The sequence below is a fragment of the Winogradskyella thalassocola genome (assembly GCF_900099995.1).
Classification (GTDB): domain Bacteria; phylum Bacteroidota; class Bacteroidia; order Flavobacteriales; family Flavobacteriaceae; genus Winogradskyella; species Winogradskyella thalassocola.
Window position 1 is genome coordinate 1,153,429 of the sequence record NZ_FNCZ01000001.1, and the last position, 57,671, is coordinate 1,211,099.

At 33.7% G+C, this 57,671-nt stretch carries 40 protein-coding genes (2 of these 40 only partly in view); 30 read left to right on the forward strand and 10 right to left on the reverse strand.

Annotation, left to right across the window (positions count from 1 at the left end; all coding sequences use genetic code 11):
• The 5 genes from BLT80_RS04815 to BLT80_RS04835 all read right to left on the reverse strand — a co-directional run.
• On the reverse strand, positions 1-2,546 hold the 5' portion of the coding sequence (locus BLT80_RS04815) for an alpha-amylase family glycosyl hydrolase (protein ID WP_092466431.1). Its footprint begins 349 nt before the window's first position; the window shows 2,546 of its 2,895 coding nt (coding positions 1-2,546); the start codon lies at positions 2,544-2,546; its stop codon lies off the left edge, out of view.
• 65 nt (positions 2,547-2,611) lie between these two features.
• Positions 2,612-4,408: a SusE domain-containing protein gene (locus tag BLT80_RS04820; protein ID WP_092466432.1), complete on the reverse strand. Its 1,797-nt coding sequence runs from the start codon at positions 4,406-4,408 to the stop codon at positions 2,612-2,614.
• A gap of 13 nt (positions 4,409-4,421) precedes the next feature.
• Positions 4,422-5,564, reverse strand: coding sequence for a SusE domain-containing protein (locus BLT80_RS04825; RefSeq protein WP_092466433.1), 1,143 nt, complete (start codon positions 5,562-5,564; stop codon positions 4,422-4,424).
• An 11-nt stretch (positions 5,565-5,575) separates the two neighbouring features.
• Positions 5,576-7,174, reverse strand: a complete 1,599-nt coding sequence (locus BLT80_RS04830; RefSeq protein WP_092466885.1) for a RagB/SusD family nutrient uptake outer membrane protein — start codon at positions 7,172-7,174, stop codon at positions 5,576-5,578.
• Positions 7,175-7,179: 5 nt separating this feature from the next.
• Positions 7,180-10,077: a SusC/RagA family TonB-linked outer membrane protein gene (locus BLT80_RS04835; protein WP_092466434.1), complete on the reverse strand. Its 2,898-nt coding sequence runs from the start codon at positions 10,075-10,077 to the stop codon at positions 7,180-7,182.
• Positions 10,078-10,347: 270 nt separating this feature from the next.
• Here BLT80_RS04835 and BLT80_RS04840 point away from each other — a divergent pair, with 270 nt between their 5' ends.
• The 11 genes from BLT80_RS04840 to BLT80_RS04890 all read left to right on the forward strand — a co-directional run bounded on the left by BLT80_RS04840 (position 10,348) and on the right by BLT80_RS04890 (position 29,330).
• On the forward strand, positions 10,348-11,394 hold the full coding sequence (locus BLT80_RS04840; RefSeq protein ID WP_092466435.1) for a LacI family DNA-binding transcriptional regulator: 1,047 nt from the start codon (positions 10,348-10,350) through the stop codon (positions 11,392-11,394).
• A 130-nt stretch (positions 11,395-11,524) separates the two neighbouring features.
• Positions 11,525-12,883: an MFS transporter gene (locus BLT80_RS04845; RefSeq protein ID WP_092466436.1), complete on the forward strand. Its 1,359-nt coding sequence runs from the start codon at positions 11,525-11,527 to the stop codon at positions 12,881-12,883.
• Positions 12,884-12,887: 4 nt separating this feature from the next.
• Positions 12,888-13,544, forward strand: coding sequence for a beta-phosphoglucomutase (gene pgmB / locus BLT80_RS04850; RefSeq protein WP_092466437.1), 657 nt, complete (start codon positions 12,888-12,890; stop codon positions 13,542-13,544).
• Between the two features lie 45 nt (positions 13,545-13,589).
• Positions 13,590-15,896, forward strand: a complete 2,307-nt coding sequence (locus tag BLT80_RS04855) for a glycoside hydrolase family 65 protein (protein WP_092466438.1) — start codon at positions 13,590-13,592, stop codon at positions 15,894-15,896.
• Between the two features lie 164 nt (positions 15,897-16,060).
• Complete coding sequence (locus BLT80_RS04860; RefSeq protein ID WP_092466439.1) at positions 16,061-17,998, forward strand: glycoside hydrolase family 13 protein; 1,938 nt, start codon at positions 16,061-16,063, stop codon at positions 17,996-17,998.
• Between the two features lie 79 nt (positions 17,999-18,077).
• On the forward strand, positions 18,078-20,516 hold the full coding sequence (locus BLT80_RS04865) for a TIM-barrel domain-containing protein (protein ID WP_092466440.1): 2,439 nt from the start codon (positions 18,078-18,080) through the stop codon (positions 20,514-20,516).
• 4 nt (positions 20,517-20,520) lie between these two features.
• Positions 20,521-22,401 (forward strand): alpha-amylase family glycosyl hydrolase, encoded by a 1,881-nt coding sequence (locus BLT80_RS04870; protein ID WP_092466441.1) that lies wholly within the window; start codon positions 20,521-20,523, stop codon positions 22,399-22,401.
• A gap of 128 nt (positions 22,402-22,529) precedes the next feature.
• Positions 22,530-24,206: an alpha-amylase family glycosyl hydrolase gene (locus BLT80_RS04875; RefSeq protein ID WP_092466442.1), complete on the forward strand. Its 1,677-nt coding sequence runs from the start codon at positions 22,530-22,532 to the stop codon at positions 24,204-24,206.
• 48 nt (positions 24,207-24,254) lie between these two features.
• Positions 24,255-26,375, forward strand: a complete 2,121-nt coding sequence (locus BLT80_RS04880) for a glycoside hydrolase family 97 protein (protein ID WP_092466443.1) — start codon at positions 24,255-24,257, stop codon at positions 26,373-26,375.
• Positions 26,376-26,393: 18 nt separating this feature from the next.
• Entirely contained in the window at positions 26,394-26,849 is a 456-nt protein-coding gene (locus tag BLT80_RS04885) for a hypothetical protein (RefSeq protein ID WP_092466444.1), read from the forward strand.
• Between the two features lie 108 nt (positions 26,850-26,957).
• Positions 26,958-29,330, forward strand: a complete 2,373-nt coding sequence (locus tag BLT80_RS04890; RefSeq protein ID WP_092466445.1) for a GAF domain-containing protein — start codon at positions 26,958-26,960, stop codon at positions 29,328-29,330.
• 67 nt (positions 29,331-29,397) lie between these two features.
• On the opposite strand, the gene BLT80_RS04895 is transcribed toward BLT80_RS04890, so the two are convergent.
• Positions 29,398-30,618 (reverse strand): Pycsar system effector family protein, encoded by a 1,221-nt coding sequence (locus tag BLT80_RS04895; protein WP_092466446.1) that lies wholly within the window; start codon positions 30,616-30,618, stop codon positions 29,398-29,400.
• A 255-nt stretch (positions 30,619-30,873) separates the two neighbouring features.
• On the opposite strand from BLT80_RS04895, the gene BLT80_RS04900 reads away from it, so the two are divergent.
• The 8 genes from BLT80_RS04900 (at position 30,874) to BLT80_RS04935 (ending at position 42,141) form a co-directional block, all read left to right on the forward strand.
• The gene (locus BLT80_RS04900) at positions 30,874-34,548 is read left to right on the forward strand and encodes a metallophosphoesterase (protein WP_092466447.1); all 3,675 of its coding nucleotides are present in this window, start codon (positions 30,874-30,876) and stop codon (positions 34,546-34,548) included.
• A gap of 170 nt (positions 34,549-34,718) precedes the next feature.
• Positions 34,719-36,281, forward strand: a complete 1,563-nt coding sequence (locus tag BLT80_RS04905; RefSeq protein ID WP_092466448.1) for a protein adenylyltransferase SelO — start codon at positions 34,719-34,721, stop codon at positions 36,279-36,281.
• Positions 36,282-36,308: 27 nt separating this feature from the next.
• Positions 36,309-37,034, forward strand: coding sequence for a flavodoxin family protein (locus BLT80_RS04910; protein WP_092466449.1), 726 nt, complete (start codon positions 36,309-36,311; stop codon positions 37,032-37,034).
• A 60-nt stretch (positions 37,035-37,094) separates the two neighbouring features.
• A complete protein-coding gene (locus BLT80_RS04915; RefSeq protein ID WP_092466450.1) occupies positions 37,095-37,376 on the forward strand; it encodes a DUF427 domain-containing protein in 282 nt (93 codons plus the stop codon).
• 9 nt (positions 37,377-37,385) lie between these two features.
• Positions 37,386-38,603 (forward strand): bifunctional alpha/beta hydrolase/OsmC family protein, encoded by a 1,218-nt coding sequence (locus BLT80_RS04920; protein ID WP_092466451.1) that lies wholly within the window; start codon positions 37,386-37,388, stop codon positions 38,601-38,603.
• 16 nt (positions 38,604-38,619) lie between these two features.
• Positions 38,620-39,777 (forward strand): ergothioneine biosynthesis protein EgtB, encoded by a 1,158-nt coding sequence (gene egtB / locus BLT80_RS04925; protein WP_092466886.1) that lies wholly within the window; start codon positions 38,620-38,622, stop codon positions 39,775-39,777.
• Positions 39,778-40,716, forward strand: coding sequence for an L-histidine N(alpha)-methyltransferase (locus BLT80_RS04930; protein WP_092466452.1), 939 nt, complete (start codon positions 39,778-39,780; stop codon positions 40,714-40,716). It begins immediately after the preceding gene.
• Between the two features lie 111 nt (positions 40,717-40,827).
• A complete protein-coding gene (locus BLT80_RS04935; protein WP_245710112.1) occupies positions 40,828-42,141 on the forward strand; it encodes a DUF2254 domain-containing protein in 1,314 nt (437 codons plus the stop codon).
• 3 nt (positions 42,142-42,144) lie between these two features.
• Here the strand turns inward: BLT80_RS04935 and BLT80_RS04940 are convergent, their stop codons facing one another.
• Positions 42,145-42,954, reverse strand: a complete 810-nt coding sequence (locus tag BLT80_RS04940; RefSeq protein WP_092466453.1) for a hypothetical protein — start codon at positions 42,952-42,954, stop codon at positions 42,145-42,147.
• An 84-nt stretch (positions 42,955-43,038) separates the two neighbouring features.
• Between BLT80_RS04940 and BLT80_RS04945 the strand changes: the two genes are divergently transcribed.
• A complete protein-coding gene (locus BLT80_RS04945) occupies positions 43,039-44,256 on the forward strand; it encodes a BaiN/RdsA family NAD(P)/FAD-dependent oxidoreductase (RefSeq protein ID WP_092466454.1) in 1,218 nt (405 codons plus the stop codon).
• Here the strand turns inward: BLT80_RS04945 and BLT80_RS04950 are convergent.
• A complete protein-coding gene (locus tag BLT80_RS04950) occupies positions 44,223-46,505 on the reverse strand; it encodes a response regulator (RefSeq protein ID WP_092466455.1) in 2,283 nt (760 codons plus the stop codon). The genes BLT80_RS04945 and BLT80_RS04950 overlap by 34 nt on opposite strands.
• 221 nt (positions 46,506-46,726) lie before the next feature.
• On the opposite strand from BLT80_RS04950, the gene BLT80_RS04955 reads away from it, so the two are divergent.
• The 6 genes from BLT80_RS04955 (at position 46,727) to BLT80_RS04980 (ending at position 51,762) form a co-directional block, all read left to right on the forward strand.
• Complete coding sequence (locus BLT80_RS04955) at positions 46,727-47,260, forward strand: DUF1697 domain-containing protein (protein WP_092466456.1); 534 nt, start codon at positions 46,727-46,729, stop codon at positions 47,258-47,260.
• Positions 47,261-47,266: 6 nt separating this feature from the next.
• The gene (gene mvaD, locus BLT80_RS04960) at positions 47,267-48,352 is read left to right on the forward strand and encodes a diphosphomevalonate decarboxylase (protein WP_092466457.1); all 1,086 of its coding nucleotides are present in this window, start codon (positions 47,267-47,269) and stop codon (positions 48,350-48,352) included.
• Between the two features lie 34 nt (positions 48,353-48,386).
• Positions 48,387-49,316, forward strand: coding sequence for a mevalonate kinase family protein (locus BLT80_RS04965; RefSeq protein ID WP_092466458.1), 930 nt, complete (start codon positions 48,387-48,389; stop codon positions 49,314-49,316).
• A 64-nt stretch (positions 49,317-49,380) separates the two neighbouring features.
• Positions 49,381-50,283: a geranylgeranylglycerol-phosphate geranylgeranyltransferase gene (locus BLT80_RS04970; RefSeq protein ID WP_092466459.1), complete on the forward strand. Its 903-nt coding sequence runs from the start codon at positions 49,381-49,383 to the stop codon at positions 50,281-50,283.
• Positions 50,284-50,391: 108 nt separating this feature from the next.
• The gene (locus tag BLT80_RS04975) at positions 50,392-51,252 is read left to right on the forward strand and encodes a pseudouridine synthase (RefSeq protein ID WP_092466460.1); all 861 of its coding nucleotides are present in this window, start codon (positions 50,392-50,394) and stop codon (positions 51,250-51,252) included.
• Between the two features lie 129 nt (positions 51,253-51,381).
• Entirely contained in the window at positions 51,382-51,762 is a 381-nt protein-coding gene (locus tag BLT80_RS04980) for an alpha-crystallin domain-containing protein (RefSeq protein ID WP_139181014.1), read from the forward strand.
• A 24-nt stretch (positions 51,763-51,786) separates the two neighbouring features.
• Here the strand turns inward: BLT80_RS04980 and BLT80_RS04985 are convergent, their stop codons facing one another.
• Positions 51,787-52,800 carry a transglutaminase domain-containing protein gene (locus tag BLT80_RS04985; protein WP_092466462.1) on the reverse strand — a complete coding sequence of 338 codons (1,014 nt, stop codon included), beginning with the start codon at positions 52,798-52,800 and terminating at the stop codon, positions 51,787-51,789.
• 10 nt (positions 52,801-52,810) lie between these two features.
• Positions 52,811-53,245 carry a carboxypeptidase-like regulatory domain-containing protein gene (locus BLT80_RS04990; protein WP_092466463.1) on the reverse strand — a complete coding sequence of 145 codons (435 nt, stop codon included), beginning with the start codon at positions 53,243-53,245 and terminating at the stop codon, positions 52,811-52,813.
• Positions 53,246-53,733: 488 nt separating this feature from the next.
• Here BLT80_RS04990 and BLT80_RS04995 point away from each other — a divergent pair, with 488 nt between their 5' ends.
• The 4 genes in view from BLT80_RS04995 to BLT80_RS05010 are tightly spaced (at most 42 nt apart) and all read left to right on the forward strand, a layout consistent with a single transcriptional unit that may run on beyond the window.
• Positions 53,734-55,173 (forward strand): arginine decarboxylase, encoded by a 1,440-nt coding sequence (locus BLT80_RS04995; protein ID WP_092466464.1) that lies wholly within the window; start codon positions 53,734-53,736, stop codon positions 55,171-55,173.
• Positions 55,174-55,215: 42 nt separating this feature from the next.
• Positions 55,216-56,157, forward strand: a complete 942-nt coding sequence (gene speB / locus BLT80_RS05000; RefSeq protein WP_092466465.1) for an agmatinase — start codon at positions 55,216-55,218, stop codon at positions 56,155-56,157.
• A complete protein-coding gene (locus BLT80_RS05005) occupies positions 56,147-57,124 on the forward strand; it encodes a deoxyhypusine synthase family protein (protein WP_092466466.1) in 978 nt (325 codons plus the stop codon). Before speB ends, BLT80_RS05005 begins: the two co-directional genes overlap by 11 nt.
• Positions 57,124-57,671, forward strand: the 5' end (the start) of a protein-coding gene (locus tag BLT80_RS05010) for a carbon-nitrogen hydrolase family protein (RefSeq protein WP_092466467.1). 985 nt of this gene lie beyond the right edge of the window; the window shows 548 of its 1,533 coding nt (coding positions 1-548); it begins with the start codon at positions 57,124-57,126; its stop codon lies off the right edge, out of view. Before BLT80_RS05005 ends, BLT80_RS05010 begins: the two co-directional genes overlap by 1 nt.

Genomic DNA, 57,671 nt, shown 5'->3' on the forward strand with positions numbered 1-57,671 from the left:
ATAAGATCATACCATGTAGTAGTTACACCTCCCGGAAAATTTGTGTCTATACTTCGCGTAACAACATCAAAATTTGCGTAAATGATTACATTTTTTAACGCTGAAGTCGGAATTGAATTATCAAAAATATCAATCCTTGGAGTTAAATTTCCAGAGGTGATTGCGTAATCTCCTTCAAACACAGGTTCTTCAATTTTAAGTTTGTGTAGTTTAGACCAGTCGTCATAAATCTGACTTCTAAGTGCATCGGTTAACCAGTTGTTCGCCCATTGTGGTTGCGGTTTCGTGTCTAATTTACAGCCGTCATTATCATAGCTTCCATCGTTACAAGTAAAAATAGAGTTATCCATACCTAATTCCCCAAAATGCCAAATCATTTTTGGACCAGGAACCATTACAGAAACAGCGCCTAATGCAGACATTCTAGAAAGTGCTGTGTTTAAGTCGCGTACGTTATGATTGCTATTGCTAGTGTTACCAAAAGCTACATTTTTGTACATTAAACGTTCTTCATCATGACTTTCAGTATAACCAACTAATCTTGGTCCGTTGAAGCCAGAATGTGCTTTATGCCCCATTCTGTTGATGTTTTTATCACCACCTTCAGCCATTGTGATTTCTCCGTATTGCGAATTCATATTTCCCCACATCATCACACCTTTGCCTTCGCTAAATTTGTAATTAGCCCATTCTTTTTCTTCATTATCAGAGCCTAAATGTTCGAAAATAACATAATGATCTGGGTCTACTGCCCATGAGTGATCTGCGTATTCTTTTAAAACATCAACGCGATCTTGTTGGTAACTTCCGGTACAACCTTCATCTCCATCATAAGTACCATTACCACAGTTTTGTGTAAATCCTTTTGTTAAATCCCATCGGAAACCATCAATTTTATATTCTTCAATCCAATAGCTTACAACTTGTTTAACGTAATCTTTAGTGTAATCTGAGCTGTGATTAAAATCATTACCAACACTATATGAGTGCGTTGGGTAAACATTAAAATATGGGTTTTCTGTTGAAGGACCTCCCCAACCATCACCATCTGGATCATCCATCCACATTCTAACCATAGGGTTTCGTCCAAAAGCATGGTTAAATGCGATATCTAAAATAACGGCAATACCGTTTTGATGACAAATGTCAACGAGTTCTTTGAATTTTTCTTGTGTTCCATAAAACTTGTCAATGGCCATATGAAAAGCGGTATTATAACCCCAACTTTCATTGCCTTCATATTCCATTATTGGTAATAATTCAATAGCATTTACATTTAGATTTTTGAAATAATCAATTCTATCAATAATGTCTTGAAAATTACGGTCAGCATCAAAATCTCTGATTAAAACTTCATAAATGACTAAGTCTTCTTCAACGGGCTTTGTAAAATTAGCGACTTGCCAATTGTAAGGTGTTTGGCCTGTTTGTAAAACAGTAACTTCACGTTCTTGACCTGCTGGATAAACTGGCATGTTTGGATAAGTTGAAGCAGGGATATATGAATCATCAAAAGGTGATAGTACTAATGGAGAATATGGATCTGCAACTTTAACTATAGACGGTGAGTTCGCAATAGGGTTGGTGTCAAAAACCCAATATTGGTAGGTTTCAATAGCACCTGAAGTTAAACCAGAAACTTCTAACCAATATTTCCCAGTAGAAGGGTCACGCTTCATCACATCACTATTTGATGGTGAATAGTTATTCCAACTTCCAGCAACTTGGATAAATTCTTTTCCTGGCGCTGTTAAAACTAAAGTTGCTTTGGTAGCATCTGCATGGTAATTAATACCATCTATCATATTTGCGGGTAGTGCTTGCTCTGTTACAGTTGGTACAACGATAACCTCAAAACTAGCTTCTCCGGTATCAGAAGAACCAGGAGGTGTACCTACAAATTTTACAGTACCACTTTCAGTAATGTTAGTTAAAGTTGAATTACAAGCAGGAAAACCACAAGTTCCATTTGCTACTGAAACATTATTATAAAATATTTCGAAAGCACCTGAAACTGTCGTAGAACCTTGATATGTAATTGTAGCAGTTAGAGATAGGTTACTTCCAGAATTTACGACTACAATCTCATTTGTAGGCTGGATGATATTTATGATAACCTTTCCAACAGGAAAAATAAAATCGTTACAACCGTCATCTTTTAATTCCTGATTGCCGCTTTCATTTCTAAATACCATTCCTATTTGTGTAGCACTATTAGCTTGCGCCTGCGTAATGCCATAATAGGTTTGTGGTGTAATAGTAATACTAAACGTACCATCACCATTATTTGTCATTTCTCCAACTCCATCATCTTGTCCCCAATTACCAACAACACCAAATCCAAAAGCATCAGAATTGTTACCAATTCCAGAATGCATATATACTTTTGTTGGATTATTTAAGCCATTACAATTGCTATCCGTGCTATTAGCATCAACAGTAATCGTTACAGGTTGGTCGACCTCGATTGCACTTACACTAAGACTGACTTGTGCATGAGCGAAGTATGAGAACACTATAAAAAGTGTAAGTAATATTTTCTTCATAGTTAAAATTTTTAATAAAAAAAGCTATGTATTAAACATAGCTTTTTTTTATGAATATAAGTTAGTTAATTTAAGGTTATAGTTAAATTAACGGTATCAACTGTTAGTGTATACGTACCAGGAGTACCATCAAAAGAGAAGTTACTATCTCCATCCATAGCGTTACTAAAATTACTATCGATAGTGTATCCTTCACCTTCATAAGTTGGGTAATTGATTCCTGTTCCCCAATCACCATTTACGTTAAAGAACCTAAAGGCATCATTTGTAAATTCTACTTCACCAGAATAGATACCTGCTCCAGTACACGCTAAAGCTGTAGGCGTTGTCCAATCCCATCCAGTACCAACAATACCAGCACCAACTAACCATAGTTGTTCGTACTCACATTGTAATTGTTCAGGTCCTAATGTAATTGTTTTGTTTATATCATCTACAGTTAAGAAATAGGTTCCAGGAGTACCATCAAAAGAGAAGTTACTGTCACCGTCCATAGCATTACTAAAATTACTATCTATAGTATAACCAGCTCCTTCATAAGTTGGATAGTTAGTACCTGTTCCCCAATCACCATTGACGTTAAAAAATCTAAATGAATCATTGATTAATGCTACATTTCCTGAATAAGTTCCATTTCCTGTACAAGGTAAAGCAACAGGAGTATCCCACGCCCAACCAGCATCAGCAATACCTGCGCCAACTAACCATAATTGATCAAAGTTACAGTTTGGACCAACAACAGGAGGTCCTAATGTAATTGTTTTAGCTGCCGTATCGACTTCTATAAAATATTCTCCAGGTGTTCCTGTAAACTGGAAGTTGCTATCTCCATCTAAAGCATTTACTAAGTTAGAATCTATGGTGTATCCAACAGCTTCATAATAAGGGTAGTTTAAACCTGTTCCCCAATCTGCAGCTACAGTAAAAAATCTAAAGGCATCGTTAATTAAGTTAATGTTTCCAGAATACTTAGTGCCTTGTAAAGGTAATTCTACTGGAGTTGCCCAATCCCATCCTGCATCTACTGCACCTGCACCAACAACATATAGTATTGGAGCTAATTCTACGCTATATGGAGTCACAGTAATGGTAACAGCATCAGAGAAACGTTCCATGTTACCGCCATCCATTTCTATAGTAGCTTTGATTCTAATATCTAAACTAGCAGCTTCTTCTGCAGTAAGACCTGCATTAAGAACAATTTCGTTGAAGGCTTCGTGAGTGCTTGTAAAAGTCATTCCATCTGTACCTTCAGTTACTGCACCAGCAAAATCAGTTCCAGCTTGTGCAATTTGAACTTCGTAGTTGACACTTACAGTACTATTTTCACCAAAGTCAGGATCTTCCCAAGTTACAGTAATAGCTTCATCATTAGGAGTCGTTTCTAGTAATACAACGCCAAAGGTGTTATCTGGACTTAAGATAACAGGGATAGCTTCTGAATATGATGATACACTAAAGCTTACGCTATTAGTTATATTTGATCCTGAAGTTACTCTCATAAACACAGTAAATGGTTCAAAAGCATCTGCTCCAGCACCTAACAGTGTATTATTAAATTCCGCAACAGTCATTGTAAATCGGTCTGTTGTAGACGATCCAATTACTGTAGGATTTTCAAAGAACGAATCGGGTGATAATTCAACCATATAGCTATCTCCAGAATTTAATTGGTCATTCCACACAATAGTGAATGCTTCATTATTTGGAAGATTATAGTTTAAATTAATATTCGATATCGCTGGCTCCAAAAGTTTAAATGAAGCATCAGGAATAGTAATATCAATACTTTCTTCTGTTTCGCACGCCACAAAAACTAAGAATAGACTTAATATAAGCGCACTAATTTTATTGAATTTCATAGTGTTGTTTTTTTTATAAGTTAAGTGGGATCAGTATATAATCTCCAGTTAGGTCGTTAAACCAAACCTCATAATCATCTTGTACAATAACAGGAATAGAACCTCCTCCGTCAGTTGCTACACCAGAAAATGATGTTGATCCTCCCCAAGAACTACCTGTGTTTGTTACAATTTGCAAATCTCCAGATTGAAGATTTACACTGCTTACATACCACAAGTGGCTATCAAAAGTAGATTGTGTTAAAGCTGTATCAGCGTTTAGTGCTGACCCCTGAAGTGTCATACTTGTATAACTAGCAGCACCTGACGCATCAAAAGCTTCCGTCATATAAGTGTTTGATGAAAAGTTGATTGTAAATGTATAATACCCATCACTTGGTACACCAAAACGTCCTGGGTCACTATCTTGAGTTCCTGGGTTTCCAGCTATAGCTTCAGCAGTAGATAATATAATATCGTCACTACCTTCAGGTGTTAAAGTTCCCCACTGTGGTTGCCATTGTCCTCTTTCTTCTAACAGTTTAAATCTACCGTCATCAAAACCACCAGCACCTTTTGTAAAGAAACCGGTATATCTATGAATATTAGTGTTTTCACCATCTCTAAATAGTGGTGCATTATTAGAATTATTATTCCAATTATCTGGCGTGGCATTTCCAACTAAATATAACTCTTTAAACACATAATTGAAGTAAGGTTGAACTTCAAAACTGATAATATTAGAGCTAACCGCAAGACCATTTTGAGTTCCTATAGAACTTTCTACTTTAGCATATAAGGTGCTAAACATAAAAGGTGGTAAGCCAGCAGCACCAGCAGAAGAATTTAATTCGTTAACTGATAACGTAGCTGAAGTCGTTCCTGTGATAGTTGTTGCAATTACAGGGTTTGTAAACGCTTCATCAGCAGAAAAAATGACAGCATAATTTTCGGATGCTTGTTGGCCATAATCAGCTTCATTCCAATTAAATGTTATTGCAGGGTTACCTGGATTACTGGCATCTAATTCTATAACTGTAATAGGAAGATCTGCAAGCGTAATAGGTTCTGTTTCTGTAGCTGTAAATACTGAGGTATCATCTTCACAAGAATTCACGAGGAATCCTAGAGAGAGCACAGTTAATAGTACAACTTTTAATTTAAATATTTTTTTCATTGCTTTATTTTTTAGTATCCAGGATTTTGTGAAAGATTTGGATTTGAAGACATACTTAAACTAGGTATTGGAAAAAGGTTTAAATGAGCTGGTATCGCAATACCATTACTTCCGTTTCCTTTCCATGCCCAGTTGTAATTTCCACCTGTAAATAATCCAAAACGAATTAAATCTTGTCTTCTGTGCGCTTCCCAATGTAATTCTCTAGCTCTTTCATCTAAGATAAATGGTAAAGTTAAATCACCATTAGAAATTGTGTTAGGGTTATTAGCACGAGTTCTTAATGCATTAACTAAATTAACCGCTTCAGTGATGGTTCCACCTCCACCACGAAGATGAGCTTCTGCATACATTAAATGTACATCAGCTAATCTAAACAGTGGGAAATCAGTATCCACAAAAGTTTGATCTATACCAGCAACGCCATCAGAACTCATATTAGAATATTTTTGGATAATATACCCTTGGTTAGGATCAGATATATCTGTAATACCAATTGGTCTATTAGCAGAAATAATAGTGTTTCTATCATCATCGATAAAGTTTCCACCTTCCCATAATTGAGCAAATTCTTTTCTAACTCTTATAGCTCCGCCCCAAGCAGCTTCTGATACTCCAACTTCTGCACCATTAACCTCAAGACTTCCTACAGAACCATTAATCATAACGGTTGTTGGCCCGTAATTTTGAGTTGTAGATCCATCAGAAATGATTGGGAAAATAACTTCTCCTGTTGCAGAATTTAAGTTGTTATCCGCTTGAAAATTATGTTTGTATTCTGTTGCAAGCACATAACCAGAACTTAATAGTTGTTGGCAATAGTTCATGCAATCTGCATATCTCGGTGTTCCTGTATAAACTTCTGCATTAAGATATATTTTAGCAAGAATCATATAAGCGACACCTTTATCTGCTCTTCCGTATTGGTTTTGACCAGCATCTACTAAATCCGATTCGATATCTAATAATTCACTTTCAATAAATTCAAAAAGTTCAGCTCTTTCCGCAACTGGTAAAACGGTATTTACAGCATTTGCTTCAGTACCAAAATTTGCTTTTCCAAAGAGATCCATCATATAATAGTAAGATAGTGCTCTTAATAATCTAGCTTCTGCACGGTATTCTATTATATCTGCGCGTGTACTTTCAGATACACCTCTAGAATCTAACTTAGCTGCAGTTGTTTCTCTTAAAAAGTTATTGGCAAGTGCAATAGTTAAATGTGTTCTACTATACATTCCTAGAATCATAGGATTTTGAGCGGTCCAAATATTACGTTGAAGCTCTCTTGTTCCTGGATCATTTTCGTAAGACCAAATCATTTGATCTGCTGTTAAAGTCTGAAGGTATAGTAATACACGACCAAATTGACTGGTACCTGCATCAATACCTTCAATATTCGAAGATTCTGGGCCACCAGTTCCTGTTAGAGCAAGATTAGCATATACACCAGCAATTACACGTTCGTAGGCTGCTTCATCTTCGTAAAGTTCTGAGCCTAATAAAGTGTCGTCGTCATTTGGTACTATATTTAAGTCTTCTGTACAAGACGTCAATGTAAACACCATTAATACGGCAATGACACTAATATTTTTTATTATTCTTTTCATAGTCATTAAAATTTGAAATTAGCACCAATTAATATATTTCTTGGTCTAGGGTAAATTGTATTATCAATGCCATTAAATACTTCCGGATCTAAACCGCTGTATTCGGTAATTGTAAATACATTTTGAATACCTCCCCAAAGTCTAATCGAGGTTATATATTTTGATAAGTTTTTAAACGTATACCCTAAAGTAATGTTATCCATTTTTAAGAATGATGCGTTCTCAACATAGACATCTGAAATGATAACATCAGATGTGGTTTGAAAGTTAGTATCTAAAACTGATGTCGGTATATTTCCTAAAACAGCATTACTACGTAATAAATCATATTGAGCACGTGAAGAATTTACATTGTTATAAACGTAATTTCCGATGTTAGCTCTTAAGTTAAATGAAAAATCAAATCCTTTATATTCTAGATTAGTTTGAAATCCTAAAATAACATCGGCATCTGGGTTTTCTTTAAGGTAACGATCTTCATCATTAATAATGTTATCTCCATTTAAATCGACATAAGCACCTTCGATATAATTACCTTGAGTATCTCTTAGTTGCTTAAATACGTAGAAAGAGTTTGGTGATTCCCCTTCTCTAAATAATTGAACAAAGTTTCCTGTTCCACCTGCAATACCACCAGTAGTTACATCTTGACCAAAGGCTAATTCTGTAATCTCTCTATCTAAAAGTGTTGCATTAAAGTTGAAATTCAAGTTGAAATCTTCCTTTTTGATAACGTCTGTATTAATTGTAAATTCTAAACCTTGAATTCTAAGATTTCCAATATTTTGAACAATGCTGTTTGAAAAATTACTTCCATCTGGCACAGGTGCATTAAATAATAAATCTTCCGAATCTTTCTGGAATACGTTTAAACTACCTGTAATACGTTCGTCAAATAAGCCGTAATCAACACCAACTTCTAAAGTTTTTGTTTCCTCCCATTTTAAATCAGGATTAATTTCAGAAGGGATTAATGAAGATACAATACCATTTCCAAATTGGTATTGAGAGTTATTTTGACCTGCTTGGTAACGACTTAAAAATAAATCACGTTCACCAATTTCTTGCTGTCCTGTAATACCGTAACCAACTCTTAACTTTAAGCTAGAGATTGTTTTAGAATCTTTAAGAAAATCTTCATCACTTATTTTCCATGCTAAAGCTCCAGCGTAGAAATCTCCCCATCTGTTGTCTTCACTAAAACGTGATGTTCCATCTCTTCTATAGGTAAGTGTCATTAAGTATTTTTCAGCGACTGTAAAATTAGCTCTTCCAAAAAATCCAATTAAGACAATATCCGGATCAGCAAACGTATCACCAAAACTATTTGGATCTATCTGGTTTCCGGTATAATAACCTTCATTTGTAAATTTCTGGTAAGAATAACCTGCGGTTAAATCAGTACCTATTGTACCAAAATCTTTCTTATAGTTTAAGAACCCGTCTAAAGATTGATTTGTTCTTTCTTGGTAACTAAAAGATCTATTTCCTTTAATAGGATCATTAGTTGCATATACTGAGTTGTTACGAGAAATACCTTCTGTTTTATCATAACCTAAGTTTAATACAAATTTCATCTCTGGTAAGAAATGTAATTTATAATCGAAATTAATATTACCGTAGAAACGTTCAGAATCTCCAATATTATTAGTTTGTAATAATGAAGCTACAGGATTTGAACCTCCTAATAAAAGGGTGTTACCATTTCTATGTTGGTAAAATCCTCCAAAAGGTGATGTTGGATCATAAACCGGTTGTGTTGGGTCATATCCAAGTGCTGCACCAATTTGTCCAGAATCACCAAACCTATTATCCTCGTAAGAGAGGTTTGTGTTTAAGTTAACTTTAAGATGATTATCTAAAAACGTTGGGTTTAAAGATAACGACAGGTTTCGTCTATCAAATTCAGAAGTTAATATTGCACCTTCTTGTTCTGTAACTCCAAAAGAAAAACGTGCCGGTATAGCATTAAATAATGAACCTCTTAACGTAATGTTGTGGTTTACTGATACGGTTTTTCTGAAAATTTCATCTTGCCAATTTGTGTTAGCGTCTCCCAATTGAGAGATAAAATTATTTGGTAAATTTTGAGCAACTACTAATGCTCGGTATTCGTTTGCAGAAAATACTTCAATTTGCTCATCAATATCACCTAAGGTATATTGAACATCATAATCGACACTAAATTCTGATTTACCTTTCTTAGTTACTATAATAATAACACCATTTGATGCTCTAGAACCATAAATGGCAGTAGCTGAAGCATCTTTTAAAACGGTAAAAGAATCAATGTCGTTAGGGTTAATACTCGCTAAAACCCCTCTAGAACCTCCGACGTTGTCGTTAGAGATTGGTAATCCATCAATAACGATTAACGGATTGTTAGAAGCGTTAATAGAAGACCCCCCTCTAATTTTAATTTCTGAGCCAGATCCTGGAGCACCACTAGTATTAACGGTAACACCGGCAACACGACCACTTAATAAGTTTTCTGGGGTTACAATGTTTCCACGTGTAAAATCTTTCGATGTTACAGCGTCAACAGAACCTGTGGCATCTTTTTTAGTGGTAGTACCATAACCAATAAGTATAACCTCGTCCAATTGAGAAGCATCTTCCGCAATAGCGACATCAATACTGGTTTGTCCTGTGAACTCAATTTCTTGTGTTGTATAACCAAGGTAAGAAACTACTAAAATTTCACCTTGATTAACTTCTAAGGAATATTTACCATCGAAGTCTGTAGAGGTTCCTCTGGTAGTTCCTTTAATAATAACATTTACACCTGGTAAAGGCATGGCGTTTGCTTTGTCTGTAACAGTACCCGTGACGGTAGTTTGTGCCAACAAAATTGTCGGCAACATAATGAGACAGAATAGTAAAGCATTTAAAACTGTTTTCATAAAATGTATTTAAGTTAATTGCTTAGTTATTTGATTTATATTTTCACTTCTCGGGATAAATCTATGTAAATTTAATCTCATTTAACATTAAAATAACATGACGAAAGTCACGAAAACGTTTTCGTGTTAAGAACTTTTTTATAAATCGTAAGATTGTCAGTGAAATAATTAAAAATTATGCTTTTTTCAATAAAACTACCTGAAAATTATGAAGTCAGAAATTTTGAATCTAATTTTTGACTTATCTTCGTTCAATAATTTACACCGATTATGAAGAGAAAAATTACCTTAAAACAAATTGCTAGAGAACTCGATGTTTCTATTTCTACAGTGTCAAAAGCATTGCGAAATAGCGCTGAAATTAGCGAGGATACGAAACAGAAAATTCAAGCCTTTGCAAAACTCTATAATTATAGACCTAATAATATAGCATTAAGTCTTAAGAACCGTAGAACAAATACTATTGGAATTATTATACCAGAGATTGTTCACCATTTCTTTTCGAAGGTTATTAGTGGAGTTGAGCTTGTTGCGAACAAAAGAGGTTATAATGTAATCATTGGTTTATCTAACGAATCGTTTTCTAAAGAGGTGATAAATATGGAAATGCTAGCAAATGGTAGTATTGACGGCTTTATTTTATCGATGTCTAAAGAAACCTTAAAGTTGCAAGATTACCATCACTTTAATGAAACGATGACCCAGGGTATGCCTATTGTAATGTTTGATCGTGTGGTTTCCGACGTAAAATGTGATAAAGTTATTGTTGATGATTTTAATGGAGCAAAAAAAGCAGTTGGTAAACTGATAGAAAATGGGTGTAAGTCAATAGCTTTAATTACTACAAAAGACTACGTAAGCGTTGGTAAATTAAGAACTCAAGGCTATCTTGAAGCTTTAGAAGAACACCAGATGCCACCAAAAGCGGAGTTAATTCTAAAAATTGACGAATCTTTAGATTACGAAGCACATTTAGAAGGGCTAGAAAAGGAAATAGAACAGTTATTTCAGTCCAATCCCAAATTAGATGGTGTTTTCGCAGTGAATGAAATTTATGCGTTATTGGCCATGAAAGTCGCTCGAAAATTAGGACTCGATGTGCCTAATGATGTTCAGGTTATTGGCTTTACAGATGGTGTGTTGTCAAAGCATGCAACACCGAGTCTTACTACGGTGAGTCAACATGCACAGCATATGGGAGAAAAGGCAGCAGAATTATTAATTGATAAATTAGAAAGCGAATTTAATAGTGCGGACGAGGTATTTCAAACCGTGGTTATTACAACCGATTTAGTTGAGCGAGAATCTACTAAATAAAAAAAATATCATTGATATTTTAAAATCTTTTTTATCTTTGCGCCATATTCAAAACTTATATTTTCACTTCTCACATAAGTTTTGATAAGCTAAGCTTGTCAGAATAGTATTAACTCTAATATACTATTTAATGGAAAAGCGTAGATTAAGTTTCTGGCAAATTTGGAACATGAGTTTCGGATTTCTGGGGATACAGATGGGTTTTGCCCTTCAAAATGCCAACGCAAGTAGAATTCTTCAAATTTTTGGAGCAGATGTTCACGAACTATCATGGTTTTGGATCATTGCACCCTTAATGGGGCTAATCGTTCAACCAATTGTTGGATATTATAGCGATAAAACTTGGGGTAAATTAGGACGAAGAAAACCTTATTTTTTAGTAGGTGCCATTCTATCGTCAATTGGTCTTGTGCTTATGCCACAAGCAGATATGTTCATTGCATTTTTACCAGCGCTATGGGTTGGAGCAGGAATGCTAATGATTATGGATGCCTCTTTTAATATTGCTATGGAGCCTTTTAGGGCTTTAGTAGGTGATAATTTAAGAACCGATCAGCGTACGGCAGGTTTTAGTATTCAAACCGCTTTAATAGGATTCGGAGCCGTTATTGGGTCTTGGTTGCCTTATGCATTAACCAATTGGTTTGGTGTTTCAAATGAAACGGTTGCAGGTGTTGTTCCAACAAATTTAATTTTATCATTTATTATTGGAGCCGTTATTTTAATTATATCAATTTTAGTAACTATTGTAACAACAAAAGAATATTCTCCAGAAGAATTAAATAGCTTTGAAGATCAACACGAAGGTTCTAATAATGAACACGTAGGCGATGAAGTAAAATCGAGTCTTTTCGATATTTTCGATGATTTCAGAAAAATGCCAACAACAATGCGTCAATTAAGTTGGGTGCAATTCTTTTCTTGGTTCGGACTTTTTGGGATGTGGGTATTTGCTACACCAGCAATTGCTCAGCATATTTATGGTTTGCCTTATACAGATAGTAGCAGTTCTACCTATCAGGATGCTGGTGATTGGATTGGTATTTTATTTGGAGTCTATAATCTAGTTTCTGCCTTTTACGCTTTTGCACTTCCTTATATCGCTAAGAAAATAGGAAGAAAACGTACACATGCAATATCATTGGTCATTGGTGGATTAGGATTACTTTCAATTTACATCATGCCAGACAAAAACTGGCTTATCGCTTGTATGATTGGTATAGGAATTGCTTGGGCAAGTATTTTGGCAATGCCTTACGCCATTTTAGCGGGTTCAATTTCTCCAAAAAAGATGGGAGTCTATATGGGAATTTTTAATTTTTTCATTGTAATTCCTCAAATAATTAACGCCTTAATTGGTGGTCCTCTTGTTAAATATGCATATGGAAATCAAGCCATATTTGCTTTAATGATGAGTGGTATTAGTTTTTTAATCGCAGCAGCATTAGTATCAAAAGTTAAAGACGTTGATGACGTTATTCAAAAATAAATAGATGAACAAAAAAGGATTCATATTCGATTTAGATGGTGTCATTGTAGATACCGCAAAATATCACTTCTTAGCATGGCAACAGCTGGCTAAAGGTCTAGATATAAATTTTACAGAAGAAGAAAACGAACAACTTAAAGGTGTAAGCCGCGTGCGTTCTTTAGAAAAAATCTTGGCTTGGGGGAATAAAACCATTTCGCAAGATTTGTTTAATGAACTCATGAGTAAAAAGAACGAAGAGTATTTAAGTTACATCGCAGAAATGGATGAGAGTGAAATACTACCTGATGTTCCAAGAGTGCTTAACACTTTAAAAGCACAAAATCAGCCCATTTCATTAGGTTCTGCGAGTAAAAATGCTAGAATAATTTTAGATCGTGTTCACCTAAAATCTAGTTTCGATGCTATTGTAGATGGAAATGATGTAACAAAAGCAAAACCAGATCCAGAGGTGTTTTTAATAGCAGCGAAGGAAATTAACATAAAACCAGAAGATTGTATTGTTTTTGAAGATTCAGTTGCAGGTGTTACTGCTGCTAATGCTGCAAATATGATTTCAATAGGAATCGGGAGTAAAGATGTCTTAGGGCATGCCACATACGTATTCAATGATTTTACTGAAATCTCAGATGATTTTATAAAATCTCTAATCGAAAATTAATCAAAAGTAAAACGTCTCATTTAGAGATTTTTAAATAATATTATAATGAACCTAGATTACATCATCCCAAACAACTGGTCAATTTTAGAAGAAGGATTCGACCCAAATCAGGTAAAGGCATCAGAAAGTTTATTCAGTATCGGTAATGGTGCGATGGGACAACGTGCCAATTTTGAAGAAAAATATTCAGGCCCAACTTTTCAAGGTAGCTATATTGCTGGCGTTTACTACCCCGATAAAACCAGAGTAGGCTGGTGGAAAAATGGGTATCCAGAATATTTTGCTAAAGTATTGAATGCGCCAAGTTGGATAGGAATTAATGTAACTATTAATGACGAGCAACTCGATTTATTCGCGTGTAAAAACGTGAAAGACTTTCGTAGAGAACTAAACATGAAAGAAGGTTGGCTGTCTCGTAGTTTCGTAGCAACACTTCAAAATAATATTGAAGTTGAAGTTAAAACCACACGATTTCTAAGTTTAGATTTAGACGAAGTAGGTGCGATTAATTTCAATATAAAACCATTGAATTCAGATGCTGAAATTACATTTCAACCGTATTTAGATTCAGGTATTACAAACGAAGATACCAATTGGGAGGATAAGTTTTGGGATACTTTAAATGTGAGTCACGAGAATAACCAAGCCTTTATTCAGGCTAAAACCATGAAAACAGATTTCTATACCTGTACATTTATGGAATCTCAAGTTTTTATTGATGGTAAATCCGTAATAAATAAACCAGATTTTGCTTCAGATGCTCATTTGGCTTCATTCAGTTACACTTATAATGTTAAGAAAGATGAAACGTACACCATTCATAAATTTGGTGGGTATACTGTAGATCGCGATCACGATAAAAATGAATTAGTTGCAGCAGCGAAGTCTATATTAAGCAAAGCAACAGACGCTGGTTTTTCTAAATTGTTAGATGGACAAAAAGAAGCTTGGGCTAAAATTTGGGATATGGCAGATATCACAATTGATGGTGATGTTAAAGCACAACAAGGTATTCGTTTTAATATTTTTCATCTAAACCAAACCTATTCGGGTACAGATGCCACTTTAAATATTGGTCCAAAAGGATTTACAGGAGAAAAATACGGAGGAAGTACGTATTGGGATACTGAAGCGTATTGTATTCCATTTTATATGGCAACAAAAGACCAAGAGGTTGCTAGAAACCTTTTGACATACCGTTATAATCATCTTGAAAAAGCCATAGAAAATGCGCAGAAATTAGGTTTTTCAAATGGAGCGGCGTTGTATCCTATGGTAACGATGAATGGTGAAGAATGCCATAACGAATGGGAAATTACATTCGAAGAAATTCATAGAAACGGAGCCATTGCTTTTGCGATTTTCAATTATTATAGATATACAGGAGATTTTAGTTACATTCCAGAAATGGGACTTGAGGTTCTTATCGGAATTTCACGTTTTTGGCACCAAAGAGCCAACTTCTCTACCCACAAGAACAAATACATGATTTTGGGTGTTACAGGACCAAACGAATATGAAAACAACGTCAACAATAATTGGTACACGAACTATATTGCCAAATGGTGTATTGATTATACTTTAGAAACGATTGAAAAAGTAAAAGAAGGCCATAGTGCGGATTTTGAAAGAATTTCAGGGAAAACAAATATTTCACATGAAGAATTAGCGCTTTGGAAAAAAGTAGCTGATAACATGTATTTTCCATATTCAGACGAACATAAAGTGTTTTTACAACAAGATGGTTTTTTAGACAAAGAATTAATTACAGTTGAAGATTTAGACCAAACACAACGACCAATTAATCAAAAATGGTCTTGGGATAGGATCTTACGTTCACCTTATATAAAGCAAGCGGATATTCTTCAAGGATTCTATTTCTTTGAAGACGATTTTTCAACTGAAGAATTGGAACGCCATTTCAAATTTTATGAACCTTTTACAGTTCATGAAAGTTCATTATCTCCTTGTGTGCATAGTATTCAAGCAGCTAAGTTAGATCGCATGGATCAGGCTTATACATTCTATTTAAGAACATCGCGTTTAGATTTGGATGACTATAATCACGAAGTACACGAAGGCTTACATATTACCTCAATGGCTGGTACTTGGATGAGTATTGTTGAAGGCTTTGGTGGTATGCGTATTAAAAATGACACCTTGTCTTTTGAGCCTAAAATTCCAAACCAATGGGATGCTTATTCTTTTAAAGTGAATTTTAGAAATCAGATAATTAAAGTCAGCGTTAATCAAAATGAAACGCAATTTCAATTGGAAGGAGATACCGATTTACAAATTTTAGTTAATGGTAAAGAACTAACTATAAGTCCTAATAATTTAGTAACGGTTTAAATCTTCTAGCCTTGTTTAAAAAGGTCTAATGATACTGGCACAATCATAATTTTAATATCCTGCAAGGTTTTCAAAACCTTGTAGGTATTTTTACATAATAAAATGAATTAGAAACCATTTTAATCCAGTTAGGTCTATAACCTGAACGTCAAAATATCAGTAATATGAAAGTACTCAAAATCTTAGTAATAGTTATATGTCTTGGTGTTTTGTCGTGTAAAGAGGAGACGCCTCAAGAAAAAGTTGTTTCTGAAATTGTTACAGAAATTAGAAATGACATTCAACGTGTCGAACCTCCAAACTGGTGGATAGGTTTCAAAAATCAAAGTGTTCAATTGTTGGTGAAGCATCCAAATATTGGAAATACCAAACCTAAAATTTCTTATCAAGGTGTTTCTATAACTAAACTTCATCAAGCGGATAGTCCTAATTATCTCTTTTTAGATTTAAAAATTTCTAAAACTGCAAAAGCAGGACAATTCAATATTAGATTTAAACTGGCAGATGATTCAGAACTAGTTCAAACGTATGAATTAAAATCACGAGAAAAACCAGCTGAAGATTATATCGGATTCGATAGTTCGGATGCTATTTATTTAATTACACCAGACCGATTTGCAAACGCTAATCCTAAAAATGATGAGGTAAAAGGATTACTTCAACAAGGAATTGATAGAACAGATGATTACGCTAGGCATGGAGGCGACATTCAGGGAATTACTGAACATTTAGATTATATACACGATTTAGGATTTACAGCGGTTTGGCCGTGTCCGGTTTTAACTAACGATATGCCAAGTGGCTCGTATCATGGGTATGCGATGACGGATTTTTACGAAGTAGATCCACGTTTTGGAACCATAGAAGAATATCGAAAATTAGCCGATGATTTAAGATCGCGAGATATGAAACTCATCATGGATCAGGTGGCGAATCACTGTGGATTACAACATTGGTGGATGACGGATTTACCGTTTAAAGATTGGGTAAATTACCAAGAATTATACGAAGAGAATATCGATAATTGGGACTGGAAAGTAACTAAAACGTCCAATCATAGACGGACTACAAACCAAGATCCTTATGCGTCTAAAAAAGATCATCAGGAAATGGCAGATGGTTGGTTTGTGTCTGATATGCCAGATTTAAATCAGCGTAATCCGTTTATGGCCAACTATATTATTCAAAATAGTATTTGGTGGGTAGAAACTCTTGGTTTGGGCGGCATTCGTCAAGATACCTATCCGTATTCCGAAAAAGAATTTATGAGGAATTGGGCAGGAGCGATTATGAATGAATACCCTAATTTTTCAATTGTTGGGGAAGAATGGAGTTACAATCCGCTTTTAATAGGCTATTGGCAAGACGGTCAGAAAAATAAGGACCAATACGATTCTAACTTAAAATCGACTATGGATTTTGCAATGCAGAAAAATATAGTTGATGCCTTAAATGAAGAGGAATCATGGGACAAAGGTCTCGTAAAAATGTACGAAGGCTTAGCTAATGATTTTGCCTATACCGCTCCAAAAGATATTATGGCATTTTTAGATAATCACGATAAAAGTCGTGTTTATACAGAGTTCGATGGAGATCTTACCAAAACCAAAATGGCTTTGAGTTACTTATTAATGATGCCAAGAATTCCACAAATTTATTATGGCACAGAAATTTTAATGGATGATTTTGATAACCCAGGAGACCATGGTTTAATTAGAACTGATTTTCCTGGTGGATGGGAAGGTGATGCCATTAATGCATTTACAGGCGAAGGACTTTCAGATGCTCAAAAAGAGATGCAGTCTTTTCTCAAAAAAATATTGAATTACAGAAAAACAAGCGACGCTATTCACAATGGTAAAACTGTACATTTTGCGCCACAAGATGGGGTTTATGTTTTAGCGCGAATGATAGAAAATGAAACCATCGTTCATATAATCAATAAAAATGAGGAACCTCTAGAGATAGATTTAGAACGTTTTGAAGAGTTAGAATTAAAAGGAAAAACGTTGAAAAATATCATTTCCGATGAAATACTAATTTGGAATAATAGTCTGTCTTTACCTTCTAAAGGCAGTTTAATATTGACTACTAAATTTTAAAAAGACTTAACAGGTCTAAAAAGTTGAATTAAACATATCCTGCAAGGTTTCAAAAACCTTGTAGGTATAAAAGCTAAATATGAAAAAATATATTGTCTTAATCATAAGTTTAATATTTGCGATTTCAATCACTGCGCAAAACGAGGCAAGAAAGTTCAAAAATGTAAAGAAAACAGACTTTACGGTTGAAATAGAAGTAAGTGATGGAACTTATCAATTCTTAGTTTATAATCCATCTATTATAGAAACAACTTTCATTCCTATAGGTGAAAAATTGGAACCTATTTCTCATGCTGTTACTCTAAAACCCGAAAATATGAAGCATATGGTTTCAGCGCATGGAGATATGATTTTCAATGGCACAGATTATTTAAAGGAGTTTAAAGAAGATGAAAATAGTATTGTTTTGTTAACTGAAGGGGTACAAGTTGAGATCCAAAAGCAACCTTTTCAAATATCTTATTCTTATAAAGGCAAACCAATTATTTCTGAAAAAGCAGGTTACGTTAAAAACGACAGTCTAGAAACTATAGAATTCGACCTTACCAAAGATGAAGTTTTATACGGAGGAGGCGCAAGAGCTTTAGGTATGAATCGTCGTGGACACCGTTTGCAATTATATAACAGAGCACATTACGGTTACGAAACCCATAGTGAATTAATGAACTTTACCTTACCAATTGTGTTGTCGTCTAACAAATACATGATTCACTTTGATAACGCACCAATTGGTTTTTTAGACTTGGATAGCAAAGGAGATAATACGTTGAAGTATGAAACTATTTCAGGACGAAAAACATATCAAGTGATTGTTGGGGATTCTTGGTACGACATTACTAATAATTACACCGACTTAACTGGAAAGCAACCCATGTTACCACGTTGGGCGTTGGGGAATTTCTCAAGCCGTTTTGGCTATCATTCTCAGGAAGAAGTAGAAATGACCATCGATAAATTCAAGGAAGAAGAAATACCTGTTGATGCGATTATTCTCGATTTATATTGGTTCGGAAAAGATCTAAAAGGTACCATGGGAAATCTGGAAGTGTTTAGAGATTCCTTTCCTGATTTTGAAGGCATGGTAAAACGTCTGAATAATAAAGGAGTTAAAACCATTACGATTACTGAACCGTTTGTTTTAACCACGTCCAAAAAATGGGATGAAGCTGTTGAAAAAGATGTGTTGGCTAAGGACTCCATAGGAAATCCTGCTAAATACGATTTCTATTTTGGTAACACCGGACTCATAGATATTTACAAACCCGAAGGCGAAAAGTGGTTTTGGAATATTTATAAAGATATCGCCAATATGGGAGTTGCAGGTATTTGGGGAGATTTAGGAGAACCCGAAGTACACCCTAATTGGGTGCAGCATCATACAGGTAGCGCAGACGAAGTTCATAATATCTATGGACACGATTGGGCACGATTAATCCATGAAGGTTATAAACGCGATTTTCCAAATACAAGACCATTTATTTTAATGCGAGCTGGCTATTCTGGGTCGCAACGTTATGGTATGATTCCATGGTCTGGCGATGTAAACAGAACTTGGGGCGGTTTACAAAGTCAACCTGAAATTGCGCTTCAAATGGGCATACAAGGCTTGGCATATATGCATTCTGATTTAGGTGGATTTGCAGGTGCAAACTTAGATGATGAGTTGTATGCACGTTGGTTGCAATATGGAGTATTCAATCCTATTTTTAGACCACATGCACAAGAAGATGTACCTAGCGAACCTATTTTTAGAAGCACGAAAGCAAAAGCTTTAGCAAAGCAAGCTATTGAATTACGTTACAAATTATTGCCTTACAATTATAACTTAGTTTATGAAAACAACCAATTTGGGAAACCACTAATGCGACCTTTGTTTTTTGAAGAATCTGATAATCCTGAATTATTCAATTATTCAAAAACCTATTTATGGGGAAATGATATTTTAGTATCTCCAGTTTTAGAAGCAGGACTTACCGAACAGGAGGTTTACTTTCCAAAGGATAATGTGTGGTTCGATTTTTATACTCATGAGAGAATTGTAGGTGGACAAACAAAAATGGTTCAACTCAAAGAAAATTCTATTCCAACCTATGTGAGAGCAGGAGCTTTTATTCCAGAAGCTGAGTTGGTGCAAACCACCTTGGATTATAAGGATACGTATTATCATGTAAATTATTATTACGATGATTCTATAACTACAAGTTCTACTCAAATTTATACAGACAATGGAATGTCTTCAGGTCCCATTCAAAATGAAAATTATGAATTACTTTCATTTAATATGACCAAAAAAGGACATCGATTACAATTTGAAATTAATGATGTTATCGGTGATAACCTTGAAACAAAAGGTCGCGTGTTTTATTTATTAATTCATGGACTAGATAAAAAACCAAAAAGTGTAATTGTTGGACAGGGTCGTCGATTTGAATGGGATGAAGATTCAAAATTACTTAAGATTGCTGTTGAACGTAATCCAAGTGAACATTCAATTATCAAAATCAAATTAAAAAAATAATGCAATGCATATAAAAAATCTTATCTTAATTGCTTTCGTTTTTACCGTGTTCGTAGGTTGTAAAAACGAAGTGAAAGAGTTGCCTAAATCAGAAGAAATCAAACCAGAAATGAAGAAAAAAGAAGTCGTTTACCAAGTCTTTACACGTCTATTCGGAAATACAAATACGACCAACAAACCTTGGGGAACACTTGAAGAAAATGGTGTTGGGAAATTCAACGATTTTACGGATAAAGCCTTAAAAGAAATTAAAGATTTAGGTGTCACACATATTTGGTATACTGGTGTGCCGCATCACGATGTGATTACAGATTATACAGCATTCGGGATTTCAAATGACGATCCAGATATCGTAAAAGGTCGAGCAGGTTCTCCTTATGCCGTGAAGGATTATTATAATGTGAATCCAGATTTAGCCGTCAATGTAGAAAACCGATTAGAAGAGTTTGAAGCTTTAATAGAACGTTCTCACAACGCAGGTTTAAAAGTCATTATAGATATCGTTCCAAATCACGTCGCTCGTAATTACCAAAGTTTAACCAATCCTGAAGGGACAACCGATTTTGGTGCAGACGATGATAAAACTAAGACTTACGACGTTAATAATAATTTTTACTACAATCCTGGTGAAGCATTTAAAGTACCAGAATGGAAACATGGCTACCAACCTTTAGGCGGCGAACAACATCCATTAGCAGATAGTAAGTTTGAGGAAATTCCGGCAAAATGGACAGGGAACGGTTCACGAGCATCACAACCAGATGTTAATGATTGGTACGAAACTGTAAAGGTGAATTACGGAATAAGTCCTGATGGGAGAAAAGATTTTAACGAATTACCAGAAGGTTTCGATAATGAAGACTACAAAAAGCATTTCGACTTTTGGAAGGATAGAACCGTACCAAGTTCTTGGGTAAAATTCAAAGATATTGCTTTGTATTGGACGGCAAAAGGTGTCGATGGATTCCGTTATGATATGGCAGAAATGGTACCTGTGGAATTTTGGAGTTACATGAATTCAGCTATAAAAATGGAAAATCCAGATGCCTTTTTATTAGCGGAGGTTTACAATCCAAGTTTATATAGAGATTATATCCGAAAAGGGAAAATGGACTATTTATATGATAAAGTTCAGTTATACGACACCTTAAAACATGTGATGCAAGGGCATGGAAGTACGGACAATGTGCCGCCAATTTTAAGTGAGTTAAGCGATATAGAGCACAACATGCTTCATTTCTTAGAAAATCATGATGAGCAACGTATTGCCAGTCCAGATTTTGCAGGAAACGCAGCTAAAGGAAAACCTGCAATGGTGGTTTCGGCAACATCATCCACAGCACCAACAATGATTTATTTTGGTCAAGAATTCGGAGAACCAGGCGCTGAAGATTTAGGTTTTGGAGATCCAACCCGAACCTCAATTTTCGATTATGGTTCAGTGCCTAGTTATGTGCGTTGGGTCAACGATAAAAAGTTTGATGGTGGACAATCCACAAAAGAAGAATTAGAACTTCGAGATTTTTATAAGCGACTGTTGAATTTCACTATAAATAGTTCGGCTTTAATGGGAGACTATCAAGATATTCAACATTATAATCATCAAAATACAGAATGGTATAATGATAAAGTCTTGTCGTTTGTACGTTGGAGTGATGATGAAAAATTAATTATCATTTCAAACTTTAATGCAGAAAACACTTATGGATTCGAATTGCAATTACCAGCAGATTTAGTTCAGAAATTAGGACTTCAGGATGGTGAATACGAAGTAAAAGACCAATTGTATAATCAATATGCTTCAACCTTAAACGTTGAAAATGGTAAAGCTAAAGTGAGAGTTGATATCAAGCCATTAGAATCTTTCATTTTAAAAATAAATTAAGTTACGCCAAAGAAACCTAAGTCTAGACCTGACGGGTTTTAAATTATCCAACCTGCAAGGTTTCAAAAACCTTGTAGGTTTTAAAAAAAAGTCTAATAAAAAGTTACCCATTTTCATGGGCACAAAAGATGAAAAAACTATTTTTATTTACCCTAATTCTTATCACTTTGAGTTGCAAAAATAAGGACACAGAAAGCCAAACAGCTTCAATGGAAACACCAGAAGTTATAGAGACTCCATTTATTTGGGAAGCTGCTAATATTTATTTTTTATTAACGGACCGCTTCAATAATGGAGATACATCTAATGATATCAATTTTGATAGAACCAAAGAAACCGCAAAGCTGAGAGGGTTTAAAGGAGGCGACATTAAGGGCATCACTCAAAAAATAAAGGAAGGTTATTTTACCGATTTAGGAATCAATGCTATTTGGATGACACCGATTGTTGAGCAAATTCATGGAGGAACCGATGAAGGTACTGGAGTCACTTATGGTTTTCATGGCTATTGGACCAAAGATTGGACAGCAATTGATCCCAATTTTGGAACTAAAGACGATTTACACGAGTTGGTAAAAGAAGCACACTCTAGAGGGATAAGAATAGTTTTAGATGCTGTAATTAATCACACCGGTCCTGTTACTGAGAAGGATCCAGTTTGGCCAGACGACTGGGTGCGTACAGACAAACAGTGTACTTATGATAATTATGGAAATACAATAAGTTGTACGCTAGTTGCTAACTTACCAGATATAAGAACGGAGAGCAATGAGAACGTTGATTTACCTCCGCAATTAGTAGCAAAATGGAAAGCCGAAGGACGTTACGAACAAGAAGTAAAAGAGCTCGACGAATTCTTTGAACGCACAGGCCATCCAAGAGCACCACGTTTTTACATCATGAAATGGCTCACTGATTACATCACAGAATTTGGAGTCGATGGGTACAGAGCAGATACGGTTAAGCATGTAGAAGAATATGTTTGGCAAGAGTTTAAGGTAGAATGTGATTATGCGTTTTCTCAATATAAGAAGAGCCATCCGGAGCAGGTTTTAGATGATAATGAATTTTATCTTGTTGGTGAAATCTATAATTATGGAGTAAGTTCAGGTCAGGAATTTGATTTCGGAGATCGAAAAGTAAATTATTTTGATCCACCTAGCTTTCAAAGTTTAATAAACTTCGAGTTTAAGTACAATTCTAGAGATAAAGATTACGACGATTTATTTTCACATTATGATGCGATTTTACATAATGAATTAGAAGGTTTTGGGACTTTAAATTATTTAACCTCTCATGATGATGGTCAACCATTTGATGCTCAAAGAAAGAAACCTTTCGAAACAGCCAATAAGTTATTGTTATCGCCAGGAACCTCTCAAGTCTATTATGGTGATGAATCTTCAAGGTCACTTATAATTCCTGGTACAGAAGGTGATGCAACTTTACGTTCTATGATGAATTGGGATTCTATTGCAAATAGAAAGCGTACAAAAGAGGTCTTAACACACTGGCAAAAACTAGGGAAATTTAGAATTAAGCATCCTTCAGTTGGTGCTGGTAATCACCAAATGATTTCAGAGACTCCTTATTATTTTTCTAGAAGTTACCAAAACGGAGATTTTAAAGATTTGGTTATTATTGGTTTAGATTTAGATAGTGGAGAAAAAGTGATTGATGTGTCTAAAGTTTTTGAAGAACGCGTCATGCTACGTGATGCCTACTCTGGAGAAACAGCAACTGTAGAAAATGGAAAAGTCACTATAAACACTAAGTTTAACACGGTATTGTTAGAGCGCGAATAGATTTTAAATATCTTGCAAACTATCATAAATATTTAAATAAAACGTAATATGAAAACACCTTTAATTACACTCTTAATTGCATTAGTTTTTTGCTCATGTCAGTCAGAAGATACTCAGAAGACTGAAGTAGCATCACCAAATAAAAACCTAGTAGTTGATTTCGATGTTAATACCGAAGGGCGTCCATATTACGTCGTTAAATTCAACAATAAAACCGTTGTTGATACCTCATATTTAGGTTTTGAATTTAAAGATGTTCCAGCTTTTAATAAGAACTTTATTATTAAAAACACCAGCACATCTACGTTTAATGAAACATGGCAAATGCCTTGGGGAGAACAGTTAGATGTGGTGAATAACTTCAACGAATTAAAGGTAGAGCTTCAGGAAAAAACAAGTCCCGAGCGTTTTTTAAATGTCGTCTTTAAAGTCTATGATGACGGTATTGGATTTAGATATGAATTCCCAGAGCAAGCACGATTAAAAGGAGATGTTTATATCACGGAAGAACATACCGAATTTAATCTTACAGAAGATTACAATACCTTTTGGATTCCTGGCGATTGGGATATTTATGAGCACTTGTATAACACCACAAAATTATCGGAAGTTGATGCTTTACAGTTTGCTAATCATAAGAATTTAGCACAGACTCATATTCCTGAAAATGCTGTAAATACTCCGGTTACTATGGTTGGGGTCGATGGAATACATTTAAGTTTTCATGAGGCTGCTTTAGTCGATTATTCAGGGATGACTTTAAAAGTAGATACTGAAAATTTAAAATTAAAAAGTAATCTAGTAGGTTCAGAAAATAGGGATTACAAAGTGAAGAAAACAATGCCTTTCAACACACCATGGAGAACGATTCAAATTACAGATAACGCTCCAGATTTAATTGAGTCTAATCTTATTGTTAATTTGAATGAACCTAATAAACTTGGAGATGTGTCTTGGTTTAAACCCATGAAATACACAGGGGTTTGGTGGGAAATGCACTTAGGTAAATCATCTTGGGATTACGGGATGACGCAAGATATGAGTACGTGGACAGATGGAGGGAAATCTCATGGACGCCATGGCGCAACGACAGAAAATGTTAAGAATTTTATCGATTTTTCAGCAAAAAACAATATTGGAGGCGTTTTAGTTGAAGGTTGGAATACAGGTTGGGAACATTGGATTGGTTTTGAAGATAGAGAAGGTGTTTTCGATTTTGTAACCACGTATCCAGATTACGATATTGATGAAGTCGTACGTTACGGAAAGGAAAAAGGAGTGGATATTATTATGCATCATGAAACATCGGCTGCAACAGAAACCTACACCAAACAACAAGATACGGCTTTTGCTTTGATGCAGAAATATGGTATGCATACAGTTAAAACGGGTTATGTTGGAAAGATTCTTCCAAAAGGAGAGTACCACCATGGGCAATACATGGTGAATCACTATAATAATACGGTTATAAAAGCAGCAAAATATGAAGTTGCCATCAACGCCCACGAGCCGATTAAAGCTACAGGTTTAAGACGAACCTATCCAAATACAATTTCGAGAGAAGGCTTAAGAGGGCAAGAATTTAATGCTTGGGCAAGTGATGGTGGTAATCCTCCAGAACATTTACCAATTGTAGCTTTTACAAGAATGTTGTCTGGACCAATTGATTTTACTCCAGGTATTTTCAATATTAAGTTCGACGAGTTTAAAAAAGACAACCAAGTGAATACAACCATTGCGCAGCAGTTAGCGTTGTACGTGGTTATTTACAGTCCGGTGCAAATGGCAGCCGATTTAGTAGAACATTATGAGGCTAACCCAGAACCTTTCCAATTTATAAAAGATGTTGGAGTGGATTGGGAAACGACTAAAGTTTTAAATGGTGTTGTAGGTGATTATGTCACTATTGCCAGAAAGGAAAGAGAAACAGGAAATTGGTTTGTGGGAGGTATCACAGACGAAAATGCAAGAAACATTGATGTCGTTTTCGACTTTTTAGATGCGGACCAAACTTATGAAGTGATTATCTATAAAGATGGGGAAAATGCACATTGGGATAACAATCCATTAGATATTTCTATTGAAAAAATTGAAGTTAAAAAAGGTTCAAAATTAAATGTAAAGCTAGCTGAAGGCGGAGGTTTTGCGATTAGTTTAAAAAAAATATAAATTAAATATTTATCCCTCATGAAAAATTTAATCATTTTAATTACGCTCATATTATGCACTAATAATGCATTGGCCCAAGTAGGAATTGGTACTACAGATCCCAAAAGCACGTTAGATATAAACGGAAACTTATCTCTTAAAGTTGTGAGTTTAAATGGAGGGCCAAGTGGTGCTGCAACCTCTATTGATGATGGTGTATATATTAATCTGACACCTACGTTTGGTAATGCCGATTTTGAATTACCAGATCCAAGAACTGTACCAGGACGAATCTACATATTAAGAAATATTACAGATACAGAAACAGCTTATATTCTAACTCAAGGAGCAGGAGTTGAATTTTTTGCAGGTGATAGTACGTCTAGTACAACTGTTGTGAATATGACAACAGCTGTCGGAGGTGGAAATTTAAATAAAACACTTATTTTTATAAGTGATGGTTCTAATTGGACTTATGGTAAATTAGGGTTTTAAACTTTTTTTAATGTCTAATAGGAACAACAATTTATCATGTAAGATAGTGTTGTAATTATCGACTATATTAGAAATACGTAACTTTGCCTATATAAAAAACTACTTTCTTTGGATATTAATGATAACATAGACTCTTCTCTAGTGATTAAAATTAGCTTCGATAAGCTATTTAAACAGTATGAGAACCTAATCCTAGATGATAATGATTATATTTCAGCTAATGCAGAGCGTGTCTTAGAAGTAGCTAAAAATAATCCTATTTTAAGAGAAGGCTTTAGTGATTTTTCTGTTTTTAAAACACATGAAAAAGAAATAAACGTTATTCTTCAAGATGCCTTTAGTCCAATTTTAACTAAAAATGAGATTAAAACAGCGTCTGTCCCCTATCATAATTTCATATTCAATTCATCAGAACGCTTTAGATCTATTTTAAAAACGGCAGGTGATGATTTTGAACTAGAGATGAAGAATTTGCCAGAAAATCAAAGATACATCACTGAGTGTGCTATTATTTTGAATTTTTGCTATGGGTATGATTTAAATTTTAAAAGACCTCTTTTTTACGAAATACCAGATTCAAATGGCATTATGCGTTATTATAAGATTTTGTATAATGCAGATTTTACAGAAATAACTCCTAATGAGAATGCCGTTAAAATTACACAAGACGATTATAACGAATTACTAGATAATTTTGAAAATATTGATTTGTGGAAAGAGAAATTTCCTTTAAATAGTTACACGTTTAAAGGTTTTGTCATTTCAAATATATTTGATGTAACAGACGACCAATCAATTTCTAATATTAAGTCGACATTAATTGGTAAAGAGAAGCGTAAAAACGAAAGTTTTATGCAGGGTTTTTCCGGAATTTTTCAATCGTTGTTTGGATTGAAAAATATTGAAGTTGGATTTTCTATCTACAATGAAGAAGATGATGCTTTTGAGCGTGTCTATGGAGTTGGGATGAATAGTTATTTATTGAATGACATGGAAAGCAAAAACTGTGCTGATGCATTGTGCGAGTGGTCATATAATAAACTTCTTAGGGAAAATGAATATTTTTCTGTATCAGATGTAGAAAAATCTTTTGAGCTTTCAGAAGGTAGGGCTCCTCACATTAAAGTATTGCAGAATCAAGGTATTAAAAGTGCTATTTTTGCACCAATAGCTAATGAGGATGGATTAATGGGGATTTTAGAAATTGTATCTAAGCAGCCTAAAGTTTTAAATAGTATCAATGCCAATAAATTGGTTGATGTAATGCCATATATTGTGTCGGCAGTTGAGCGATCTAAAAACGATGAAGCCAATTTAATTGAAGCGATTATTCAAAAAGAATGTACATCCATTCATCCTAGTGTGCATTGGAGATTTAAAAAAGAAGCTAAGAATTTTATTAAAAATCGTTTGAATGGTACAAATTCAAATTTCAATAAAATAGCATTTGAAAATATATACCCTCTCTATGGGCAAATAGATATTAAGGGCTCGTCTGAAGCTAGAAATTCGGCAACACAACTAGACTTAGCATTGCAGTTAAATACTGTGAAAAAAATATTAGAAAGCGCGTCTAAAATCGAAGAGCTGCCAATTTATGAGCAATACATTTATCAATTAAATGAATTTTTAAATGATATTGAGGTTCATTTTCAGGTGGATAGTGAGCATCAAATTTCAAGTTTTATTAAAAATGAGATAGAGCCAATTTTAAAGCATCTTTACTCAATTGAGAAGTTAAAAATAGAGATAGATACGTATTTTACGCGTATAGATGATAGAACAGATGCTTTGTACCATCATAGAAAACTTTATGATGATACAATTTCTTTGATTAATAAAGAAATGGCATCGTTATTAGATCAAAAACAGGTCGAAGCTCAACTAATGTACCCACACTATTTTGAACGTTTTAAAACAGATGGAGTTGAGCATAACATGTATATAGGTGAATCTATTACAAAGGAAGATAGCTTTAACCCAATATATTTATACAATCTTAGGCTATGGCAATTGCAAGTGATGGTAGAAATGGAAAATATGTACTATCAAATGCAGTCCGATTTTCCAATAGCATTAGATGTGGCTTCTATGATTTTAGTGTTTAATCAACCGTTATCCATCAGTTTTAGAATGGATGAAAAACAATTTGATGTCGATGGCACGTATAATGCTAGATACGAAATTGTAAAAAAACGAGTTGATAAAGCTTTTATAAAAGGCACCCAAGAACGGGTTACACAAAAAGGAAAAATAAGCATTGTCTATTCTCAACGAGAAGATGAAGTAGAATATTTAAGGTATATTAAGTTTTTACAATCTAAAAAGTATTTAGATAATGATGTTGAAATTGTAGAGCTACAAGATTTACAAGCTGTCACAGGTCTAAAAGCAATTAGGGTTAGTGTTTTATACCATAAAAATAAAGACGACAAAGACTTCTATACTTACGATGATTTAATGAAAGAAATTAAGGCTTAATTCGTCTTACAATCAGAACGATTTAAGCACAGCTATCTGTCGGAATAATCTAATCTATTCGTTTAATTTACAAAAGTGTTGTTGCACGTGTGGCTAAACCAGAGTACTTAAAAGCGACTGCAAAAGCGATTACGCTTACCACAATTCCTACCATAAATACAGTGTAAGTAATTCGTAATAATTTGTATTTTCTATTGAGAACGAGACCTAAAAAGTAAAGATCTTTTGTTAACGATCCATATAGATAATCTCTGTCTTGCATCATTTCACTCATGGCCCATTCAAACTCATCGAGTTTCATTTTATGAAAATTACCAAAGAATAAAAGGTTTACTTTTTTATTGGCAACATCTTCTTTTGTGAATTTTCCACTGGTCACATTTGGTCGCGTGGCGAGTACTGATAAAACGATAGAGACTACTGTAAATAAGGCAAATATAGCTGTAGGTAATATTAAGTATCCATTTGAAGGATTGTCCAGTTTAGAAATCAAATTCGAAATGACTAAAGAAATAATAATAGCATTTACGGATAGTAAAATATTTGCTTTGGTATCTGCAATATCACTCAGGGTAATGTGGTTTCTAAGGGCCACTCTAAACATTGTTTCTATACCGCGTTCAGGAAGTTCAATTTTACTTTTCTTAAATTTAAGTTGATCTTTCTTCTGCTGAAGCTTTATGTTGGCTTGTTTTAATTTATTTTGATCTTTTAATAATTGTGCTAAATTTTTGCTTTTTCGTTCTTCCCATTTCGAAGCTGCGATATCAGAATAAAACTGATGCGTCGTGGTGAGCCACTTAATATTCTCATCAAGCCATTCAGCATCGGTTAGTACTTTGTCGCAAGTTAGCTCCCATTCTTTTCTGAGTAGTTCACAAATTCCAGTATAATTTTTACTCCCTATATGAGAGGAATCAGCATCTCTTATTAGTTTTTCTAATAAGTTAATGGGCTTATGATTTAGTTCAGTAGCTAAAATTAAATCTAAAATTACTTGTGTATCGTCGTTGGTATAATTTCGCTTTTTTAGAAAATCTGAAGCTATTTTTACACTTTCTTTTTCATGTGTTTCGACACCTTTAGTAAAACCAGTATCGTGAAACCAAGCGGCTAATTCTAATTGTTCTTTTTCTTTATCATTTAAACCTGAAGCTTCAGAGAGTTTTTTTACACCTGCAACAACTAATTGTGTATGAGTTAGATTATGATAAACAAAGGTGTTGTTTAATTTTTCATTCAAAAGGTGAACGACAAATTTTTCGGCTTCTAATAATATGTTTTCCATGAATTGGGAATAAGAGACTAAATTAAGGAATTTTATAATCTTTTTGAGCTTCTAAAATTTGAAACTTATATTAATTCCAATATTGTTGCAATGTAATAAATACTTTAACGACTAACGATTAGTCGGTATTTGTTTAGGATAATTACGTTCTGTGTCGAATATTGAAAAAAAACACGTTTTATATCATCATTACTTTTTTTACAAATAGTATGTCGCAATTGTAATTCGTATTTTTGATAACCAACCTAATTTTTTATGAGAATATTTTACAAGTTTGCTTTATTATTAGCTGTAGTTGCTGTTAGCAATTCATGTGCTACATTTAAAAAACAAGTGGTTGTTGGTTCAGAAAAAGCAATGCCAATACATAAAGAAATAGAGCATAGTTTTTATTTAATAGGAGATGCAGGTAATTCGGATTTAGGTGAAAGTTCTGAGGCCCTAAAAGCCTTTAAAGCAGAACTAGAGCGCGCCGACAAAAATAGTACGGCCATTTTTTTAGGGGATAATATCTATCCAAAAGGACTTCCTGATAAATCTAAAGAGGGTTATGAATTAGCAAAGCATCGCATTAAGATTCAAACAGAAGCTGTTAAAAATTTCAAAGGAGAAACTATTTTTATTCCAGGGAATCATGATTGGTATTCGGGTATTTCAGGTTTAAAAGATCAGGAGAAAATAGTAACTAAAGCACTTGGTAAAGATAGTTTTTTGCCTTCTGATGGTTGCCCTATTGATAAGATTCATGTCTCAGATGCCGTAGAGCTTATTATAATAGATTCTCATTGGTATATAAATAATTGGAACGATCAACCCACTATTAATGATGACTGTGAAATTAAAACAAGGCAACGCTTTTTAGATGAGTTTGATAGTCTCATAAAAAAGGCTAGAGGAAAAACGACTATCGTAGCGATTCACCATCCAATGTATACTAATGGTTCGCATGGTGGTCAATTTAGTTTTATGGACCATATGTCTCCATTACCAATTTTAGGAACACTTAAAAATATTATTAGAAAAACAAGTGGTGTTGCAAATGTGGATCTTCAGAACAAAATGTATAACGAGCTTAAAAAACGCTTAGTCACTTTAGCACAAGCCAATGAAAAAGTGGTTTTTGTGTCTGGTCATGAACACAATATGCAGTATTTGATAGAAGATAATTTACATCAAATTGTTTCGGGTTCTGGTTCTAAGGTATCTGCTGTACGTAATGTAGGTTCTGGTTTATTTGGTTATGCCATTCCGGGTTATGCTAAACTCATTGTTTATAAAGATGGTTCTTCGCATGTTGCTTTTTTTGCTATTGAAGAGCAGAAAGACGTGTTTCAGGCTGAGGTTTTTCCTGTAAATAAAACCCCGATAAAAGAGGTTTATGATAATGTATCATCTTATACTTTAGCCTCTATTTATACTGAGGAGGAAACAGATGTTAGTGGTTTTGGTAAGTTTCTTTGGGGAAATCGATATAGAAAAGAATACAGTACAAAAGTTAAAGCGCCAAATGTAGCATTAGATACCTTGTTTGGAGGATTAATACCTGTGAGAAAAGGTGGTGGAAATCAATCAAAATCGCTACGACTAGAAGATAAAAATGGGGCGCAGTACGTCATGAGAGCTGTGAGAAAACAAGCACTTCAATATTTACAAGCGGTACTTTTTAAAGAGCAGTATATTGAAGGTCAATTTGATGATACGGCTACCGAAAATTTAATTTTAGATGTCTTTACAGGTTCCTATCCTTATGCACCACTTGCAGTTGGTGATTTAGCAGATGCAATAGGTGTTTATCATACAAATCCTGTGTTATATTATGTGCCAAAACAAGAACGTTTAGGGGAATACAATGATGAGTTTGGTGATGAATTATATATGATTGAAGAGCATACTTCAGAAGGTCATAGTGATAAAGCAAGTTTTGGTTTTCAAAATGAATTAGTATCAACGGAAGATATGATGAAAAAGATTCACAAAGATGAAGATATCATAGTTGATGAAACAGCTTACATTAAAGCACGATTATTTGATATGCTTATTGGGGATTGGGACAGGCATCAAGATCAATGGAGGTGGATTGAGTTTGAGGAGAATGGTAAGGACATTTATAGACCAATGCCAAGAGATCGAGACCAAGCATTTTCAATTATGTCCGACGGTTTTCTATTAGGAGCAGCTGTAAAACTAATGCCAACTGCACGGTTACTAAGAGCGTACTCGGAAGATTTGGAAGACGTAAAAGGAGTTAATGCGGAACCGTATCCTTTAGATAAGGAGATTATCACGCAATCAGGAAAAGAGATTTGGGATGCACAAGTAAAACTGATACAACAGAATATTACTGATGAGATCATTGAGAAGGCTTTTTTTAATATACCAGATGAAATGCCTAATGCTTCTATTGATGAGATTAAGCGAACGTTAAAAGCTAGGCGCGATAATCTTCAAAAAATATCAAATCGTTATTACGAATTAATTAATAAATATGCCGTGATTAAAGGCACCAACAAGGACGATTGGTTCGATGTTGAGCGTATGCCAAATGGTGAAACTAAAGTAACGGCTTACCGTATTAAAGGCGATGAAAAAACCGATAAATTTCATGAGCGTACTTATAATAGCGATGACACAAAAGAAATCTGGATCTACGCTTTAGATGATGATGATGTTTTTAATATCACAGGTGATGGGGATGACTTTATAAAACTCAGGTTAATTGGAGGACAAAACAATGACAAATATGTTATTGAAAATGGAAAACGAGTGACTTACTACGATTATAAATCAAAAAAGAATACGATTGTAACAAACAAAGGACATAAAAAATTTACAGATGATTACAAAACGAATGTCTATGATTACAAAAAATTAAAAAATAGTACCAATCAGCTAATTCCGTCTATAGGAGCAAATCCAGATGATGGGTTTAAAATGGGTTTTGTAAATGCATATACCACTTATGGGTTTGAACGTAATCCATTTACGTCTAAGCACCAATTGGCTGCATCATATTATTTTGCCACACAAGGTTTTGATGTGAATTATAAAGGTGAATTTGCAAATGTGATTGGTCGTTTTAATTTAGGTTTAGAAGTCCATTTTACAAGTCCAAATTATGCTTTTAATTTCTTCGGTTTTGGTAACGATTCATCTAATCCAGAAGAAGATGAGAATGATGGTTTAGATGTGAACATGGATTATAATAGAGTAAAACTTGAAACTTTAAAATTTGCACCAACCTTAATTTGGAATGGTCGATATGGAGCAAGTTTTGAATTTGGGTTAACCTATGAGTCTATAGAAGTTGAAGATACTAACGAGAGATTTATAAACCAGTTTATTGGTGATAATGCAGAAATTAAAAATAATTATTACGGTGCAGATGCCAAATATCAGTTTTCTAACTCGGACAATGAAGCATTTCCTACTTTAGGAATGCTTTTTAGTTTGCAAAGTGGTTATAGAAATAATACAGATACAAAAAAAGGATTTGGTTATGTTATTTCAGAATTTGGTGTGGATTATAAATTAGTACCAAGCGGTCAGTTAATTCTAGCGTCAAAATTAAGAGGCCATTTTAATTTAGGTGATAATTTTGAATTTTACCAAGGAGCAACCATAGGAGCTGATAATGGCTTGCGTGCTTTTAGAAATAATAGGTTTAATGGTAAAAGTGCATTTGTGCAGAGTACAGATTTGAGACTAAATGTAAAAAAGGTTAAAACTAGCGTATTGCCACTGCACATGGGCTTTTATGGTGGCTTTGATTACGGTAGAGTTTGGTTAGATAATGAAGATTCGGACACTTGGCATACCTCATTAGGTGGTGGGATCTATGCCATCGCAGCGGATATGATGACGCTTAACTTATCAGCATTTAATAGCGATGAAGGTATGCGTTTCGCTTTTAAATTAGGTTTTGGTTTCTAATTAATTTTCAAAGAGATAAAACTTTTGTAAAGTTTCTATATTCTTTTAACTCAACTATTAATTTTTATATGAGTTAAAATGTCATCGTATTTTTATAATGAATTGAATTATTAATTGGTTAATTGCATCCTGCATCCGGTGTACCATAACTTAAATGCTAAATTAGATAGATGGAGTTACAAATAAAAGATACATTTAGTAAAGAGTTACCATCAGATCCTATTGCGGAAAATACGAGACGCCAAGTCTCTGAAGCGACACATTCTTATGTGAATCCTAGAATTCCATCACAACCAAATTTAATTCATGCTTCAAAAGAGATGGTCAAAGCCATTGGTTTAGATGAAGCTGCTATTAAATCAAAAGATTTTTTAGACGTTTTTTCAGGTTTAAAAATTTATCCAAAAACAAAACCGTATGCCATGGCTTATGCTGGTCATCAGTTTGGGAATTGGGCAGGACAATTAGGTGATGGTAGAGCGATTAATTTATTTGAAGTTGAAGAAAATAATAAACGTTGGGCAATTCAACTTAAAGGTTCGGGAGAGACACCATACTCAAGACAAGGGGATGGATTAGCGGTGTTACGTTCTTCAATTCGCGAATATTTATGTAGTGAAGCCATGCACCATTTAGGGGTGCCAACAACAAGAGCACTGAGTTTAATGTTGTCTGGAGATGACGTTCTGCGAGATATGCTTTACAACGGTAATGCCGATTATGAAAAAGGAGCCATAGTCGCTAGAGTAGCACCGACTTTTATTCGGTTTGGTAATTTTGAATTGTTTGCAGCACGTAATGATATCAAAAACCTTAAAAAGTTAACCAATTATACCTTAAAATACTTTTATCCCGAATTGGGTAAGCCTTCAAAAGAAACCTATATCGAACTTTTTGAAACCGTGACACAACGCACTTTAGATATGATTATCCATTGGCAACGCGTTGGTTTTGTACATGGAGTTATGAATACGGATAACATGTCCATTCTAGGTTTAACCATAGATTATGGACCTTATGGATGGCTCGAAGATTTTGATTTCGGATGGACGCCAAATACCACAGATAAGCAGAATAAACGTTACCGTTTTGGTAATCAGCCCAATATTGGACTTTGGAATTTACTACAATTAGCCAATGCATTATATCCGTTGATTGAAGAAGCCGAACCGATAGAAGCGATTTTAAATCAGTATCAAGTTGATTTTGAAAAGCAATCACTTCAAATGATGCGTTCTAAATTAGGACTGCAAGTTGAACTTGAAGAAGATGCTAAATTATTGGCAAATTTTGAAGATTGCATGTTGCTATCTGAAACCGACATGACGATAGCTTTCCGATTATTAGCGAATTACAAAAAAGATCATCCTGAAAATGGTATAGAAATAATTGAAAACGCATTTTATAAACCAGAAGAACTCACAAAAGATAAATTAATGCAATGGAAAGTTTGGTTCAAAGCTTACGACCAAAGATTGCAAAAGGAGACAATTACAGATTCAGAACGTCAAAAAAATATGAATGCTGTGAATCCTAAATATGTGCTTAGAAATTATATGGCGCAATTAGCAATTGATAAAGCAGATGAGGGTGATTATGGTTTGGTAGATGAATTATTTCAAGTATTAAAAAAACCTTACGATGAGCAACTAGAGCAAGAAAAATGGTTTGCTAAACGACCAGAATGGGCAAGGCATAAGGTCGGTTGCTCAATGCTGAGTTGCAGTTCTTAATTTTTAATTTTATAAAAAAACAGAACTATGGATTTTTCAAAACTAAAAGTATTATACATCAATTGCACATTAAAGAAATCACCTGCTGTAAGTCATACAGAAACGCTTATGGAGGTGTCTCAAAATATTCTAAAAAAGGAGAAGGTTTCTTTTGAAACAATTCGACTTATAGATTTAGATGTGGCCGTTGGTGTGTATCCAGATATGACAGAACACGGTTGGGAAAAAGACGATTGGCCAAGTATTTATAAAAAAGTGAGTGAAGCAGATGTTTTAATCGTAGGAACACCAATTTGGTTAGGTGAAAAATCTTCTGAAGCTCAAAAGTTAATTGAACGTTTGTACGCCATGAGTGGAGAGACCAATGATAAAGGACAATATGTGTTCTTCGGTAAAGTAGGAGGATGTATGGTAACGGGTAATGAAGATGGAGTAAAACACTGTGCTATGGGTATATTGTATGCCTTGCAACACGTTGGGTATTCTATTCCTCCGCAAGCCGATTGTGGATGGATTGGAGAAGTAGGACCAGGACCGAGTTATGGGGATACCAAATGGAAGGATAAAACCATTAACCCACCAGTAGGATTTGATTCTGAATTTACAAACAGAAATACCACATTTATGACCTATAATCTTTTACATTTAGCAAGACTGCTGAAAGAAAATAAGGGGTATAGCAATTACGGTAATTCTCGAGAAGCATGGGTCAGTGGTACCCATTGGTCTTTCGAAAATCCTGAATATAGATAGAAATTACGTGTACGGAAATCGTTTAAAGAAATTTCTGTTATATATTATAAAGCAATAAAGATGAAAGCAATTTGGAATAATAAAGTCATAGCAGAGAGTAATGACACTATAGTAATTGAAAGGAATCATTATTTTCCTCATGAGAGTATAAATAAAGAATTTTTTAAACCTAGTGAATTGCATTCCGTATGTCCTTGGAAAGGTACAGCATCGTATTATACTATAGAAGTTGATGGCAAGGAAAATAAAGATGCAGCCTGGTTTTACCCAGAAGTATCAGAGTTAGCAAAAGGAATTAAAAATTATGTAGCTTTTTGGAGAGGTGTAACTATTGAAGACTAAACTTAGGTTATGAAAAGCACAAAACTCAAAATAAAAAATAGAAAAGGTATAACTCTAAATGCGAATTTAGAATTACCCGCCAATCAAAAACCAAATTACTATGCCATTTTTGCGCATTGTTTTACGTGCAGCAGTAGTTTAAATGCTGTTAGAAACGTGAGTAGAGCCTTAACTCAAAATGGATTTGCTGTACTGCGTTTCGATTTTACAGGTTTAGGTCGGAGTGAAGGCGAATTTGCTGATAGTCACTTTTCTGCAAATGTCGATGATTTACTAGATGTACATCAATACATGGCTGAACATTACAGCGCACCAAGTTTACTTGTTGGGCATTCATTAGGTGGTGCAGCAGTATTGGTTGCAGCTTCAAAAATAGACGCTGTAAAAGCGGTTGCTACTGTGGGTGCACCATCAACAGTAAATCATGTGAAGCATTTGTTTTCGCATCAGGTTGAAGACTCTGAAGAAAAAGGAGATGTAGAGGTAAATATTGGTGGTCGTCCATTTGTAATTAATCAAGATTTCGTTAAAGAATTTGATAAAACAGACTTACCTGAAATAGTTAAAGATTTACGTAAACCTTTGTTGATTATGCATTCGCCTTTCGATAAAATCGTAGGTATTGAAAATGCTGAGCAATTGTATAAAAATGCGCGTCATCCTAAGAGTTTTGTGACGCTAGACAATGCAGATCATTTATTAACAAAAGAAGAGGATAGCCATTATGTTGGTGAAGTTATAGGGACTTGGGCAAAACGTTATTTTCCTAAGGTTGAAAATGTAATGTTAGATACCGAAGGTGAACAATTAGTTGGACATCTTAATATTGTTGAAGATAATTTTACGACATCCATTCAGACTAAAAATCATACACTAATAGCGGATGAACCTGCAAGTGTTGGTGGTAGTGATTTTGGTCCTTCACCATACGAATATCTCAATGCCGCATTAGCAGCATGTACAGTAATGACTTTGAAAATGTATGCCGAACGAAAAAAGTGGGATCTGAGAGAGGTTTATGTGTACATTTCGCACTCTAGAAAACATAGCGACGATTTAAATCTTGTTTTAGAGCAACCAAAATACTTAGATCACATTAGTAAGAAATTAAAATTCATTGGCGATTTAACGACTGAACAAAGCGACCGATTAAAAGAAATTTCGTCACGTTGCCCTGTGCACAAAACTATAGCAAGCGAAGTCGTTTTTGAAACTGAAATAATATAATTTATACGTGGAAACCATAGCAGAACATAGTATTTCAAAAGAACGATTTTTAGACGTTAGACATCAAACGGAACTGATTTGTAAATCGCTTCAGGCTGAAGATGTATCCATCCAACCCGCAGAATTTGTGTCTCCTCCCAAATGGCATTTGGCACATACCACATGGTTTTTTGAGCAGTTTGTGTTGACTGAATATCAGTCAGGTTACAAAGTGTTTAACGACGATTTTGCCTATTACTTTAATAGTTATTACAACAACGTTGGCAAACGCGTTATGAGGGCTGAACGTGGTTTAATGACACGACCAACGTTGCAAGAGGTATTAGAATATAGAGCTTATGTAAATGCGCAACTTTCAGAATTTATTTCTAAAGGTGTTTCTGAAGATATTTCAAATATTATCGAAATTGGTTTACAGCACGAACAGCAGCATCAAGAACTATTAATTTACGATATCAAATATATTTTCGGGAACCAGCCTTCGTTTCCTATTTTAGATTATAAAATTCAATTACAAGCAGAAAACGAACCTCAAAAATTTCTTCAAATTAAAGAAGGCATTTATGAAATTGGTCATAATACTGAAGGGTTTTGTTTTGATAATGAATTAGGAAGATATAAAGTATACCTTCATGATTTTGAGATTTCAAATCAACTCGTCACCAATTCAGAATACATAGCATTTATAGATGCAGGTGGTTATGAAGATTTTAATTATTGGCATGCTGAAGGTTGGGATTTTGTACAGAATAATGATTTAAAGGCTCCATTATATTGGCACAAGGTCGATGGGAAATGGATGCAATATACGCTTAACGGTTTTGTTGAGGTTAATGGCGACTTACCTGTAACTCATGTTACGTTTTATGAAGCTTTTGCCTTTGCACAATGGAAGGGCATGCGTTTACCAACCGAGTTCGAATGGGAAGTAGCGTCATCCAAATTTAATTATGGTCAATTATGGGAATGGACCAATAGTGCCTATTTACCTTATCCTAATTACACCAAAGTAGACGGTGCATTAGGTGAGTATAATGGTAAATTTATGGTGAATCAAATGGTATTGCGAGGCGGCTCAGTGGCAACTTCAAAAAATCATTGCAGACCAACTTATAGAAATTTTTTTCAGCCAGACATGCGTTGGCTGTTTTCAGGAATTAGATTAGCAAAATAAATGACAGATAACTTTTCAAAAGATGTGCTTAAAGGCTTAACTGCCAAAAATAAACACTTGCCATCTAAGTATTTTTACGATGATAATGGCAGTCGCATATTTCAGGAAATAATGAATATGCCAGAATATTATCCAACCAATTCAGAGTTTGAGATTTTGTCTATGCAATCCAAACAAATTAGTGAAGCCTTGAAATTTTCAGGACCTTTTAATATTGTGGAATTGGGTGCTGGTGATGGTTTTAAAACGTTTAAACTGTTAGAATATTTAGTGAATAACAATGTGGACTTTCATTATATCCCAATAGACATCTCTCAAGAAGCTATAGACATTCTCACACAGCGATTAAAAGAAAAATTACCAGCTTTAAAAATACATCCAAAAGTGGGTGATTATTTTGAAATCTTAAAGGATAATAGACAAAGTGATTACCCTAGTTTATTACTGTTTTTAGGTGGTAATATCGGAAACTACCTAGAAGAAAAAGCCGAAGAATTATTACAGCTTTTTAATAAAAACATGAAACATGGTGACAAGCTTTTAATTGGTTTTGACCTAAAGAAAAACCCAATTACTATTCAGAATGCGTATTACGACAAGCATGGTATTACAAAGCGTTTTAACCTGAATTTATTGGTTAGAATTAATAGAGAGTTAGATGCCGATTTTAAAATTGATGATTTCGATTTTTATTGCCATTATAATCCAATGACTGGAGATGTAAAAAGTTATATCGTTAGTCTTAGAAAGCAAACGGTACATCTTAAAGCTATAAATGAGTTTATTGATTTTGATTACGATGAATTGATATGGACGGAGCTCTCAAAGAAATACGCCTTAGAAGGCATTAATGATTTGGCGGAAAATGCTGATTTCAAAGTAGAAAACAACTTTTTGGATTGTAAACATTACTTTACAGATAGTTTGTGGACAAAATGATACCGATTAAAACCTAATGCGTTTGGGTTAAGTTGTAAAAATATAAAGGCGTTTCTTATCGCTAAATTGAAAGATCATTTTCAATGCCTCATAATTCTATAACGCACAAACGTGAAAAAGCATTTATACAATATAATAAAGTCATTAGTTAAGCTAGAAAGTAATATTGCTTTTTATCCTTCAATCATTAGTCTTTTTGGGATGCTTTTCGCGTTCTTTATGATTTATTTAGAGAGCATAGGTATTTCTAAATACCTCGTTGAGCATGCACCAATTTTAGTCGTTAATAATGCCGAAACAGCAAGAAGCTTATTAACCACATTTGTTGCCGGATTAATCTCAATAATGGTGTTTAGTTTTTCATTGGTGATGATTTTACTAAATCAGGCGTCTAGTAACTTTTCACCGAGATTGCTTCCGGGATTGATATCTAACAGAAGACATCAAATTATTTTAGGAATCTATAATTCTACCTTACTCTACTGCATTTTTACATTAGTTTCCATAACTCCTCAAGGTGATAAATACCAATTACCTGGTTTTTCGGTACTATTGAGTATTGTTTTTATGACGCTAAGTTTAGGGGCTTTTATTTATTTTATTCATTCTATTTCACAGGAAATTCAAGTGAATACAATAATGGATAAAATCTTCAAAAAATCGAAAGCACGATTAGATAAGTTGATTGAAGCCGAAAAGCATCTTGATATTGAGTTTGAAGACACCTCGAATTGGAAAGAAGTTATGGCCGATTCAACAGGCTATATGCAAGATGTGAGCTTAAATTCTTTAGCCGATTTAGCAGAAGAACATCAATTGAAGATTGAAATTGTCCCTATTAAAGGAGCGTATGTTTTAAAAGGTATTCCAATTTTAAAATATAAAGGTGACAACGATGATGACCTAGAAAAAAAGTTAGCTGAAGCCATAACGTTTTCTAATAGCGAACTTATAGAAGATAATTATGTGCTTGCTTTTAAACAGATAACCGAAATTGCGCTAAAAGCAATGTCGCCAGGTATTAATGATCCCGGAACCTGTATTAATTGCATCGATTATCTTACCGAATTATTCGCATTACGAATGACTAAGAAGAATAAAAGTTATTATTTCAGTGAAGATGAAACCGCACTTATATTTATTAATACGGTTAGTTTTGAGCAGTTGCTTTATAATGTAATGGCATCACTTAGAACCTATTGCAAACACGATATTATTATTGTACAGAAGCTATTTTTAATGCTGCAATATTTACTTCAAAATAGTAATGTGTTAAACGAAAACTATAGCAAAGTTGTGGTTAAAGAAATAAAAAACCTTAAAAAGGACGCCTTAGATAATCATAAAAACGAAGCCGATATTATTGTTATACAATCTTGTATTAAAAGGCTACAACAGGTTAACGCCTCAGAATATGACATTTAAAAGTTAATTCAAACTAAAAGAATAGATATAGCCTCCTTCAAAATCTTTTCTTTCATCTGTAATGATAATCGTAGAGTCGGTTTTAAAACAGATGCCTTCTTTTTGAGAATTGTGATCAAATTTATGTTCAGTTACATCTCCAGAGAAAAAATCATCACGCTCAAAATTTGTGATTTCCCATAATTTATCATGATTTAAGAGTATCACTGTTTTGCCATTGTCGCTAATATCGGCTGAGGTGATTTTATTATTTTTACCATTAAATTTATATTCCGAATGTAATTCTGCGACCTGCTTTCCTATGCTATTCTTAACTTTTAAAACACTGAATGTTTTGTTCTCTTTACTAAAAATGTAAAAGGAGTTATTGTAAATAAAAAAGGATTCAAAATCTTCAGGCTTTTGGTCTTCGGGAAGTGTAAATTCAATGATTTCAGCAACGGCTGAATCAGTATTTAAATCGTCGTGATTTACTTTGTAGATTTTAAATGTTTTCTGCTTTTTATTATTGTTTCCAAAATCACCTATGTAGATGTTGCCTTCACGATCCGAAGTTAAATCCTCCCAGTCTTTATTTTTGGCATTGCTGATAAGAATGTTTCTGGCGATGTGCCCTTTTTTGTCTAATCCGATGAGGTTATTTCTATTTCCAGCATCTTGAATGACCCACACGATATCGGAATCTTTGCCTATTTCGGCAGCAGACACTTCCTTTAATTCGTTAATAATGCGCGACTCAATTTTTAATTGTCCTATAGATTGACAAGAACTCACAATAAATATTAGAAATATTAGTCTTTTGATGTATATCATTGTAATTTTATCCTTTGACTCAAAGTAGTATTAGTCATTAATAAACACAAATAAAAACTCACAAAATCTTCTTAATAAAACGGTTTGAATAAGCAGAAAGATATTATAATTATTGGAGGTGGAGCTGCAGGTTTTTTTGCAGCAATTAATATTGCAGAACGGCATCCGGAATTGTCTGTGGCCATCTTTGAACGTGGAAAAGAAGGTTTGCAGAAAGTGAAAATTTCAGGCGGTGGACGTTGCAATGTAACACATGCCGAATTTATACCTTCAGAACTGGTGCAGAATTACCCAAGAGGAGAAAAAGAACTTTTGGGGCCTTTTCATAGTTTTATGACAGGCGATACGATTGCTTGGTTTGAAGAACGAGGTGTAGAATTAAAGATTGAGGATGACGGTCGGATGTTTCCGGTTTCAAATTCATCGCAAACGATTATAGATTGTTTTTTAAATGAAGCTGAAAAACATAATGTAGACGTGCTTTATAATCATTCTGTAAAGACATTAAAAGCATTAGAAAATGAGTTTATCATTGAAACTTCTCAAGGAGATTTTCAATCTAAAAAACTATTAATTGCCACCGGAAGTAATCCTAAGGTTTGGAAACTTCTAGAAGATTTAGGACATACCATTATCAACCCTGTACCATCCCTTTTTACCTTTGATATTAAGGATAATCGTATTAAGGATATTCCTGGTGTGGTGGCTAAAAATGTAGAAATTAAAGTGGTCGGTACCGATTTGGAATCTCACGGACCATTACTAGTTACACATGTTGGGATGAGTGCACCGGCCATTTTAAAACTCTCTGCGTTTGGAGCTGTTGAATTGGCGAAAATGAATTATAATTTTAAGATTGAAATTAATTTCATCCAATTAGATTTTGAATCTTGTTTAGATCAACTGAAAAACTTCAAGCAAGAATTTGCAAAAAAGACAGTCGTTAAATTAACCCAATTCGATTTACCAAAACGGCTTTGGAAACAATTGGTTTTAGCTTCAGATATAAGTGAAACAATGCGATGGGCAGATCTTAACAAGCAACAGTTAGAGGCATTCGCTAATCAGTTAACGCGTGCTGTTTTTCAAGTCACAGGAAAAAGTACGTTTAAAGAAGAATTTGTGACGGCTGGAGGTATTGACTTAAAAGAAGTAAATTTTAAAACTTTTGAAAGCAAGCGTATTCCTAATCTGTATTTTGCAGGTGAAGTTATAAACGTAGATGCCGTTACAGGTGGTTTTAACTTTCAGAATGCATGGACTAGTGCTTATATTGCTTCAGCATCAATAATTTTGCAGTAGTTGTCATTACTACCACTGTAAGAAGTGATAATGGCTTTAAAATCTTCGAAAATATAAGGTTTAGTAATAATTTGATCGATTCCTGATGCTTCTGCTCTTAAAGAAATTTCATTAGAATTTAACGCTGTAAGTGCTAAAATAGGGATTGTGGTATTGAACATTCTAATGTGCTTAGTCACGTCATAACCATCCATATCTGGCATGTTAATGTCCATTAAAACCAAATCAAAATCTTTTGCCTTCACTAAAGATATCGCTTCTTTGCCATTAGAGATTGTTTGACAGCTATAGCCTTCTATTTTTTCGATATTCTTTTTAGTAATCAATAAGTTTATCTTATTATCATCTACGACTAAAATGCGCATGTCTCTGTGTGGTTTAACAGATATGATGCCTTGGCTTTCTTCATTTGTAGCAAGTGTAAAGGTAATTTCAAAGAAAAAACAGGTGCCTTCGTTTGGTGTTGAAACAAAATCGATATCTGAATCATGGCTTTTTAATAAGGTTTTTACGATGTATAATCCTAAACCAGAACCACTACTGTTTTTATTTAAAAACGTCTTATTTTCAAAAGCACTAAACACAATAGACCTATGTTCTTCTTTAATTCCTATACCAGTATCTTTAACTTCAAAACGCAGTGTAATATTCTTAGTGTCTCGCTTTTTTTCAAAAACATTTATAGTAATGCTTCCCGTTTTTGTATATCGAATAGCATTGTAAGCCAAGTTTATTAATATTTGACTAAAGGCCACTTTGTCAACTAAGATAAATTCTTGGTCATCAGATTTGTCAATATGAACTTTAAGCTCTAAGCCTTTATTTTTTGCGGCTACAGCAACGGTACTCATAACATGATTAACAATTTTTGCCATTTTACCAGGCTTTAATCGAAGATTTTTCTTTTCAAATTTTAAACGATTTGCTTGAAGAATATTATCTATTAAAATAGACAAATAATTACTAGATGATATTAATGAATCTAAATAAGATTGCTTTTTAGTGTCATCGCTCTCTTGGTCTATAAGTGTTGCTAAGCCGCTAATGCCATATATTGGAGTTCGTAATTCGTGACTTAGAATTGAGAAAAACTCAAGTCGATCTTTATCAATGGCAATAAGTTTAGAATTAGAGGCTTTTAAAGCGTCATTTATAAGAAGAATATTTCTTTTTGCCTTAAAATAAAAATAGAAAATAGTTAATGTAATAAGTAGTAATGTGCTGACTATGATTGTGCTAATTAGAAATGTTTGAGAATTCTTTGCTTCTTTTTTTTGTATTTCTTTGGTGAGGTTTAATTTTTGCTCTGCATCTATAATTTTATAAACTAAGTCACCATTTCTATTGTTCTTATTTTCAATATTTGCGAGGGCGTCGTATTTATAATTGTCAGATTTTAAAATGTATTTATTTGCAGAATCTAAATCTTTCTTAGCATAAGTATAATATAAATATTTATAATAATTGAATGTTGCTAGTTTTCTATAAGAGTTAATATCTGTGTTTAATGCAGCTTTTAACTTCTCATCACTTAAAGAAAATAAGAGGTTGTAGTTTTTGGGATTTGTTTGGTCTATCTTAATCTGTGCAAGTGCATTGTAATATTTGAAAGATTGTATTAAATTTTGCTTTAAGTTTTCTGTATGATATTCTTTAGAAATATTTAAGGTTGAAAAATCGGTATTATTTAAGAGTTCTAAACCCATATTCGACATTTCTAATAAACTCTTATTGTTGAAATTATAGTAATCTCGTTTTACTTTGTTTTCCAAATTTATAAAGTAAATTTCACTATTTAAAGATTTTGAAAGTAGCTGAGCTTTTGGGTAAATACTATCAAACTTAGTGTAATTTTTTTCTTGAGTATATGAGTTTATCAATCCAGATAGAACAAGGTCTTGTCCTTTCTTATTGTTTAGCGAATCGTAGATATGTAATGATTTTTCAAGATAACTTTCGGCTTTCTTAAAATTAGACATTTTTGTTAAAACATTTCCTAAAGCATTATAGGATTTTGCTAGTGTGGTCTTTAAATTATATTTTTTTGAAAAACTTATCGCATCATTAAGAAGAATTGTAGCCTTGTATAGACTATCGTTTTTAACTAATAAATCCAGTTTGTAACTGTCAAAAGTACAAGCTGCAGTGTTATCATTAGCTACAAGCTTTTCTTGGGCATTTATGTAATGCCAGTTAAAAAATAAGAACGCAAATAATACAATTACAGCGTTTGATTTGGGAAAACACATGTATTTAAGGGGATTAATGTCACAAAACTAAACTTTTTACAAGATGAAACAACATTTAATCGGTTTTATTTGCGCTTTAAAGAGTTGGAGATTGCGAACAAATGCTTGGTTTTATGCTGCTGTTTTGAGTTAATGTTCTTGTCGTTAGTTATTTAGGTTGTGATTTGCTTGGAGGCGTGTTTTAACTATATTTACATCTGATAATAACTTAGATTTATTAAATGCAAACCTATATCGCACTTTTACGAGGAATAAATGTTGGTGGACACAAAAAAGTGCCAATGGCGGAGCTAAGAGAATTATTGGTAAAATCAGGGTTGATAAACGTAAAAACCTATATTCAAAGCGGAAATGTTATTTTTAAATCTTCAATTAGGGATTCAAAAGATTTAGAAACTAATATTCAAAAACTCATTTTAAAACAGTTTGGTTTTGAGGTACCTGTTTTGGTAAAAACTAGAGAGGAGTTATCCCTTATTTATAATAATTGTCCTTTTACAGATGATAAGAAAGCGGAAAGTTATTATGTGATGTTAAGTGAAATACCACGTCAAATTTTAGTAGAAGAGGCCACACAAAAAACGTATCCCGATGACGAGTATATAATTCTTAACGATTGTATTTACTTGTATTGTACTAAAGGTTACGGACAATCAAAATTCAACTTAAATTTCTTCGAACGAAAACTTAACGTCAATGCTACAGCAAGAAATTATAAAACAATGGTAAAACTCTTATCTTTGTCGGATATTTAAAATGCAATGACAGCACAAGACTTTATTCTTAAATCTTATCATACCAATATTGAAAATGGTTCTGTAAAATGGGAATCACCAAGTAACATTGCTTTGGTGAAATATTGGGGAAAAAAGAAAGATCAAATTCCAGAAAACCCATCGATTAGCTTTACGCTTTCAGATTGTAAAACAATTACAGAAATTACTTTTACTAAAAAAGAACGTACAGGTTTTAGTTTCGATATCTATTTCGAAGGTGAAAAAAATGAAGCCTTTAAGCCTAAAATTCAAACCTTTTTTGAGCGTATTGAAATTTATATGCCTTTTTTAAAGGATTATCATTTTAAAATTGAAACATCAAATACGTTTCCACATAGCTCAGGAATCGCTTCTTCAGCGTCTGGTATGAGTGCGATTGCTTTATGTTTAATGAGTATTGAACGATCGCTTAGCTTAGTTGAAGTAACAGACGAGGTCTTCAATCAAAAAGCATCATTTCTTGCACGTTTAGGATCAGGAAGTGCTTGTAGAAGTATCGAAGGAGAACTTGTGGTTTGGGGAAAAAATGAAAGTATTGAAGCGAGTTCAGATTTATATGGAGTAAAATTTGAAGGAGAGGTACATTCAAATTTTAAAAATTATCAAGACACTATTTTGTTAGTTGATAAAGGTGAAAAACAAGTAAGTAGTACCGTTGGGCATCAACTAATGTATGGTCATCCGTTTGCGAAAGAACGCTTTTCTCAAGCACATGATAATTTAGCAAAACTGAAAACAATTTTAGCTTCTGGTGATTTAAATGAATTTGTGAAAATTGTAGAAAGTGAAGCCTTAACGCTTCATGCTATGATGATGACGAGTATGCCGTATTTCATATTAATGAAGCCAAATACTTTAGAAATCATTAATAAGATTTGGGCTTATAGACAAAAAACAGATTCAAAAGTTTGTTTTACGCTCGATGCAGGAGCCAATGTTCATGTTTTATATCCGGAAAACGAAAAAGAATCTATTTTAGAATTTATTAAGAATGAATTGGTTAGCTATTGTCAAAATGGACACTACATTTGTGATCAAATTGGACTTGGCGCCAACCAAATAGAATTTTAATACGTATATTTGTTAAAGAAATTGCTATCAATACATGAAGGGACCACTATTTTATTCTAAGATACTTCTATTTGGAGAATACGGAATCATTAAAGATTCTAAAGGTTTATCTATTCCTTATAACTTTTATAATGGAGCACTTAAGAAGGATGAAAATCCTAATGAAGAAGCCCTGAAATCTAACGAAAGCTTAAAGCGTTTTACTACGTATTTAAAGGGTTTGGATAAGGATTTAGTTGTTTTTAATAGCAATAGATTACAAAAAGATGTTGATGCTGGTATGTATTTCGATTCTTCAATTCCACAAGGGTATGGAGTAGGAAGTAGTGGAGCATTAGTAGCTGCTATTTATGATAAATACGCCAGTGATAAAATTACTGTTTTAGAAAATTTAACGCGTGAAAAACTATTACGATTAAAATCTATTTTTTCTGAAATGGAATCTTTTTTCCATGGTAAATCTTCAGGTTTAGATCCTTTGAATAGCTATTTAAGTCTTCCGATTTTAATTAATTCTAAAGATAATATTGAAGCTACTGGTATTCCTTCTCAAAAAGCAGAGGGAAAAGGAGCTGTGTTTTTATTAGACAGTGGTATTGTAGGAGAAACGGCACCAATGGTTAGTATTTTTATGGAAAGCATGAAAAATGAAGGCTTCCGTAGTATGCTTAAAGACCAATTTATCAAACATACGGATGCTTGTGTAGATGATTTCTTAAAAGGTGATATGAAATCACTATTTAAAAATACCAAGCAACTATCTAAGGTTGTTTTGAATAACTTTAAACCGATGATTCCAACTCAGTTTCATGAGTTATGGAAAAAAGGATTAGATACTAATGAATATTACTTAAAACTTTGTGGTTCTGGTGGAGGAGGTTATATCTTAGGATTTACTGAAAACATAGACATAGCAATAGAAGCCCTTAAAGGTCAGAAGTTAGAGGTTGTTTATAACTTCTAATTTTTTGGTTTTGTAATTTGAGCTTAAACAGAATGTTGTTCCAGAATTTTACATATTTAAAATAATGTTATCAAGACGGCAGAAACACATTCTTCTAAAATTTTTCAGCCTATTTTCTGTAGTTAGAGGTTATAATATTTTAGTGGTTGTAATTGCGCAATATTTAGCTTCAGTTTATATTTTTGCACATGATAAGCCTGTTAAATCTGTTCTTTTAGACCTTAACCTTTTAATGCTTGTTTTAGCGTCTTCCGCAACTATAGCAGGTGGGTATATCATTAATAACTTTTACGATTCCGAGAAAGACTTAATCAATAAGCCTAGAAAAACAATGCTAGATCGTTTGGTGAGCCAAAACACAAAACTATCTTTTTATTTTGTTTTAAATTTCTTAGCAGTGGTATTTGCCAGTTATGTATCTTTTAAAGCCGTTGTATTTTTTTCGTTATATATTTTTGCGATATGGTTTTATTCACATCGCTTAAAAAAACAACCTATAATTGGTAATATGGTGTCTGCCATATTAACGGTAACTCCGTTTTTTGCTATTTTTATTTATTATCAAAATTTTGAAACCGTTGTTTTTGCTCATGGTTTATTTCTGTTTTTGCTAATTTCTATGCGTGAACTCACTAAGGATTTAGAGAATTTAAAAGGTGATTTAGCCCTCAATTACAGGACGATTCCGGTTGTTTATGGGGAAAAGGTATCTAAGTTAATGCTTACGATTGTGGCCGTTTTTACCATTGTTTCTGCAATTATGCTTATTCTGTTTTTTAAGATAGGTCATATGTATTATTTCTTTTATCTCAGTATTGCCTTGTTGCTACTTTATCTCATTATTCTACTGAAATCGAATAAGAAAAACCATTATCTTATTCTTCATAATATTCTAAAATTTATCATTGTGGTTGGTGTGTTTTCAATTCTTTTAATTGATGCTTCTATAGTTTTAAATCGAATTTAAAAGCAAGACGTACTGTTTTTTAGGGAATTGCAAAATTAAGGTGTTAAACATCTTAAATAATTAAGCACTAGATATAAACAATTGTTTACCTTTGCAAAAAATTGGAACATGACCAAACATCAAGATAGCAAGGGAAAAGGGAAGACTTCAGGAAGAGGAAATGCTAATAGTAAGACGAACAGTTTTACGAAAGGAAGCGCTCCTTTTAAAAAGAATACACAACCTGCAAAGAAGACATCGCAACCATCAAGATCATCTAATCCAGATGAGATGCGTTTAAATAAATACATAGCCAACAGTGGTATGTGTTCACGTCGCGAAGCAGACGAGAATATAGCCATTGGTTTAGTTATGGTAAACGGTAAAGTAATTACCGAAATGGGGTACAAAGTAAAACGCACAGACGAAGTTCGTTTTGATGGACAACGCATTACGCCAGAACTTCCTGTTTATATTTTATTAAACAAGCCAAAAGGGTTTGCTACAACTACAGCAGAAGGTAAAGGTAGAACGGTTATGGATTTAGTTGCCAATGCTACTAGTGCTAATATTAAACCGATTGGTCGTTTAGGTCGAAATTCTTTAGGTTTACTTTTGTTTACTAATGATGATATAGTAGTTCAGAAATTCACAAATTCTAAAAGTGGAGTTGCTCGATTATTTCAGGTAGAATTAGATAAAAATCTAAAATTTGAAGATTTAAAAAAGATTCAAGAAGGTTTTAAAGTAGAAGGCAAATTAGTTGCTGTAGAGGAGATAAGCTACATCCAAGGTGAATCTAAAAACCAAGTAGGTATCAAAATTAAAAATACAGGTAACACAATTCTACGTACAATATTTGAAGAACTTAACTACGATATTGTAAAAATTGATTGCGTAGCGATTGGTCATTTAACAAAAAAAGACATTCCTCGCGGTCATTGGAAGCATCTTACTGAGCAAGAGGTAAATACCTTGAAAATGCTGTAGCCATTGAGCTAATCGCTAATTGCAATAAATCTTAAGATTTACCGTTCGTCGAATAAATGATTCATTTTGTCGACTGGTTATTTGTTTTTTCTATATTGGCACCCCAAATAGATTAAAAATAACCTACTTATGAAAAATGTAAAACTCATTTTTGTGCTTTTACTTATGGTAAATTGTACAACGGATTCCTCTGAGGTACTAGAAACGCAAGACGATTTCGGTCCACAAATGCTTAGTTGTGTCGATGATTTGCCTCAAGTTAAAATAACTAACAACGGCACACTTACTTTCGATATTGCTGTTTATGGGCAAGATTATAGCGAATTGCATGCGGAGAATTTAGATACAACTGCAGAAAGCGATTGGTTAGAACTGTCTAGCAATGATATTTTTATTGTGGCGTCTAATGATGATGTTGACGGTCAAAAAATTCAATTAAATATTTTTCCATGTGAAAGTGTTGAAGTGGAGGTTGACGAAAACAACATTTTACTTATTTCCGGAGAGTAATTATCAACATTACAATACCAGTAATTAGCTTTTTACTTTAACCGTATAGGTTGAAATTAAGTCGTCATTTATAAAAAAATGGACATCGTAAAAACCTAAGGTTTTAAATTGATATTCTATAATTAGTGACGTTTTATTTAGTGACGTTGCGTGTGGTTTTGTTTTCCAAGTATTAAACCCATTGTCAATTTGAAGGGTGATATCTTTAATTCTGACAGAGGGTTTAACTTGGTATTCAAAAGTAATTTTATCAAAAGGTATAATAGTGTGATGCATTTTTTTTGGTAAAACATGACGATTTAGATATGTGTAAGCGTTTCCATAAATTACTGGCGATGCTAAAAAGCTCTTAAAAGAAGGAATGGTTTTATCTAATAACCACCATTTTTCTTCAACAGGAAAATGATTCACTGCAAAAAGTTTAGGATTGGTTAAAAAAAAGCCATCGTTATACTGAAATGTAAACCGATTGGTTTTAGGATCTGGAATACCACTTGCCCATGTAGGATCGCACAAATACCATTTGTTATTTAGTTTTACGGCGTTCCAAGAGTGGTTTGGTTGGTCTAATTTTTCGAGGTCAGTTGTACTTACGCGTCCGTAACCTTGTACTATTTCGCAGTCAATGTGAGCTAGTTGTGCAAGTTCTTTAACTAAATACGCATAGCCCGTGCAAATCGTACTTTGGTCTTTTAGAAGCTTATTAAAAAGCTTTTTTCTGAAATCGTCGTTCCAATTTTTAAGCTTTAGACTATCATTTTTAAAGCGCTCAGTTTTGCGTTTATGTTTTAAATACAAGCTGTAATTATTAGATATGTTGTTACATACCCAACGGTAAATTGCTCTAAAACGTTCTGCATCTGTATCTAAAGTAGAGGTTAGTTGAAACGCTAATTGAGGTAAATTATAAAGCCCTTCATTTTTATAAACTAATGCAATACTATCTGATTTTTTAAAATCAAGATGATCAAAATCAGAGATTTGAGCATACGTCTGAGTTACAAATATAAAGGGCAGTATAAAAAGGAAAATTTTCAAAAAAGAATAATTAATTTTTACGCTTAGATTTATAAGGTTTTGCTGAATCTAATGCACCACTCATTTCAATTAAATCTTCAGTCAGCTTTAAAGTAATAAATGTGGTGTCGTCTTTAATTTCTACTTTTTGAGTAACGTATCCTAAATAACTAAATAGTAAAACATCACCAGTTTTTAACTTCTTTGGGAAGGTGAATTCACCTTTTTCATTAGTTACTGTACCATTTTTAGTGCCGTATTGGATAACGTTTACACCTTCTAAACTTGTTGTTTCATCACTAACAACACCTTTAATTGTTTTTTCGTTTACGGTAACTTGGGTTGTTGTAACGGTGTTGTTTTGTCCATAGATTGGGTTAAACGCTAAAAGTGTCAGCGTCATAATACCTATAAAACTAAGTGATTTGTAGGTTTGTTTCCATTGTAATTTTAAAATTGACTTCATAATATAGATTGTTTTGTTTACATCAAATCTATCAGTAAATCTTACAAGTTAATAATAGTTTTGAGTAATCGCAATGCTTGGGTTAGTTAACTAATGGTTTTAATTAGGGAAGTTTATAAATGCTATAAATGACTGAAGGTCTTATTGGTTAAAAAAAAATAAAAAAAGTTTCCTGTGTCAAAAAAAAAATTACATTTGTAACGAAAATTGGAGTCAATTAATAAATTATAATTCCAATTTTTAGCTGAACAATTGAAACATGTTTTTATGTTCGGGTTCTTGAAAATTAGGAAGTCATATTCAAGAGCCGCTTATAGATTAAGTAACCGAATTTTAGAGCTAACTTCCGCTTCTGCGATTGCTGCTAGTCAGCATATTTACGGTTTTGTACCTACTACACAAAGCCAGATTCAGGTATGATATAACGTAACCTTAACACTTTTTACGCTTATATTTTTTAATTTACACTTGAATATTTAATTTACAACATGAATAATAAATATATTGATCTAATCGATCAATCCTTTCACTTTCCACAAGACGAATTTAAACTTGAGGACAAAGAGCTGCATTTCCATGATATAGACCTAATGAAATTGGTTGAAGAACATGGAGTACCTTTAAAATTCACCTATTTACCACAAATTTCTAATAACATACAACGTGCAAAAACGTGGTTTGCGGACGCCTTTAAAAAGCATGATTACAAAGGCAAATACAACTATTGCTATTGTACTAAAAGTTCACACTTTAAGCATGTTTTAGATGAAGCTTTAACTAATAATATTCATATTGAAACCTCTTCAGCTTTTGATATTGATATTGTGAAGGCATTGAAAAAAGAAGGTAAAATTACAGATAAAACGTTTGTACTAAGTAACGGTTTTAAACGCGAACAATATATTACCAATATTGCCGAACTTATCAATGGTGGTCATAAAAATTGTATTCCTATTATAGATAATTATGAGGAAATCGATTTGCTATCAGAAGAAATTGATGGAAAATTTCAAGTTGGTATCAGAATCGCTTCAGAAGAGGAGCCTAAGTTTGAGTTTTACACGTCGCGTTTAGGAATTGGGTATAAAAATATTGTACCTTTTTATAAAAATCAAATTCAAGATAATAAAAAAGTAAAGCTTAAGATGCTTCATTTCTTTATCAATACAGGGATTAGAGATAATGCGTATTATTGGAATGAATTGCACAAATGTTTAAAGGTATATACGGCTTTAAAGAGAATTTGTCCAACTTTAGATAGTTTAAATATCGGTGGAGGCTTTCCGATTAAAAACTCATTAGCTTTTGATTTTGATTATGCCTATATGGTTGATGAAATCGTGAATCAAATTAAATTGGTTTGTGAGGAAGAAGAGGTAGATACACCAAACATTTTTACAGAATTTGGAAGTTTTACTGTTGGTGAAAGTGGAGGAGCATTGTACAAAATCTTATACCAAAAGCAACAGAATGATCGTGAAAAATGGAACATGATTAATTCATCTTTTATTACAACGTTGCCAGATACTTGGGCTATAAATAAACGCTTTATAATGTTGCCTATTAACCGATGGAATGATAATTACGAACGTGTACTTTTAGGAGGTTTAACTTGTGATAGTGATGATTACTACAATAGTGAACAACATACTAACGCTATCTATTTACCTAAATATAATAAGGATAAACCGTTATATATTGGGTTTTTCAATACTGGAGCTTATCAAGAAACCATTGGTGGTTTTGGTGGCTTGCAGCATTGCTTAATTCCAACACCAAAACATATTTTAATTCAGAAAGATGCCGACGGTAATCTACACACTAAAGTTTTTGCAGAACAGCAAAAAAGTGAAAATCTGTTAGGTATTTTGGGCTATGAGCCAGAAACTAAGGTCGAAAAGACTAAGTCTAATTCGATTTCAAAATAAAAAATTTAAATTAAATTTCTAATTACTTAGAATAACTTAATAATGAAAACAAAAACTTACGCTGGTATTCCAGAAGAATTAGCAAAATTAGAAACTGCTAAAATTGTATTAATTCCTGTACCTTATGATGGTACAAGTACATGGCAAAAAGGAGCTGATAAAGGTCCTGATGCGTTTTTAGATGCTTCAGCAAACATGGAGCTTTATGATATTGAAACGGGTTCAGAAGTGTATCAACAAGGTGTGTTTTTAGCGGATGCTGTTACTGAAAATAACTCGCCAGAAGCGATGGTCGAAGCAGTTCATCAAGCGACTAAAAAATACATTAAAAAGAACAAATTTGTAACTGTTTTTGGTGGTGAACATTCGGTGTCTATCGGAACTATTAGAGCATTCAATGAAATGTTCGAGGATATCACCGTTTTACATATCGATGCACATGCAGATTTACGCGAAAGCTACGAAGGTTCTACGTGTAACCATGCGTGTGCTGTTTATGAAGCGAGCCAAACGACGAACTTAATTCAAGTTGGAATTCGCTCAATGGATAGCATTGAGAAAACAGTAATGGACGAAGAGAAAACGTATTTCGCTCACGAAATGGCTGTTGATGATAGTTGGATGGATTCAGCAATCGATCAAATGACAGATAATGTGTTTATCACATTTGATTTAGATGCTTTTGATCCTTCAATAATGCCAAGTACAGGAACACCAGAACCAGGAGGTTTATTATATTATGAAACACTCGAATTCTTAAAACAAGTATTCGAAGAAAAGAATGTTGTTGGATTTGACATCGTAGAATTATGCCCAAATGAAAATGAAAAATCATCAGATTTCTTAGCGGCTAAATTGTACTATAAAATGTTGAGCTACAAATTTAGAGACCAAAATATTGAAGATGGTTTCGAAAGTAACTTCAACGATTCAGCGAACTCAGGAAATAAAAAATCTAAATTTGATACAGAAGATGACTACTAATAAAGGAGAAATTTCAAAATTTATAGAAAAGTATTATTTACACTTTAATGCAGCAGCTTTGGTTGATGCAGCGAAGGGTTATGAAGATCAGTTAAATTCTGGTGCGAAGATGTTAGTGTCTTTAGCGGGTGCTATGAGTACTGCAGAATTAGGTAAGATTTTCGCCGAAATGATTCGTAAAGATAAGGTGCAAATTGTGTCTTGTACAGGAGCGAATTTAGAAGAGGATATCATGAATTTAGTGGCGCATAGCCATTATAAACGTGTACCCAACTACAGAGATTTAACACCTCAAGACGAATGGGACTTACTTGAAAAAGGCTTAAATCGTGTCACAGATACATGTATTCCTGAAGAGGAAGCCTTTAGACGTATTCAAGAACATATCGTTAAAATATGGAAAGATGCAGAAGCTAAAGGTGAACGTTATTTGCCGCATGAATATATGTACAAATTGTTGCTATCTGGTGTATTAGAAGAGCACTACGAAATAGACCTTAAGGATTCTTGGATGTATGCAGCAGCAGAGAAAAATCTACCTATTATTTGTCCAGGTTGGGAAGATAGTACTATGGGTAATATTTTTGCAAGCTATGTTCTAAAAGGAGAATTGAAAGCTAGTACCATGAAATCGGGTATAGAATACATGACGTTTTTAGCCGATTGGTACACTAATAATTCACAAAATGGTATCGGATTCTTCCAAATTGGTGGAGGTATAGCTGGTGATTTTCCTATTTGTGTCGTACCAATGTTATATCAAGATATGGAACGTCCGGAAACACCTTTCTGGAGCTATTTCTGTCAAATTAGCGATAGTACAACTAGTTATGGGTCGTACTCTGGAGCGGTGCCAAATGAGAAAATTACTTGGGGTAAATTAGATATTAACACACCAAAATTCATCATTGAGAGTGATGCTACTATTGTTGCTCCTTTAATTTTTGCTTATCTTCTAGATATGTAATGGAAGAGCATAGAATTGATAATATAGAATTAAGCTTTTTAACGGTTGGTGATTTTGAAGAATTAAAATCAGCAACCTTAGAAGCGTATGGTGGTGTTCTAAATTCCTATTGGAAAAAGGACCATATTGCACGTTTGACCTCTATTTTTTCTGAGGGTCAAGTGGTTATTCGCATCGACGGCCAATTGGCTGGTTGCGCGTTGTCTTTAATTGTAGATTACGATAAAATTGATGATAACCATACCTACGCTGACATTATTGAAGGTGATAAATTTAAAAATCACGATCCTGATGGAGATGTGCTTTATGGAATTGATGTTTTTATAAAACCAGAATTTAGAGGCTTACGTTTAGGACGTCGTTTATATGATTACCGAAAGGAATTATGCGAAAATCTAAATCTCAAAGGGATTGTGTTCGGTGGTAGAATGCCAAATTACCACAAGTATAAAGATCAATTTTCACCAAAAGAATACATTCAGAAAGTAAAACATAAGGAGATTCACGATCCGGTTTTAAACTTTCAAACCTCTAATGATTTTCATCC

Bases quoted from the DNA above. Each gene is read 5' to 3' on its own strand.
- BLT80_RS04820 (WP_092466432.1), bottom strand. From the start codon at position 4,408: ATGAAATTCAATAAAATTAGTGCGCTTATATTAAGTCTATTCTTAGTT.
- BLT80_RS04825 (WP_092466433.1), bottom strand. From the start codon at position 5,564: ATGAAAAAAATATTTAAATTAAAAGTTGTACTATTAACTGTGCTCTCT.
- BLT80_RS04830 (WP_092466885.1), bottom strand. From the start codon at position 7,174: ATGAAAAGAATAATAAAAAATATTAGTGTCATTGCCGTATTAATGGTG.
- BLT80_RS04835 (WP_092466434.1), bottom strand. From the start codon at position 10,077: ATGAAAACAGTTTTAAATGCTTTACTATTCTGTCTCATTATGTTGCCG.
- BLT80_RS04840 (WP_092466435.1), top strand. From the start codon at position 10,348: ATGAAGAGAAAAATTACCTTAAAACAAATTGCTAGAGAACTCGATGTT.
- BLT80_RS04845 (WP_092466436.1), top strand. From the start codon at position 11,525: ATGGAAAAGCGTAGATTAAGTTTCTGGCAAATTTGGAACATGAGTTTC.
- pgmB (WP_092466437.1), top strand. From the start codon at position 12,888: ATGAACAAAAAAGGATTCATATTCGATTTAGATGGTGTCATTGTAGAT.
- BLT80_RS04855 (WP_092466438.1), top strand. From the start codon at position 13,590: ATGAACCTAGATTACATCATCCCAAACAACTGGTCAATTTTAGAAGAA.
- BLT80_RS04860 (WP_092466439.1), top strand. From the start codon at position 16,061: ATGAAAGTACTCAAAATCTTAGTAATAGTTATATGTCTTGGTGTTTTG.
- BLT80_RS04865 (WP_092466440.1), top strand. From the start codon at position 18,078: ATGAAAAAATATATTGTCTTAATCATAAGTTTAATATTTGCGATTTCA.
- BLT80_RS04870 (WP_092466441.1), top strand. From the start codon at position 20,521: ATGCATATAAAAAATCTTATCTTAATTGCTTTCGTTTTTACCGTGTTC.
- BLT80_RS04875 (WP_092466442.1), top strand. From the start codon at position 22,530: ATGAAAAAACTATTTTTATTTACCCTAATTCTTATCACTTTGAGTTGC.
- BLT80_RS04880 (WP_092466443.1), top strand. From the start codon at position 24,255: ATGAAAACACCTTTAATTACACTCTTAATTGCATTAGTTTTTTGCTCA.
- BLT80_RS04885 (WP_092466444.1), top strand. From the start codon at position 26,394: ATGAAAAATTTAATCATTTTAATTACGCTCATATTATGCACTAATAAT.
- BLT80_RS04895 (WP_092466446.1), bottom strand. From the start codon at position 30,618: ATGGAAAACATATTATTAGAAGCCGAAAAATTTGTCGTTCACCTTTTG.
- BLT80_RS04900 (WP_092466447.1), top strand. From the start codon at position 30,874: ATGAGAATATTTTACAAGTTTGCTTTATTATTAGCTGTAGTTGCTGTT.
- BLT80_RS04905 (WP_092466448.1), top strand. From the start codon at position 34,719: ATGGAGTTACAAATAAAAGATACATTTAGTAAAGAGTTACCATCAGAT.
- BLT80_RS04910 (WP_092466449.1), top strand. From the start codon at position 36,309: ATGGATTTTTCAAAACTAAAAGTATTATACATCAATTGCACATTAAAG.
- BLT80_RS04915 (WP_092466450.1), top strand. From the start codon at position 37,095: ATGAAAGCAATTTGGAATAATAAAGTCATAGCAGAGAGTAATGACACT.
- BLT80_RS04920 (WP_092466451.1), top strand. From the start codon at position 37,386: ATGAAAAGCACAAAACTCAAAATAAAAAATAGAAAAGGTATAACTCTA.
- BLT80_RS04930 (WP_092466452.1), top strand. From the start codon at position 39,778: ATGACAGATAACTTTTCAAAAGATGTGCTTAAAGGCTTAACTGCCAAA.
- BLT80_RS04940 (WP_092466453.1), bottom strand. From the start codon at position 42,954: ATGATATACATCAAAAGACTAATATTTCTAATATTTATTGTGAGTTCT.
- BLT80_RS04950 (WP_092466455.1), bottom strand. From the start codon at position 46,505: ATGTGTTTTCCCAAATCAAACGCTGTAATTGTATTATTTGCGTTCTTA.
- BLT80_RS04955 (WP_092466456.1), top strand. From the start codon at position 46,727: ATGCAAACCTATATCGCACTTTTACGAGGAATAAATGTTGGTGGACAC.
- mvaD (WP_092466457.1), top strand. From the start codon at position 47,267: ATGACAGCACAAGACTTTATTCTTAAATCTTATCATACCAATATTGAA.
- BLT80_RS04965 (WP_092466458.1), top strand. From the start codon at position 48,387: ATGAAGGGACCACTATTTTATTCTAAGATACTTCTATTTGGAGAATAC.
- BLT80_RS04970 (WP_092466459.1), top strand. From the start codon at position 49,381: ATGTTATCAAGACGGCAGAAACACATTCTTCTAAAATTTTTCAGCCTA.
- BLT80_RS04975 (WP_092466460.1), top strand. From the start codon at position 50,392: ATGACCAAACATCAAGATAGCAAGGGAAAAGGGAAGACTTCAGGAAGA.
- BLT80_RS04980 (WP_139181014.1), top strand. From the start codon at position 51,382: ATGAAAAATGTAAAACTCATTTTTGTGCTTTTACTTATGGTAAATTGT.
- BLT80_RS04990 (WP_092466463.1), bottom strand. From the start codon at position 53,245: ATGAAGTCAATTTTAAAATTACAATGGAAACAAACCTACAAATCACTT.
- BLT80_RS04995 (WP_092466464.1), top strand. From the start codon at position 53,734: ATGAATAATAAATATATTGATCTAATCGATCAATCCTTTCACTTTCCA.
- speB (WP_092466465.1), top strand. From the start codon at position 55,216: ATGAAAACAAAAACTTACGCTGGTATTCCAGAAGAATTAGCAAAATTA.
- BLT80_RS05005 (WP_092466466.1), top strand. From the start codon at position 56,147: ATGACTACTAATAAAGGAGAAATTTCAAAATTTATAGAAAAGTATTAT.